53 protein-coding genes (2 of these 53 running past the window's edge) are annotated in these 55,858 nt (G+C 66.3%); 30 read left to right on the forward strand and 23 right to left on the reverse strand.

The annotated features are described in order from the left end of the window. The 3 genes from LL962_RS00715 to LL962_RS00725 all read left to right on the forward strand — a co-directional run. On the forward strand, nt 1-402 hold the 3' portion of the coding sequence (locus LL962_RS00715) for a ubiquinone biosynthesis accessory factor UbiJ (RefSeq protein WP_104588546.1). The gene continues 243 nt to the left of window position 1, outside the view; only the last 402 of its 645 coding nucleotides appear in the window; the start codon falls outside the window, past its left edge; it ends in the stop codon at nt 400-402. Next, nucleotides 399-2,072, forward strand: coding sequence for a ubiquinone biosynthesis regulatory protein kinase UbiB (gene ubiB, locus LL962_RS00720; RefSeq protein WP_228315518.1), 1,674 nt, complete (start codon nt 399-401; stop codon nt 2,070-2,072). Before LL962_RS00715 ends, ubiB begins: the two co-directional genes overlap by 4 nt. 224 nt (nt 2,073-2,296) lie before the next feature. Beyond that, complete coding sequence (locus LL962_RS00725) at nt 2,297-3,106, forward strand: pseudouridine synthase (protein WP_228315519.1); 810 nt, start codon at nt 2,297-2,299, stop codon at nt 3,104-3,106. A gap of 496 nt (nt 3,107-3,602) precedes the next feature. On the opposite strand, the gene LL962_RS00730 is transcribed toward LL962_RS00725, so the two are convergent. Further along, nucleotides 3,603-4,145 (reverse strand): DUF2059 domain-containing protein, encoded by a 543-nt coding sequence (locus LL962_RS00730; RefSeq protein WP_228315520.1) that lies wholly within the window; start codon nt 4,143-4,145, stop codon nt 3,603-3,605. An 87-nt stretch (nt 4,146-4,232) separates the two neighbouring features. On the opposite strand from LL962_RS00730, the gene arfB reads away from it, so the two are divergent. The 6 genes from arfB to lepB all read left to right on the forward strand — a co-directional run bounded on the left by arfB (nt 4,233) and on the right by lepB (nt 10,313). Beyond that, nucleotides 4,233-4,664, forward strand: coding sequence for an alternative ribosome rescue aminoacyl-tRNA hydrolase ArfB (arfB, locus tag LL962_RS00735; protein WP_047694425.1), 432 nt, complete (start codon nt 4,233-4,235; stop codon nt 4,662-4,664). Nucleotides 4,665-4,666: 2 nt separating this feature from the next. Continuing rightward, nucleotides 4,667-5,296: a lysophosphatidylcholine acyltransferase gene (locus tag LL962_RS00740; protein ID WP_104588550.1), complete on the forward strand. Its 630-nt coding sequence runs from the start codon at nt 4,667-4,669 to the stop codon at nt 5,294-5,296. A gap of 160 nt (nt 5,297-5,456) precedes the next feature. After that, nucleotides 5,457-5,738, forward strand: coding sequence for a DUF7660 family protein (locus LL962_RS21020; protein ID WP_104588551.1), 282 nt, complete (start codon nt 5,457-5,459; stop codon nt 5,736-5,738). A gap of 165 nt (nt 5,739-5,903) precedes the next feature. Then, entirely contained in the window at nt 5,904-6,914 is a 1,011-nt protein-coding gene (locus LL962_RS00745; RefSeq protein ID WP_228315521.1) for an isoaspartyl peptidase/L-asparaginase family protein, read from the forward strand. Nucleotides 6,915-7,105: 191 nt separating this feature from the next. Beyond that, nucleotides 7,106-9,271 (forward strand): peptidyl-dipeptidase Dcp, encoded by a 2,166-nt coding sequence (gene dcp, locus LL962_RS00750; protein WP_228315522.1) that lies wholly within the window; start codon nt 7,106-7,108, stop codon nt 9,269-9,271. 412 nt (nt 9,272-9,683) lie between these two features. Next, a complete protein-coding gene (lepB, locus tag LL962_RS00755; RefSeq protein ID WP_228315523.1) occupies nt 9,684-10,313 on the forward strand; it encodes a signal peptidase I in 630 nt (209 codons plus the stop codon). Nucleotides 10,314-10,514: 201 nt separating this feature from the next. On the opposite strand, the gene LL962_RS00760 is transcribed toward lepB, so the two are convergent. After that, complete coding sequence (locus LL962_RS00760; protein WP_228315524.1) at nt 10,515-11,585, reverse strand: MBL fold metallo-hydrolase; 1,071 nt, start codon at nt 11,583-11,585, stop codon at nt 10,515-10,517. A 97-nt stretch (nt 11,586-11,682) separates the two neighbouring features. Here LL962_RS00760 and LL962_RS00765 point away from each other — a divergent pair, with 97 nt between their 5' ends. After that, nucleotides 11,683-12,315 (forward strand): TetR/AcrR family transcriptional regulator, encoded by a 633-nt coding sequence (locus LL962_RS00765; protein WP_228315525.1) that lies wholly within the window; start codon nt 11,683-11,685, stop codon nt 12,313-12,315. Nucleotides 12,316-12,596: 281 nt separating this feature from the next. Here LL962_RS00765 and LL962_RS00770 read toward each other — a convergent pair whose 3' ends face one another. Both LL962_RS00770 and LL962_RS00775 read right to left on the reverse strand, forming a co-directional pair. Further along, nucleotides 12,597-13,178, reverse strand: coding sequence for an SMI1/KNR4 family protein (locus LL962_RS00770; RefSeq protein ID WP_228315526.1), 582 nt, complete (start codon nt 13,176-13,178; stop codon nt 12,597-12,599). A gap of 82 nt (nt 13,179-13,260) precedes the next feature. Next, complete coding sequence (locus tag LL962_RS00775; RefSeq protein ID WP_104588945.1) at nt 13,261-14,217, reverse strand: LysR family transcriptional regulator; 957 nt, start codon at nt 14,215-14,217, stop codon at nt 13,261-13,263. 117 nt (nt 14,218-14,334) lie between these two features. Here LL962_RS00775 and aceB point away from each other — a divergent pair, with 117 nt between their 5' ends. The 4 genes from aceB (at nt 14,335) to LL962_RS00795 (ending at nt 21,155) form a co-directional block, all read left to right on the forward strand. Then, nucleotides 14,335-15,951 (forward strand): malate synthase A, encoded by a 1,617-nt coding sequence (gene aceB / locus LL962_RS00780; RefSeq protein ID WP_228315527.1) that lies wholly within the window; start codon nt 14,335-14,337, stop codon nt 15,949-15,951. A gap of 161 nt (nt 15,952-16,112) precedes the next feature. Next, nucleotides 16,113-17,408, forward strand: coding sequence for an isocitrate lyase (gene aceA / locus LL962_RS00785; RefSeq protein ID WP_104588943.1), 1,296 nt, complete (start codon nt 16,113-16,115; stop codon nt 17,406-17,408). A gap of 192 nt (nt 17,409-17,600) precedes the next feature. After that, a complete protein-coding gene (locus tag LL962_RS00790; protein WP_228315528.1) occupies nt 17,601-18,659 on the forward strand; it encodes a GGDEF domain-containing protein in 1,059 nt (352 codons plus the stop codon). Nucleotides 18,660-18,662: 3 nt separating this feature from the next. Continuing rightward, nucleotides 18,663-21,155 carry a putative peptide modification system cyclase gene (locus LL962_RS00795; protein WP_228315529.1) on the forward strand — a complete coding sequence of 831 codons (2,493 nt, stop codon included), beginning with the start codon at nt 18,663-18,665 and terminating at the stop codon, nt 21,153-21,155. A gap of 23 nt (nt 21,156-21,178) precedes the next feature. Here the strand turns inward: LL962_RS00795 and LL962_RS00800 are convergent, their stop codons facing one another. Next, the gene (locus LL962_RS00800) at nt 21,179-21,490 is read right to left on the reverse strand and encodes an NHLP-related RiPP peptide (RefSeq protein WP_228315530.1); all 312 of its coding nucleotides are present in this window, start codon (nt 21,488-21,490) and stop codon (nt 21,179-21,181) included. A 79-nt stretch (nt 21,491-21,569) separates the two neighbouring features. Between LL962_RS00800 and LL962_RS00805 the strand changes: the two genes are divergently transcribed. Next, entirely contained in the window at nt 21,570-22,730 is a 1,161-nt protein-coding gene (locus tag LL962_RS00805; protein WP_228315531.1) for a putative peptide maturation dehydrogenase, read from the forward strand. Between the two features lie 108 nt (nt 22,731-22,838). Here the strand turns inward: LL962_RS00805 and LL962_RS00810 are convergent, their stop codons facing one another. The 4 genes from LL962_RS00810 to LL962_RS00825 all read right to left on the reverse strand — a co-directional run bounded on the left by LL962_RS00810 (nt 22,839) and on the right by LL962_RS00825 (nt 30,006). Beyond that, nucleotides 22,839-24,923 (reverse strand): S9 family peptidase, encoded by a 2,085-nt coding sequence (locus LL962_RS00810; RefSeq protein ID WP_228315532.1) that lies wholly within the window; start codon nt 24,921-24,923, stop codon nt 22,839-22,841. A gap of 98 nt (nt 24,924-25,021) precedes the next feature. After that, entirely contained in the window at nt 25,022-27,049 is a 2,028-nt protein-coding gene (locus tag LL962_RS00815) for an acetyl/propionyl/methylcrotonyl-CoA carboxylase subunit alpha (RefSeq protein WP_228315533.1), read from the reverse strand. A 172-nt stretch (nt 27,050-27,221) separates the two neighbouring features. After that, a complete protein-coding gene (locus LL962_RS00820) occupies nt 27,222-28,832 on the reverse strand; it encodes a carboxyl transferase domain-containing protein (RefSeq protein WP_228315534.1) in 1,611 nt (536 codons plus the stop codon). A gap of 10 nt (nt 28,833-28,842) precedes the next feature. Then, nucleotides 28,843-30,006, reverse strand: a complete 1,164-nt coding sequence (locus tag LL962_RS00825; protein ID WP_228315535.1) for an isovaleryl-CoA dehydrogenase — start codon at nt 30,004-30,006, stop codon at nt 28,843-28,845. A 128-nt stretch (nt 30,007-30,134) separates the two neighbouring features. On the opposite strand from LL962_RS00825, the gene LL962_RS00830 reads away from it, so the two are divergent. The 3 genes from LL962_RS00830 (at nt 30,135) to LL962_RS00840 (ending at nt 31,738) form a co-directional block, all read left to right on the forward strand. Then, nucleotides 30,135-30,752: a TetR/AcrR family transcriptional regulator gene (locus tag LL962_RS00830; protein WP_228315536.1), complete on the forward strand. Its 618-nt coding sequence runs from the start codon at nt 30,135-30,137 to the stop codon at nt 30,750-30,752. Nucleotides 30,753-30,839: 87 nt separating this feature from the next. After that, on the forward strand, nt 30,840-31,214 hold the full coding sequence (locus LL962_RS00835; RefSeq protein WP_104588931.1) for a DNA-binding protein: 375 nt from the start codon (nt 30,840-30,842) through the stop codon (nt 31,212-31,214). Continuing rightward, nucleotides 31,211-31,738 carry an RES family NAD+ phosphorylase gene (locus LL962_RS00840; RefSeq protein WP_228315537.1) on the forward strand — a complete coding sequence of 176 codons (528 nt, stop codon included), beginning with the start codon at nt 31,211-31,213 and terminating at the stop codon, nt 31,736-31,738. Before LL962_RS00835 ends, LL962_RS00840 begins: the two co-directional genes overlap by 4 nt. Before the next feature lie 240 nt (nt 31,739-31,978). Here LL962_RS00840 and LL962_RS00845 read toward each other — a convergent pair whose 3' ends face one another. The 4 genes from LL962_RS00845 to LL962_RS00860 are packed head-to-tail and all read right to left on the reverse strand — an operon-like array spanning nt 31,979 to nt 34,905. Then, entirely contained in the window at nt 31,979-32,314 is a 336-nt protein-coding gene (locus LL962_RS00845) for a DUF3325 domain-containing protein (protein ID WP_228315538.1), read from the reverse strand. Next, entirely contained in the window at nt 32,311-33,933 is a 1,623-nt protein-coding gene (locus LL962_RS00850; RefSeq protein WP_228315539.1) for a PepSY-associated TM helix domain-containing protein, read from the reverse strand. Before LL962_RS00850 ends, LL962_RS00845 begins: the two co-directional genes overlap by 4 nt. After that, nucleotides 33,930-34,238, reverse strand: a complete 309-nt coding sequence (locus LL962_RS00855; protein ID WP_228315540.1) for a DUF3649 domain-containing protein — start codon at nt 34,236-34,238, stop codon at nt 33,930-33,932. The genes LL962_RS00850 and LL962_RS00855 overlap by 4 nt, the downstream gene beginning before the upstream one ends. A gap of 22 nt (nt 34,239-34,260) precedes the next feature. Further along, nucleotides 34,261-34,905, reverse strand: a complete 645-nt coding sequence (locus tag LL962_RS00860) for a DUF4198 domain-containing protein (RefSeq protein WP_228315541.1) — start codon at nt 34,903-34,905, stop codon at nt 34,261-34,263. Nucleotides 34,906-35,186: 281 nt separating this feature from the next. On the opposite strand from LL962_RS00860, the gene LL962_RS00865 reads away from it, so the two are divergent. The 3 genes from LL962_RS00865 (at nt 35,187) to LL962_RS00875 (ending at nt 38,352) form a co-directional block, all read left to right on the forward strand. Further along, on the forward strand, nt 35,187-35,705 hold the full coding sequence (locus LL962_RS00865) for a c-type cytochrome (RefSeq protein WP_104588925.1): 519 nt from the start codon (nt 35,187-35,189) through the stop codon (nt 35,703-35,705). Between the two features lie 280 nt (nt 35,706-35,985). Then, complete coding sequence (locus LL962_RS00870; RefSeq protein WP_104588924.1) at nt 35,986-37,704, forward strand: ExeM/NucH family extracellular endonuclease; 1,719 nt, start codon at nt 35,986-35,988, stop codon at nt 37,702-37,704. Between the two features lie 144 nt (nt 37,705-37,848). Further along, entirely contained in the window at nt 37,849-38,352 is a 504-nt protein-coding gene (locus LL962_RS00875; RefSeq protein ID WP_228315542.1) for a hypothetical protein, read from the forward strand. 42 nt (nt 38,353-38,394) lie between these two features. Here LL962_RS00875 and LL962_RS00880 read toward each other — a convergent pair whose 3' ends face one another. Further along, nucleotides 38,395-38,790, reverse strand: a complete 396-nt coding sequence (locus tag LL962_RS00880; RefSeq protein WP_228315543.1) for a MerC family mercury resistance protein — start codon at nt 38,788-38,790, stop codon at nt 38,395-38,397. A 59-nt stretch (nt 38,791-38,849) separates the two neighbouring features. On the opposite strand from LL962_RS00880, the gene LL962_RS00885 reads away from it, so the two are divergent. Then, the gene (locus LL962_RS00885; RefSeq protein WP_228315544.1) at nt 38,850-40,175 is read left to right on the forward strand and encodes a GTP-binding protein; all 1,326 of its coding nucleotides are present in this window, start codon (nt 38,850-38,852) and stop codon (nt 40,173-40,175) included. Between the two features lie 51 nt (nt 40,176-40,226). On the opposite strand, the gene LL962_RS00890 is transcribed toward LL962_RS00885, so the two are convergent. After that, complete coding sequence (locus tag LL962_RS00890; protein WP_228315545.1) at nt 40,227-41,108, reverse strand: EamA/RhaT family transporter; 882 nt, start codon at nt 41,106-41,108, stop codon at nt 40,227-40,229. Between the two features lie 65 nt (nt 41,109-41,173). On the opposite strand from LL962_RS00890, the gene LL962_RS00895 reads away from it, so the two are divergent. The 4 genes from LL962_RS00895 to LL962_RS00910 all read left to right on the forward strand — a co-directional run bounded on the left by LL962_RS00895 (nt 41,174) and on the right by LL962_RS00910 (nt 44,367). After that, nucleotides 41,174-41,836, forward strand: a complete 663-nt coding sequence (locus LL962_RS00895; protein WP_228315546.1) for an alpha/beta hydrolase — start codon at nt 41,174-41,176, stop codon at nt 41,834-41,836. Between the two features lie 79 nt (nt 41,837-41,915). Next, complete coding sequence (gene zapE, locus LL962_RS00900; RefSeq protein ID WP_228315547.1) at nt 41,916-43,010, forward strand: cell division protein ZapE; 1,095 nt, start codon at nt 41,916-41,918, stop codon at nt 43,008-43,010. A gap of 369 nt (nt 43,011-43,379) precedes the next feature. Continuing rightward, nucleotides 43,380-43,835, forward strand: coding sequence for a MarR family winged helix-turn-helix transcriptional regulator (locus LL962_RS00905; RefSeq protein ID WP_228315548.1), 456 nt, complete (start codon nt 43,380-43,382; stop codon nt 43,833-43,835). Nucleotides 43,836-43,938: 103 nt separating this feature from the next. Next, a complete protein-coding gene (locus LL962_RS00910) occupies nt 43,939-44,367 on the forward strand; it encodes an organic hydroperoxide resistance protein (protein ID WP_104588916.1) in 429 nt (142 codons plus the stop codon). A 335-nt stretch (nt 44,368-44,702) separates the two neighbouring features. Here the strand turns inward: LL962_RS00910 and LL962_RS00915 are convergent, their stop codons facing one another. Then, a complete protein-coding gene (locus LL962_RS00915) occupies nt 44,703-45,557 on the reverse strand; it encodes a DUF2884 family protein (RefSeq protein WP_441004844.1) in 855 nt (284 codons plus the stop codon). 158 nt (nt 45,558-45,715) lie between these two features. Between LL962_RS00915 and LL962_RS00920 the strand changes: the two genes are divergently transcribed. Next, nucleotides 45,716-46,132 (forward strand): hypothetical protein, encoded by a 417-nt coding sequence (locus tag LL962_RS00920; RefSeq protein ID WP_167395460.1) that lies wholly within the window; start codon nt 45,716-45,718, stop codon nt 46,130-46,132. A gap of 261 nt (nt 46,133-46,393) precedes the next feature. Here LL962_RS00920 and LL962_RS00925 read toward each other — a convergent pair whose 3' ends face one another. The 4 genes from LL962_RS00925 to LL962_RS00940 form a co-directional block, all read right to left on the reverse strand. Then, on the reverse strand, nt 46,394-46,690 hold the full coding sequence (locus LL962_RS00925; protein WP_228315550.1) for a hypothetical protein: 297 nt from the start codon (nt 46,688-46,690) through the stop codon (nt 46,394-46,396). Between the two features lie 251 nt (nt 46,691-46,941). After that, nucleotides 46,942-47,745, reverse strand: coding sequence for a 2,5-didehydrogluconate reductase DkgB (gene dkgB, locus LL962_RS00930; protein WP_228315551.1), 804 nt, complete (start codon nt 47,743-47,745; stop codon nt 46,942-46,944). Nucleotides 47,746-47,788: 43 nt separating this feature from the next. Beyond that, nucleotides 47,789-48,817: an NADP-dependent oxidoreductase gene (locus LL962_RS00935; RefSeq protein ID WP_228315552.1), complete on the reverse strand. Its 1,029-nt coding sequence runs from the start codon at nt 48,815-48,817 to the stop codon at nt 47,789-47,791. 90 nt (nt 48,818-48,907) lie between these two features. Further along, nucleotides 48,908-49,873 (reverse strand): aldo/keto reductase, encoded by a 966-nt coding sequence (locus tag LL962_RS00940; RefSeq protein WP_228315553.1) that lies wholly within the window; start codon nt 49,871-49,873, stop codon nt 48,908-48,910. A 230-nt stretch (nt 49,874-50,103) separates the two neighbouring features. Between LL962_RS00940 and LL962_RS00945 the strand changes: the two genes are divergently transcribed. Then, complete coding sequence (locus LL962_RS00945; RefSeq protein ID WP_228315554.1) at nt 50,104-50,958, forward strand: class I SAM-dependent methyltransferase; 855 nt, start codon at nt 50,104-50,106, stop codon at nt 50,956-50,958. Here LL962_RS00945 and LL962_RS00950 read toward each other — a convergent pair. Further along, on the reverse strand, nt 50,948-51,127 hold the full coding sequence (locus LL962_RS00950; RefSeq protein ID WP_146092455.1) for a hypothetical protein: 180 nt from the start codon (nt 51,125-51,127) through the stop codon (nt 50,948-50,950). The two genes, LL962_RS00945 and LL962_RS00950, sit on opposite strands and share 11 nt — an antisense overlap. On the opposite strand from LL962_RS00950, the gene LL962_RS00955 reads away from it, so the two are divergent. Continuing rightward, nucleotides 51,126-51,698 carry a pseudouridine synthase gene (locus tag LL962_RS00955; protein ID WP_104588938.1) on the forward strand — a complete coding sequence of 191 codons (573 nt, stop codon included), beginning with the start codon at nt 51,126-51,128 and terminating at the stop codon, nt 51,696-51,698. The two genes, LL962_RS00950 and LL962_RS00955, sit on opposite strands and share 2 nt — an antisense overlap. A 439-nt stretch (nt 51,699-52,137) precedes the next feature. Here LL962_RS00955 and LL962_RS00960 read toward each other — a convergent pair whose 3' ends face one another. Next, entirely contained in the window at nt 52,138-52,569 is a 432-nt protein-coding gene (locus tag LL962_RS00960; protein WP_228315555.1) for a hypothetical protein, read from the reverse strand. A gap of 190 nt (nt 52,570-52,759) precedes the next feature. Next, the gene (hrpB, locus tag LL962_RS00965; RefSeq protein ID WP_228315556.1) at nt 52,760-55,261 is read right to left on the reverse strand and encodes an ATP-dependent helicase HrpB; all 2,502 of its coding nucleotides are present in this window, start codon (nt 55,259-55,261) and stop codon (nt 52,760-52,762) included. Nucleotides 55,262-55,440: 179 nt separating this feature from the next. On the opposite strand from hrpB, the gene LL962_RS00970 reads away from it, so the two are divergent. Further along, nucleotides 55,441-55,858, forward strand: the start of a protein-coding gene (locus LL962_RS00970; RefSeq protein WP_304956866.1) for a methyl-accepting chemotaxis protein. Its footprint extends 1,700 nt past the window's final position; the window shows 418 of its 2,118 coding nt (coding positions 1-418); the start codon lies at nt 55,441-55,443; its stop codon lies off the right edge, out of view.

Below are 55,858 nucleotides of genomic sequence, written 5' to 3' on the forward strand. Positions count from 1 at the left end.
CTGGCTGGTCTGCTCGGGCAACTGCCGCTGTTGGCCAACGCGCGCCGCACGGGCGCGCCGGCCGGCCGGCTCAAGGTGTCCGGCGATGCCGAGCTGGCGCGTCAGCTGCAGCAGTTGGCCGGTCGCTTCGATCCGGATTGGCAGCTGCCGTTCGTGGCGGTGTTCGGGCAGATCCTGGGCGTGCAGATCGCTGGTGCGGTGCGTGCAGCGTTGCAGCAGGCACGCCGCAGTGCATCGGATCTGGCCCACAGCGCCGCCGAATTCGTCACCGAGGAATCGCGCGACGTGGTGCCACGCGCCGAGCTTGAGGCCTTCCACGACGATGTGGACGAGCTGCGCGATGACGTCGAACGGCTCGCCGCACGCGTGAGCCGCCTGCGCGCGACCGGAGGCGCGGCATGAAGGCGATCCTGCGGGCCAGCCGCATCGGCCGGGTGATCCTGCGCTACCGCCTGGACGATCTGCTGCAGGGCAGTGCCGCCGAGCGTTGGTTGCGCCTGGCAAAGCCCTTCGTGCCGCGCGCCAGCGCAGAAATCGCTGCGCAATCGCGCGGTGCGCGGCTGCGTCTGGCGCTGCAGGAACTGGGGCCCATCTTCGTCAAGTTCGGGCAGATCCTGTCGACCCGGCGCGACCTGATCCCGGCCGACGTGGCCGAAGAACTCACCCTGCTGCAGGACCGGGTCAAGCCGTTCGATGGCGAGGCTGCGCGCCTGATCGTCGAAGGTGCGCTGGGCCTGCCGGTCGGGGTGGCATTCGCCAGTTTCGATACCGTTCCGTTGGCCTCGGCGTCGATCGCGCAGGTGCATGCGGCCACCTTGCCGCCCGACGCCAATGGCGTGCGCCGCGCGGTGGTGGTCAAGGTGCTGCGCCCGGACATCGAGCGCCAGATCGATGCCGATATCGCGCTGCTGCATTCGTTGGCCACCCTGGTCGAGCGCACCCATCCGCGTGCCGACAAGATCCGTCCGCGCGAGGTGGTGGCCGAGATCGAAGCCACCCTGTCGGCCGAACTGGATCTGCAGCGCGAAGGCGCCAATGCCAGCGTATTGCGCCGGTTCTGGGAAGGTTCGGACGATCTGTACGTGCCGGAAGTGATCTGGTCGCATACCGCCGAGCGCGCGCTCACGCTGGAGCGGGTGTACGGCATTCCCTCCGACGACATCGCCAAGCTCGATGCCGCCGGCATCGACCGCAAGGCGTTGGCGGCCAAGGGCGTGCGCGTGTTCTACACGCAGGTGTTCCGCGACAACTTCTTCCATGCCGATGCACATGCCGGCAACATCTGGGTCGATTCGGACCCGGAGCGCCGGCTCAATCCGCGTTTCATCGCGCTGGACTTCGGCATCATGGGCCAGCTCTCGCAGGAGGATCAGTACTACCTCGCAGAGAACTTCATGGCGATCTTCCACAAGGATTACCGCCGCATGGCCGAGCTGCACGTGGAGGCGGGCTGGATGCCCTCGAACGTGCGTATCGACGAGCTGGAAGCGGCCGCGCGCTCGGTGTGCGAGCCGTACTTCACCCGTCCGTTGTCGGAGATCTCGCTGGCGCAGGTGCTGATCAAGCTGTTCCGCGTGGCGCAGCGCTATGAACTGACCTTGCAGCCCCAGCTGATCCTGCTGCAGAAGACCCTGCTCAACATCGAAGGCGTGGGCCGGCAGCTCGATCCGAAGCTGGATATCTGGGCGGTGGCGCGTCCGGTGCTCGAACGCATCCTGCGCGAGCGCTACAGCCCGCGCCGCGTACTGGGCGAGCTGGGCAAGCGGCTGCCGGAGATCATGACCCACGCCCCGGACATGCCGCGGCTGGTGCACAGCTGGTTGAAGCAGCAGGTGGAAGGCCGCCATCAGCTGGAGATCCGCTCCACCGAGCTGCGCGCGCTGGAGCTGAGCCTGCGCAAGCTGCAGACCCGCGTGGTCACCGCCATCACCGGCAGCGGACTGCTGGTGGTAGCCGCCGTGTTGTACGGCCTGCATCCGGACGGCTGGTATCTGGGCACGGTGCCGGTGTGGAGCTGGGTCAGCGGCGGTGCCGGCTCGACCGCCTTGCTGGTGGCTTGGCTGCGGCGCTAGGCAGCGACGCCCAGGCAAGTCCGCTGCCTCCAGGCGGTCTGTCGACGCATCGGCTGCAGCGCAGATGGGCGGCGGCCGGACCCGCGGCCCGTTATCGCTGGTGGATGCGTGGCCTTCTTCCGTTGGCTCCCGGACGGTAGCCATACCCTCGCAGGGCTGCGCTGGCGATCGGGTGGGCCCATCGTTCCTGGGGGCCGGTGCGGTTGGTGGGCACGGGATCTGGCATGCGCGTGACCGGGCCGGGTACTGCGGGTCACCGCTCTGAGCCGGTGGCAGGCGGCGTCGGCGATAATCCACCGGTGAACACCTCTCCCAAGCACCTGCACATTCTCCACCAGGATGACGTCCTGGCCGTCGTCGACAAACCCGCGGGCCTGATGGTCCACGACAGCAAGCTGGCGCGCGGGGAAGACGATTTTCTTGCCGACCGCCTGCGCGAACAGCTGGGCCGGCCGATCTTCCTGGTACACCGGCTCGACCGCGCCACCAGCGGCTGCCTGCTGCTGGCCTTCGATCGCGACAGCGCCAGCGCGCTGGGCAAGGCGCTGATGGCCGGCGAGGTGGACAAGCATTATCTGACCGTCTGCCGTGGCTGGCCGGCCGAGCAGCGCTTCATCGTCGACCACGACCTGGACGGCGGCCCGGGCAAGCCGGTGAAGAAGCCTGCGGTGACCCATTTCCAACGTCTTGCCACCGGTGAGCTGGACATCCCGTCCACCGGCTTTGCCACCTCGCGCTATGCGCTGCTGCGCTGCCAGCCGCAGACCGGCCGCTTCCGGCAGATCCGCCGTCACATGAAGCACCTGTCGCATCACATGATCGGCGACACCAGCCATGGCGATGGCCGCCACAACCGCAGCTTTCGCATGCTCGGCATCCACCGCATGCTGCTGCACGCCGAACGCCTGGAGTTTCCGCACCCGGCCGACGGCCGCCGCCTCAGCGTGAGCGCACCGCTGGATGTGGAGTTCGCCAAGGCCTGCGCGTTGTTCGGGTGGGAGATGGCAGGGTTGGGAGTCACGCAGCCTGCGTGATGTGGCGTGCCTGGTTCAGAGATCGCGGCATCCACTCGGTCTGCTGGACATCTGCGCAAGCGTTCCCTCACCCCAACCCCTCTCCCGCGGGCGGGAGAGGGGCTCAAGCGTGCAGGCGGGCGAGAGGGGCTCAAGCGCGACGCGCAATGCCCACCTCCCCGTGCTGCTTCCTTCCCCCGCCTGCGGGGGAAGGTGCCCGAAGGGCGGATGGGGGGCCTGCTTGCAACAGGCGCTCTCGCGGCAGCAGGAGGGGCTCAAGCGCGACGCCCAATGCTCGCCTTCGCCGTTGCTTCCTTCCCCCGCCTGCGGGGGAAGGTGCCCGAAGGGCGGATGGGGGCCTGCTTGCTCGCGGCGGGAGAAGGACACACCGTGTTCTTCCGCGACTGAAAAGGTAACGCACCGCCGTCACCAACAAGGCAAGCCAATCCCACACCCGACCCCGTCGCAGCGATCACGCGATTCCCACTCCCCAATCTCGATTCTCCAATCCCGCCCCTCAGGGCTTCTTTGCCGGAGCAGGCGCGTTGACGATGGCCTCCAGGTCCTTCTGCAGATCGGCAAACAGCGGCAGCATCTTCTGCTGCATGGCGCCCATCAGGTTCTGGGTCAGGGCCGGGGTCTTGTCCAGCAGGCTCTGGCCGGCCGAGCTCTCGTAGAACTCGGCCATCGCCAGCACGTCCTCGCGCGAGAACGAGCGCTTGTAGATATCCACGTATATCGGCCGCAGCTCGGACCACGACAGCGCCTTGCGCACGGTCTGGCGGGTGCGTTCCTGGATACGCTGCAGTTGCGCCTGCTGGTCGGCGTCGAGCTGGCGCTGCGCAGTGAGCTGGGCGAACTGCTGCTGCTGCATCGCTTCGATCTGCGGCAGCATGGTGTCCAGCATAGTCTGCGCGCGCGAGGCGGCCAGCAGGCGGTTGATGTCGGCATCGGAGGGAGCCTGCGCCAACGCGGCCGGGGCGGCCACCGCCAGCGAGGCCGCCAGCAGCAGGCGGCGGGCAACGCCGCGGACGGCAGCCAGCGAGGAGGTAGGTGTCATCGGAGCATCCTGCAGTGGGAACCGGCCGCAGCATACGGGAGCCGGCGTATGCGCGCATGCGCGCCGCTGCCGATACAATCGGCGCGTATGGCCAGCGACCCGATCCAGATCACCCCGAGCCTGACGATTCCGCCCAGCGAACTCGTCGAACGCTTCGTGCGCGCCAGCGGCGCGGGTGGGCAGAACGTCAACAAGGTGTCCACCGCAGTGGAGCTGCGTTTCGATGTGGCGGGGTCGCCGTCGCTGCCTGAGCCGTTGCGGGCGCGGTTGCTGTCGCGGCGCGACCGCCGCATGACGGCCGAGGGCGTGCTGGTGATCGATGCGCAGCGCTTCCGCACCCAGGACCGTAACCGCGACGATGCGCGCGAGCGCCTGGCCGAAATCATCAGTGCGTGCCTGTCGGTGCCCAAGCGCCGGGTCGCCACCAAACCGAGTCATGGTGCCAAGCTGCGGCGGCTGGATGCCAAGCGTGAGCGCAGTCAGATCAAGCGTGGACGCTCTGCGTCCCACTGGGAGTAAGCGTGAGTCAACCCGACCCGTCGTTGCCACCGGTAACACAGGCCAACATCCTGCTGCAGCCATCTCCGCCCCGGATGCCGCGCGCGCATGGCCGTTTCATCCGCTGGCTGGGCCGTACCGCCCTGCGTGTCACCGGCTGGCGCCTGCTCGGGCGGCTGCCCGACGAGCCCAAGCTGGTGATGATCGTCGCCCCGCATTCGTCCAACTGGGACGGCTTCCTGGGCTTCGCGGCCAAGTTCGCGCTGGGCTTCGAAGTGCGCGTGCTGGGCAAGGCGCAGCTGTTCTGGTGGCCGCTGGGCCCGCTGTTGCGCAAGCTGGGCGGCATTCCGCTGGACCGCAGCTCGCCGCAGGGCACCATCGGCCAGGCGGTGCGGCTGATCCGCAATTCCGAGCAGATGTGGTACGTGATCACCCCCGAAGGCACGCGCAAGCGGGTGGAGCAGTGGAAGGCCGGCTTCTGGAAGATCGCCTCGGATGCGCAGGTGCCGATCCTGCCGGTGTATTTCGATTACCCCAGCAAGACCGTGGGCATCGGCGAGCCGTTCTGGACCGGAACCGACATGGCCGCCGACATCGCTGCCATCCGCACCTGGTACCGGCCATGGCGCGGCAAGCATCGCGATACGTTGTAGCTGGCGTGGTGTGCAGCGTGCCGATGTGCCTTGCCCAGAGGCGCTGGGGACCAGACATAAGAGCAGCGGGCAGGTTAGGGCTTTTGTATGAGGCAGTCTCTTCATTCGTGACTCAAGGGCGCTACCTACCCAGATAAAAAGCCGAGGGTTCAAACGAGCAATGGGGGACAGACTGTTCGAAGTTCTGGAAGCCGTGCAGGATGAGGCATCGTTCGTGGGCTTTGCTGAGCTCCTGGCTGCTGATCGTCGTTCAGCAGATTCTCTTGCAATTACTCTCGATGGGTTTCAGGGGGAATGGGCTAATCAGTCAATCGCCGACTTTCTGGAGGCAGCGTCCGCGTGGGCGACCAGCTCATCTTTCGGCGAGCTGCCTGGACCCAAACCGAGCAATCCTTGGCAGGCGTTCGCTCTATTTCTATGGGCTGGGCGCATTTATGAGTAACGCAGCTAATGCTTCATTCAAGCCGACACCGTTCCGCGTTGCTGCCTTACCCAGGGCGTGTTCGATAGAGCAGGGAAACGTGCATGAGACGAGACTATCTTGCTCATGGCACCTCCCGCAGTGCCAGTGTCGCCATTCACTGCCATGAAGGTTTGAGGAAACATCATGATCGCTTCGTCCAACCGCGCGTTATTGCTGTCCTTGCTGCTGTGTACCGCACCGGCGCTGTCGGCAACGCCGATGCTGGTCATCCACGGTGGCGCGGGCGTGGAAAAATCCAGCCTCTCGCCCGACGAACAGGCCCAGGCCCGTGAGGCGATGCAACGCGCGCTGCGCGCCGGCCATGCGGTGCTGAACCGCGGCGGCAGTGCGGTGGATGCAGTGGCCACCACCATCGCCGTGCTGGAGGATGCGCCGCAGTTCAACGCCGGGCGCGGCGCGGTGTTCACCCACGACGGCAGGAACGAACTGGACGCGGCCATCATGGACGGCGCCAGCGGCAAGGCCGGGGCGATTGCCGGCGTGCACACGGTCAAAAACCCGATCCAGTTGGCGCGCAGCGTCATGGACCGCTCCAAGCACGTGATGCTGGTCGGCGATGGCGCCGAACAGTTCGCACGCGAGCAGGGCATCACCCTGGTGGATCCGAGCTATTTCCGTACCGACAAGCGCTGGCAGCAGTTGCAGAAGGCGCTCAAGGCCGAAGCAGGCGACCGCCAGGCGCAGGCCGCGCTGGAGCTGGAAACCGCCAAGCATTTCGGCACCGTCGGCGCACTGGCGCTGGACCGCGAGGGCCACCTGGCCGCCGGTACCTCCACCGGCGGCATGACCAACAAGCGCTATGGCCGCGTGGGCGATGCGCCGATCATCGGCGCTGGCACCTACGCCAATACGCAGTGCGCAGTGTCCGGCACTGGCTGGGGCGAGTTCTACATCCGCGCGGTGGCCGCCTACGACATCTGCGCGCGCATGAAGTATGCCGGCCAGTCGCTGCAGCAGGCCGCCGAGGCGGTGATCGATCAGCAGATTCCCAAGGCCGGCGGCGATGGCGGCGCCATCGCGCTGGACGCCCAGGGCAACGTGGCGTTTCCGTTCAATACCGAAGGCATGTACCGCGGCTGGATCGGCGCCGATGGCATCCCGCATGTGGCGATCTTCAAGGACGAGACCCTTTGAGGACGCCTGCAGGGACGTTGCCTTCTCCCGCACGCGGGAGAAGGTGCCCGAAGGGCGGATGAGCGCTTCGCACTGCCGGCCGCCTCTGCTCAGCGCATCGCCATTCATCGATGCCCAGCCAACGGCACATGCCGGCGTCGCGCAAACCCGCTAGCGTGACCGGCTGCCATACCACTCAGGAATCACACGCCATGTCGCGTACCGTCGTCCTGGCCGCCGCCATCACCCTGGCGCTGGCCGCATGTTCTGGAAAAGAGCCGTCCGGTAAGGAGTCCACCCCCGTGTCCGAGAACACCGCCGCCCCGGCCGCCGATGCTGCGGCCAACCCGCTGCTGACCGCCAGCACGTTGCCGTTCCAGGCGCCGCCGTTCGACAAAATCAAGGACGCCGATTACCTGCCTGCGTTCGAAGAAGGCATGCGCCAGCACCTGGCCGACGTGCGCAAGATCGCCGACAGCCCAGACGCGCCCACCTTCGACAACACCATCGAAGCGCTGGAGCGCAGCGGCGAAACGCTCACCCGCGTGTCGCGAATCTTCTTCGGGCTGGTGCAGGCCGATACCAGCGATGCGCGCCAGAAGATCCAGGAAGAGATCGCGCCCAAGCTGGCCGCGCATCAGGACGAGATCAACCTCGATCCCAAGCTGTTCGCGCGCGTCAAGACCCTCTACGACCAGCGCGACACGCTGAATCTGGACCCGGAGCAGAAGCGTCTGCTCGAACGCGACTACGAAGAACTGGTGCGCGCCGGCGCCCAGCTGTCCGATGCCGACAAGGACAGCCTGCGCAAGCTCAACGTGGAAGAAACCACCCTCTCCACCCAGTTCCATACCCGGCTGGTCGCCGCTTCCGCCGCCGCTGCAGTGGCGGTGGACGACAAGGCCGGGCTCGATGGCCTGAGCGAAGGCGATATCGCCGCCGCCGCCGATGCCGCCAAGGCCCGCAAGCTCGATGGCAAGTATCTGCTCACCTTGCAGAACACCACCCAGCAGCCGGTGCTGGCCTCGCTGAAGAATCGCGAGCTGCGCGCGGAAGTGTTGAAGGCCTCCGAAACGCGCGCGGAAAAGGGCGATGCCAACGACACCCGCCAGACCATCCAGCGACTGGCGCAGCTGCGCGCGCAGAAGGCCAAGCTGCTGGGCTTCGACAACTACGCCGCCTACAGCCTGGGCGACCAGATGGCCAAGACGCCGGACGCTGCGCTCAAGCTGCTCACCGACACCGTGCCGGCCGCTACTGCCAAGGCGCGCCGTGAAGTGGCCGAGATGCAGAAGGTCATCGACGCGCAGAAGGGTGGTTTCAAACTCGCTGCCTCCGACTGGGATTTCTACGCCGAGCAGGTCCGCAAGGCCAAGTACGATCTGGACGAGGCGCAGATCAAGCCCTACTTCGAACTGGACAACGTGCTGCAGAACGGCGTTTTCTACGCCGCCACGCAGCTGTACGGCATCACCTTCAAGCAGCGCACCGACATCCCGACTTACCATGCCGACATGAAGGTCTACGAGGTGTTCGATGCCGACGGCACCTCGATGGCGCTGTTCTACACCGACTACTTCAAGCGCGACAGCAAGTCCGGCGGCGCCTGGATGGACGTGTTCGTGGAGCAGGACGGCCTCACCGGCGCCAAGCCGGTGGTCTACAACGTGTGCAACTTCACCAAGCCGGCCGCCGGCCAGCCCGCGCTGCTGAGCTTCGACGACGTCACCACACTGTTCCATGAGTTCGGCCACGCGCTGCACGGCATGTTCTCCAAGGTGAAGTACCCCTCGATCGCCGGCACCAGCACCTCGCGCGACTTCGTCGAGTTCCCCTCGCAGTTCAACGAGCACTGGGCGTCCGATCCGAAGGTCTTCGCCAACTACGCCAAGCACTATCAGACCGGCGCGGCGATGCCGGCCGAACTGGTGGAAAAGATCAAGAAGGCCAAGACCTTCAACAGCGGCTACGCCACCACCGAATACCTGTCCGCCGCATTGCTGGATCTGGCCTGGCACACCCAGCCGGCCGATGCGCCGCTGCAGGACGTGAGCAAGTTCGAAGCCGATGCACTGAAGCGCTTCAAGGTGGATCTGGCCGAAGTGCCGCCGCGTTACCGCAGCACCTATTTCGACCATATCTGGGGCGGCGGTTATTCGGCCGGCTACTACGCGTATTTCTGGTCGGAAGTGCTCGATGACGACGCATTCGAGTGGTTCAAGGAAAACGGCGGCCTGACCCGCAAGAACGGCGACACCTTCCGCGCCAAGATCCTCTCGCGCGGCAATACGGTCGACCTGGCCACGCTGTATCGCGATTTCCGCGGCAAGGATCCCAGCGTGAAAGCGCTGCTGGACAACCGGGGGTTGACCGAGTGAGCGATGTGCATGCGTAGGTGAGGCATGCACACCTAGCAAGTGCAGTTAGCAGTGAGGACGGGATGGCCACGCGCCATCCCGTCTTGTTTTTGCCGATTGCATCGGCGCTTGAGGGCACCCTTGACTCTGTTGTCGTTATCAGCGCGGGTTGCCCGTCGTTCAACCGCAGCCTTCGCTCGCGCTGTTGTCCAGCTTTGCCTCTGACAGGATTCGATGCCTGCGCACCAGGTCTTCAGACCAAATACAAAGCAGGAAAAAAGGCAGCAACAGGGAAAATACGGTCACGGCACTCCACCCGCGGCAGCAACAAGCCGACAGGCCGACGCCATGCCTTTCGTCACTTCCATCGCCTGGTCGCCGGGGCGCATCGTCATCAGGGGCGCGACGCGTCCCTCAAACCAACAGGTGCACCATGACTCAGCCAAGCCGTCTCCGCTCTCGCCTGCAGCGCGCCGCGCACTGGTCGCGCAAGGAACTCCTGCCGTTGTTGGTGCTGTTGGTGTTGCTGACCGCCGCACGCTCTTCGTTCGCCAATCACTACCAGGTGCCAACCGGATCGATGCAGCCGACGCTGCAGCCGGGTGACCGCGTGGTGGTCGATATGCATGCCTATGGCTGGCGGTTGCCGCTGAGCAACCGCATCCTCGTCGAAGGCGGGCAACCGCAGCGTGGCGATGTGGCGGTGTTCGATTCGCCGCGCGACGGCACCCGTATGATCAAGCGCGTGGTGGCGGTGGCCGGCGACCGTGTGGATCTGCACGATGGGCAGTTGTCCATCGACGGACAGCCGCTGCAGATCGGCGGAGATCGCACGCGCGAACGTTTCGGCGCGCGCGTGGCGCAATTGAACCTGGATGCCGGCGGCGGGCCGGACCTACAGGGCGTGCAGGTGCCTCCGGGCAAGCTGCTGGTGGTGGGCGACCATCGCGGCAACAGCCTGGATGGGCGCTACTTCGGATTCGTGGATGCCGCATCGGTGTATGGCAAGGCCGTGGCGGTGTACTACCGGCGCGGAGACGGCCTGGAGTGGATCCGGCTGTAATCGGCACGCAATCGCGGCATGCCGGCGCAGCATCCTGCGTGCAGACGTGCAGACGTGCAGACGTGCAGACGTGCATGACGCTGCGCTCCGCCGCTCCGCCCAAAGGTCGAAATACAGCGCTGTTTCGCAGCCTGGTCCACCGGCACTGGCCGCGGTGCCGACTGCCCGCCCGCTGCCGCGGCTCGGCCAGCGTCCAGCCGGTCATTGCGCCAATGCTGGCGTTGCCGGCGGCGTGCGCCACCAACGCTCGCCCGCCGCCGGGTGGCGCAGGTCCACCCGTTCGCCCATCTGCGGGGTGGTCAGCGGCACGTTTGCGGCGGCCGCCAGCGCCGCGATGCGCTCGAACGGCTCGGACCAGACATGCATGGCCAGATCGAAGGTGCCGTTGTGGATGGGCAGCAGGGTCCGGCCACCGATGTCGATGAAGGCCTGCAGGCTCTGCTCTGGTTGCATGTGCACGTCCGGCCACATCGCGTCGTAGGCGCCGTTTTCGATCAGTGCCACATCGAACGGCCCCAGGCGCTGGCCGATCGTCTTGAAATGCGGGCCGTACCCACCATCGCCGCTGAAGAACACGCGCAGGTCGGCGTCCTGGATCGCCCACGAACACCACAGCGTGCGGTCGCGGTCGAACAGGCCGCGCCCGGAGAAATGCCGCGATGGCGTGGCGGTGAGGGTGATGCCCTCCACCTCCACCGACTGCCACCAATCCAGCTGCCGCACCTTCGCCTGATCCACGCCCCAGCGCACCAACAGATCGCCCACGCCCAGCGGGGCAACGAACACCCCGACGCGGCCGGCCAGGGCGCGGATGGTGGCGCGGTCCAGATGGTCGTAATGGTCGTGCGACAGGATCACCCCCGCCAACGGCGGTACATCCTCCAGCGCGATCGGCGGCGCATGGAACCGCTTGGGGCCGGCAAACGCGAACGGAGAGGCGCGCTGGGAGAACACCGGATCGGTCAGCCATAGGCCGCCGCGCAGCTTCATCAACACCGTGGAGTGGCCTAGCCGGAACAGGCTGCGATCCGGTGCGGCCTGCAACTGGGCGGCAGTCAACGGCATGACCGGCAACGCCTGCGACGGCACCGTCTGCGCGGGCTTGTTGAACAGCACCTCCCACAGCAGACGCAGGCCGCTCCAGAGCCCTGGCGAGCTCAGTGTGGTCGGCAGGGTATTGCGGAACCGCCCGTCGCGGAATTGCGGGGAGGCGGCATGCGGCGCGGTGTGAGGGAGCTGGCGGGACTTGGTGAGCACGGCGGTATCCAGCATTGGAATGGGGGTGGATCCGGCATGGCCGGACTGAAACTTACACTGCACAGTGTAGTTTCATCCTGAAAATGTAAACTGACCGGTGTACCATGCAGCCATGTCCAGTTCATCCGATTCGGCCCCCGCGCCGCAGCGGCTCACCGACCGCAAGCGCCAGGCCATCCTCGAAGCGGCCATCGCGCAGTTCCGCCAGCACGGGTTCGAGGCCACCAGCATGGATCGGGTCGCCGCCACGGCTGGCGTCTCCAAGCGCACCGTTTACAACCATTTCCCCAGCAAGGACGCCCTGTTCGGCGAAATCCTGCGTGGCCTGTGGCAGCGCAGTGCCGAAGCCGTGAACCTGGTCTATCGCCCCGACCAGCCGGTGCGCACGCAGTTGACGCAATTGCTGCAGCAGAAGTTGCGCCTGCTCGACGACGCGGCCTTCATCGATCTGTCGCGCGTGGCCATCGCCGAAGGCATCCACTCGCCCGAACGCGCGCGCGCACTGCTGTCGCAACTGGGCAGCAAGGAAGAAGGCACCACCACCTGGCTGCGCGCGGCACTGGCCGACGGCCGCCTGGCGCCGATGGACGCCGAATTCGCCTCGCAACAGCTGCAATCGCTGATCAAGGGATTCGCATTCTGGCCGCAGCTGGCCTTCGGCCAGTCCCCCTTGTCGGCCGAGCAACAGGCACAGGTGGCCGAATCGGCGGTGGCGATGTTTCTGGGGGTTTACGGACGCGAGTGATGGGTATCCGGCAGCGCCGCAGCACGACCCATCGTCTGCCTGTAGTGCCGCATCGCACGCCGCAGTTGCGCAGCCGGTATGCACTGCATCGGCAGTGTCGTGCGAGACAGCGGCTCTGCGCACGCGAGTGACCCCGGAGGATCAGGTTTGTTTCGGCGATCCAATCGGAGTGGATGCAGCCCCCCCAATCCGCGCCGCATGCCCACCGTGCGGCTGCGCGGCCGCATGCCGTGCAAGTCACGCCGTGGTCGGTGCGCAATGCAGGTAAACGCCAGACGCCGCTACATGGCGAATGCCGCCTCGATTTCCTGCAGGAAGAACGCGCCGAAGCTGTCGGCGATGCGCTCGGTCGGCGCCTGTCCGATCGATGGCGACCATTCCACGACCGCACACTCACCATGGGCGGTCACCTGGGTGGTCTCCAGGCAGATCAGTGGCCCGTATCCGCTGTCTAGAATCGGAATCAGCCGATGCGGCATTCCGCATCGGGCGCGCTCGTCCAGGGTTCGCCAGACCACGCTGGGCGCGGCACGCCCGGGCAGCCGGCCCGCGATGATGCCGTAGATCTCCACCGTGCCGAAAGCGCCGGCACCGAACGTTTGTAGGTACGCGCGATAACTGGGCGGGAACTCCAGGCCCAGCAGCGTGCTGGCCAGTGCCAGATCGGCCTCGCCCACCGGGCCGGCCACATCGATCCGGTCGGCGTGGTCTTCGAGGCAGTGCACGGCGCGAGCGAAGCAGGTCATCGCGTCAGTCATGGCGTTCCCGTCGAGAGGGGATGTGTGCGATCGGAGCGGGCGGCCGATGTCGCCGGCGATGGCCGCGGGTCGCGATTGCGATCGCGCCCGAGGATAGCGGCACATCCATGGGCGACTCCACTGCGCCGCCGCATGCGCGGCGACAGGACCAGCGATTCTGGCAGGCGAGGCGGTGACACGATGGCCTTCAACGCTCCGAGTCGCCGCCTTCGTCGTAGCCGCGCGGGGTGAACAGATCCGGCTGGATCAGTTCGATGAAGGCGCGCGCCTGCGGCGACAGGTACTTGCCCTTGCGCACCACCACGCCATAGCTGCGGGTGGGGAAGAAATCCTTGAGCGAACGCGTGGCAAGCCGGTCGCGATCGGCGTCGGTGAGGCAGATCGCGGTGACGATGGAAATGCCCATGCCCATCGCCACGTACTGCTTGATCACCTCCCAGCCACCGACTTCCAGCGCTACCGTATATGGCACCCGTGCCTGCTGGAAGATCAGGTCGACCAGGCGGTAGGTCACCTGCCGGCGCGGCGGCAGGATCAGCGGAAACGGCGACAGATCCTGCAGCGAGACGCTGGCCTTGCGCGCCAGCGGGTGGTCGGGCGGGGTGATCAGCAACTGCTCGAAACGGTAGACCGGCGCATAGGACAGGTCGGCCGGCACGTCCAGCATCGAGCCGACCGCCAGATCCACCGCATCCTCGCGCAACAGGTCGGTGCCGTCGGCGCTGATCGCGTTGTGCAGGGTCAGCCGCACGTCCGGATGGCGCGCGCGGAAGTTCTCCACGATGCGCGGTAACAGGTACAGGATGGTGGAGCTGTTGGCGGCGATGGTCAGCTCGCCGGCATCCAGGCCGCGCACCTTCTCGCGAAAGCTGGCTTCCAGCCCGTCCAGGTTTTCCACCAGCGGCAGGGCCATGTCGTACAGCAGCTGGCCTTCGCGGCTGGGCGCCAGCCGTCGCCCGGAGCGTTCGAACAAGGCCACGCCCAGATCGCGCTCCAGCGCCTGCAACTGCTGGGTCACCGCCGGCTGGCTGACGAACAGCGCCTCAGCCGCCCGTGAGACAGAGCCCAGGCGCACGGTCTGACAGAACGCCCGCAGCGGCTTGAGGCGATCGGATTTGTAGGAAAATCGCGGGGTTGGCGCCATGGCTGGTGGCTTCTCGAGCCAAGTATAAGTACCACTTATTTACAGCATTGCTAAAACTGTTTTGTCAAATAGTTGCAGCTGGCGCACGGTGCGGGTCCGGACACACCAGGAACCCCCATGTCTGCCACCGCCTTCGCCTCACGCCCCACCGATCGCGCCACACCCGGTCTGTCGTTGACCACCCAGGTCGTCGGGCAGGCCGAGTTGTTGCCGCCGGCCGCCTTGGCCCTGCTGGTTTCGCTGCATCGTGCGATCGAGCCCGGCCGGCAGCAGCGTCTGGCGCAGCGCCGCGCGCGCCAGGTGGCATTCGACGCCGGCCAGCTGCCGGACTTCCGCGACGACACCCGCGCCATCCGCGCTGGCGACTGGCGGGTGGCCCCGCTGCCGGCCGCGCTGCTGGACCGCCGGGTGGAGATCACCGGCCCCACCGATCCGAAGATGGTCATCAACGCGCTCAATTCCGGCGCCAAGGTGTTCATGGCCGACTTCGAGGATTCCACCGCGCCGACCTGGCGCAACCTGCTGGCCGGCCAGCGCACCCTGGCGGAAGCCGTGCGCGGCGATCTGAGCTTCGACGCCCCCAACGGCAAGCACTACGCGCTGCGCCCCGAAGCCGAACGCGCGGTGCTGATCGTGCGCCCGCGCGGCTGGCACCTGGACGAAAAGCATGTGCACATCGACGGCCAGCCGCTGGCCGGCGGCCTGTTCGATGCGGCACTGTTCGCCTTCCACAACGCCCGCACGCTGCTGGCCAAGGATCGCGGCCCGTACCTGTATCTGCCCAAGCTGCAGAGCATGGAAGAAGCCGCGTTGTGGGACACCGCGCTGTCGCACATCGAAGCGATGCTGGGCCTGCCGCATGGCCAGATCAAGGTGACCGTGCTGATCGAAACGCTGCCGGCAGTGTTCGAGATGGACGAGATCCTGCATGCGTTGCGCGAACGCATCGTGGGCCTCAACTGCGGGCGCTGGGATTACATCTTTTCCTATCTGAAGACCTTCCGTGCGCACCGCGACCGCGTGCTGCCGGAGCGCGGCCAGGTCACCATGACCCAGCCGTTCCTGAAGGCGTATTCGGAATTGCTGATCAAGACCTGCCACCGCCGCGGTGCGCATGCGATGGGCGGCATGGCCGCGCAGATTCCGATCAACCACGACGAGGCCGCCAACGAACAGGCCATGGCCCGCGTGCGTGCCGACAAGCTGCGCGAAGTCAGCGCCGGTCACGACGGCACCTGGGTGGCGCATCCGGCGCTGATCCCGGTGGCGATGAAACTGTTCGACGAGCACATGCCCACCGCGCATCAGCAACATGTGCTGCGCAACGATGTGCAGGTGACGCGCGACATGCTCATCGCCCCTTCGCCCGGCACCATCACCCGCGCCGGTTTCGAAGGCAATGTCGAGGTCTGCGTGCGCTATCTGGCCGCCTGGTTGGACGGCAACGGCTGTGTGCCGATCCATCACCTGATGGAAGACGCCGCCACCGCCGAGATCAGCCGCGCGCAGCTGTGGCAATGGCTGCATCACGGCCAGCATCTGGACGACGGCACTGCCATCGATCAGCAACTGTTGCAGGCGACCTTGCGCGCGCTGCCGGCCCGGCTGGGAACCGCCAGCACGCTGCCCGGCGCCGCCCGCATCGACGAAGCGATCGCGCTGCTGGAACAGCTCAGCCAGGCCGACGAACTGGCCGATTTCCTCACCGTTCCGGCGTACCGCCTGATCGACTGATCGCATCGCTGCAGCGGTCTGAATGCTGCAGCGCTCACCGCAACGCTCCACGCCGCCCGTTGCGCATTGCGCGCAACGGAAGGCTTCGCCATGCCGCGTGCATCGCATGCGCGCCGTTCCTTCCTCGTTCCATCCGTCGTACCTCTTCAGGAGAACGCAAGATGAGCACTGCACTGCAAAGCGCCGAACACCTGCAGCAGGACTGGGCCAGCAACCCACGCTGGGCCGGCATCACCCGCAACTACACCGCCGCCGACGTGGTGCGGCTGCGCGGCACCGTGCATGTGGAACATTCACTGGCGCGGCTGGGTGCCGACAAGCTGTGGACCTCGTTGCATGCCACGCCGTTCGTCAATGCGCTGGGCGCGTTGACCGGCAACCAGGCCATGCAGCAGGTCAAGGCCGGCCTCAAGGCGATCTACCTGTCCGGTTGGCAGGTGGCGGCCGATGCCAATCTGGCCGGCCAGATGTATCCGGATCAGTCGCTCTACCCGGCCGACTCGGTGCCGGCGGTGGTCAAGCGCATCAACAACACCTTGCTGCGCGCGGATCAGCTGCATCATGCCGAAGGCGACGACAGCGTCGATTTCCTGCAGCCCATCGTGGCCGATGCCGAAGCCGGTTTCGGCGGCGTGCTCAACGCCTTCGAACTGATGAAGGCGATGATCGAAGCCGGCGCCGCCGGCGTGCATTTCGAGGACCAGTTGGCGTCGGTCAAGAAGTGCGGACATATGGGCGGCAAGGTGCTGGTGCCCACGCGCGAGGCGATCGAGAAGTTGAACGCCGCGCGCCTGGCTGCCGACGTGCTGGGCGTGCCCACCGTGCTGATCGCCCGTACCGATGCCGAAGCGGCCGATCTGATCACCAGCGACGTGGACGCCAACGACCGCGCCTTCACCACCGGCGAGCGCACCGTCGAAGGCTTCTTCAAGACCCGCAACGGTCTGGATCAGGCCATCAGCCGCGGGCTGGCGTATGCACCGTATGCCGATCTGATCTGGTGCGAAACCGGCAAGCCGGATCTGGAGTTCGCGCGCGCCTTCGCGCAGGCCATCCACGCCAAGTTCCCGGGCAAGTTGCTGGCCTACAACTGCTCGCCGAGCTTCAACTGGAAGAAGAATCTGGATGACGCCACCATCGCCAGGTTCCAGACCGAACTGGCGAGCTACGGCTACAAGTTCCAGTTCATCACCCTGGCCGGTTTCCATGCCTTGAACCACAGCATGTTCCAGTTGGCGCATGGCTACGCGCGGCGGCAGATGAGCGCGTTCGTCGAGTTGCAGCAGGCCGAGTTCGCAGCGGCGGACCTGGGCTTCACCGCGGTCAAGCACCAGCGCGAGGTGGGCACCGGCTACTTCGACGCGGTGACCCAGGCCATCCAGCAAGGCCAGTCGTCGACCACCGCGCTGCGCGGCTCCACTGAGGAAGAGCAGTTCCACGGCGACAAGGCGGCCTAGCCTGCAGCAGGCCGCCGGTGTATCGCCCCCCGGGAGGGGAAGGGGCCTGGGAAAACCGGGCCCCTTTTTTTATTGCAGCACCCGTCGTTTTGTCTCGATGGTGCTGAGAATTTGCGTGATCTGGTGCTGAACAGACGGCTACGGTAGGATTTGTCCAAGGGCTGACGTTGCAGGCCGGCCTTGGGGATCGGGATGACATGCCACAACACCGCTGGCGCAGTCGAGCCAACGGGAAGCGTTGCCAGAACGCTTTCCGACGGGCTGCATGCGTCGATGACTGCCGAGGAGCTGGCGTTCTTCACTCGTTTCGGCCGTATCTGCGATGTCGTCGCCGGCAAGGTGTTGTTCGAGCGCGGCGCGGTGGGCACGCAGATGTTCATCGTGATCAGCGGCCAGATCGATCTGGATTTCGGTGAGGACCTGATGCTCAAGCATCTGGGGCCCGGCGAGTTCTTCGGCGAACTCGGCTTGCTGATCGGCGATCACGCACGCAGTGCCAGCGCCAGCGCCTCGATGGACAGTCGTCTGATCGAACTGACGTACGACGATTTCCAACGCCTCGTCGATCACGACCCCTCGATGGTGGCGCATTTCCTGCGCCGCTCGATCGTGCGCGTGGTCAACAACGAGCAGTTGCTGATCCGGCAGTTGCGTCGTCGCAACCACGATCTGGAAGCGGCGCTGGACAATCTCTACGTCACCTCGCACCAGCTCAACCACACCGAAGAACTCAGTCGCACCGACGAGCTCACCGGCCTGCACAACCGGCGCGGTCTGGCGCTGCATCTGCAGGAATGCCGGCGCGCAGGCAACGTGCCCGGCGTGGGCCTGATCCTGATCGACTGCGACCGTTTCAAGCGCATCAACGACCAGTTCGGCCACCTGGCCGGCGACCGCGTGCTGCAGAACGTGGCGCATGCGCTGCGTTCGGTCATCGCCGACGGCGATCTCGCCTGCCGGCTGGGCGGCGACGAATTCTGCGTGCTGGTTGCGCACGGCGCCCCGGAGCTGGTGCACCACATCGGCGAGTGCATCGTGCGCGCAGTGGAAGCGCGGCTGTGCAATGGCCAGAACGAACAAGGCTGTTCGGTCAGCGCAGGCCTTTGCATGATCGACGCGGATGCGTCCTGGAACGACTGGTACACGCTCGCCGACAGCGCGCTGTACGAGGCCAAGCGGCTTGGCGGCAACGTCTTGGCCCTGCACGGTGCGTCCATGCAGGGCAGCGCAGCGGCACCGGGTAGCCGCTGAACGATGGGCGCCCGCACCCACGCACGCAAGGATGCGTCGTCGGAAGCGATCCAGGCGCCGCGTCTGCGTACCTTGTTGCTGACCGACCTGTGCGATTCCACTGCACTGGTCGAGCGTATCGGCGATAACGCTGCCGCCGTCCTGTTCCGCGAGCACGATCGGCTGGTGGTCAAGCTGCAGCAGCAGTGGCGTGGCCGCCTGATCGATCGCTCCGACGGCCTGCTATTGCTGTTCGACCGCCCGATCGACGGCCTGGGTTTCGCACTGGATTACGCCCGTGGCCTCAAGACGATGAGCGATGCGCACGCGCAGGTGCTGCGCGCGCGACAGGGCTTGCATGTCGGTGAGGTACTGACCTGGCGCAACAGCGATGAAGCGGTGAGCATCGGCGCCAAACCCCTGGAGGTGGAAGGTCTGGCCAAACCGACTGCCGCGCGTCTGATGTCGATGGCGCGGCCCGGCCAGATCCTGGTCTCTGCGGTTGCAGAATCCTTGACCCACCGCGCCGCACGCGAACTGGGCGAGCGCGCCGAACGCCTGTTATGGAAGTCGCACAGCCGCTGGCGTTTCAAGGGCGTGCCCACGCCGATGGAAATCTACGAAGTCGGCGAAGTGGGCCTGACCCCGTTACGCATGCCGAAGAACTCCGCCAAGGCCTGGCGCGACGTTCCGCTCTGGCGCCGGCCAGCGGCGTTGGTCGCCGAGATTGGTGTCGTCCTGGCGGTGGGCATCGCCGTCTGGTTGTTCATTCGCCCGCAGCCGGCGATCGCCTTTGCCGAACGTGACTGGGTGGTGGTGGGAGACCTGCATAACCTGACCGACAGCGCGATGCTTGACGAGCCCCTGCAGCAGGCTCTCAGACTGAGTCTTCAGCAATCCAAGCACGTCAATCTCGTTTCCGAGAAGCGCGCGCACGACATGCTCGAACTGATGAAGCAGAGCGACCGCGCCAAGGTAGACCGTGCGCTCGGCGCGCAGGTGGCCATGCGTGCCGGAGCGAAGGCGTTGATATTGCCCAGCGTCGCCGATATCGGGGGAAATCTGCGTTTCACTGTCGAAGTAGTGGATCCCGCAACCCAGGCAACGGTGTACATGTACAAATCGGAGGGCCGCGGACAGCGTTCACTGCTCGCATCCGTCGATACCGTGAGTGCCAACCTGCGCGAGGGGCTCGGCGAAACGCTTGCGTCCATCGAGGCCAATTCGGCGCCATTGCCGCGTGTGTCCACCGCCAACATGGATGCATTGAACGCATTCGCACTGGCCCAACGCGAATTTGGTGTCGGCCATTATCTGCGTGCCCGTGACTATTACCTTAGGGCCGTCGAACTCGACCCGACGTTCGCCTTGGCAAATGTCGGCGTGGCGCGCTGCTACTTCTACCTGGAAAAAACCTCGGTTGGCTTACCGTATCTCGAAAAGGCATTGAGCCTCAGAGCCAAGCTGCCTCCGCGCGAACAGGTCTATCTGGATGCGTGGTATGCGCAGATCAAGGATCCGGCAAACGCCTACGAAAAATGGATGCAGATGGCCAATCTGTATCCGGACGATTTTGCCGCAGCCGAGAACACTGCGTACGCGCTGGAAGTTCGTAACCGGTACGCAGAGGCGTTGGTGTATGCCAAGCGTGCAGCGGCGTCGCGTTACGACTTCGATCCGCTGTCGCTCGAGCTGGTTGGGCGCATGCAGTTGGCATTGGGCAAAACCAGGGAAGCACTGGGAACCTTCCGGTCGGCCAGGGCCTCCGGATTGGCATCGGCTGCGGTGTGGGAGGCGGTGGCCTTAGCGGTGCTGAGAGACTTTCCGGCCGCCCATGCCTCGTGGCCTGCAGAGGGGCGCCTGGACGTCGCGTATTTCGATCAGGTATCCATCTACCTTGACGAGCATCGCAAGGACAAGGCGCTGCCGGAAATGGAGCGCATTTCCAATGCGATCGATCGCAGCTCATCGCGTTACTCACAGTCCCTGGTCGCCAAGGCATCGACACAATACGCAAACGGCGAGCACGCCAACGCTCTGCAGACCATCGAATCGGCCGTGCCGGTGGCGCTCGCAGGTATTGCAAACAGCGAAGAGGGCGTTGCGCAGCGTACGGATGCGGTTGTTGCGGCATCCCTCGCGCTCATCGGACAGCGCATGGGCAACGGTGAAGTCGCCAGGGAAGTATTGAAAACGCTGTTAGCCAGGCCAGCATTGGCAACGATGCCTTCGGTCGCCGAAATGGTCGTGCTCATGCAGGCGCGCGCGGCACTTCTGGAAGGGCATGCGCAGGAAGCCGTTCAACTCTTGAAGCCACGGATTGATGGAAACGAGGCTTACCAGTTCCACGTGGTTCTCAAAGAAGCTTACACCGCGCTGGGAGATCACCAATCTGCTGCCAGCGAGCAGACCTGGTTGAAAGCGGCACACGGCCGGGCATATGCAGAGTTCGGTGGGTGCGGCTGGTGCCAGCAGCCATTGAACGTCTTCGATGCGGCAATGGCGGACGGCAAATAGCGTCGCTACCTGCCGTCGCAACCTTACTTCTTCAGCTGTGGCGAAGAACCCGACGGCACGTTCAAACGGATGGGCTGCATGTTGGCCGCTGAAGTCAGGCTGGCCTGGATGTCGTCGCGTGCCTGCGCGATGGTGGCCTTGTCGGCCAGCGTCTCGACCTTGAGCCGGGAAGCCATCAGCTCGACATCTTCGGAGGGGTAGCCGACCTGCAGCAACGCTGCCTTGGTGTCGGTCTTGAACAGCTCCCGGAAGGCATCGTCGGTTGCCAGAAGGTCAAGTAGCGTGTGGGCTGCTTCCGGTTGCAGTGGGGTTGGGAGTTCGTTGTTTTCGTTCATGCTGGTCACTGATGGGAAATCTTCAAGAAATCTAATTCCAGACCGTTAGAAGATCAATCTTCGATAAGAGCGTTGGACCATGCTGGTGAGGCGGTGTGCGGTTGTCTATGTTGAACCTAGGGAACGGATAGGGATCGATCTGCTGGATCTGTGTGCGGGCGGGGCGGGTGCTTCGCGGACCCGGGAGTGGGTTGCGCTTGCACCGCACCTGGGCGCGGAGTGCGTACTCACCGATGATGAAATGCTCTCGCTGGGTCGCAGCAGCCCTGGCCAGTGGCAACGACAAGACGTGGTTGGAGAGCCGCCGGTCGTGCAGTCGTTGTTGGACAAGGGCTTGTTGTTGATGGAAAGCCCGAGCCCGAATGCGGTGCACAGGCGCGACCAAACGCAACGGAAGAGCCAGTGGCATCCTCTGGCAGCCACGTATCACGCTTTTACTCGATGGGACAACGTGGACTCCGCACAAGCGGCCAAGGATGCGGGAGCCGAAACCGCCGCAGCGATGCTGAAGGCGTTTGGCCCGCCTCCCCCCGAACAAGTATCGCGCGGTCGCCCTGACCGGATCGCACTGACGCGGGGTGCCGATGGACACCTGGACAAGTTATTACGCCAGCGCACGACCTGCAGGAACTTCGACGCCGATCAGCAGATGGAATTTGCAGATTTCTCAAAGGTAATCGAGCGCGCATTCGCCGCAAATGCGGTGTTGCAAGCAGATGCGGAGACTGTTTTTCTCAAGCGATCCAGTCCATCAGGCGGAGGCCTGCATCCAATGGATGCTTACTTGATCATCAGGAACGTATCCGGGATCGCCGATGGGGTGTACCACTATCTTCCGATCGATCATGCACTGGAGCCACTGCATGTGGAAACGTCGAATCTGCAAGACGTGGTGCTGACCATTCTTGCAGGACAGGACTGGTTTTCCGGGGCACAGGTGATCGTGGCACTGTGCCCTCGGTACTACCGGAACTTCTGGAAGTATCGCGTACACGCCAAGGCATATCGCGCACTCAATCTGGAGGCGGGGCATTTCTCGCAGACGCTTTACATGGCGGCCACAGAGCTGGGGCTGGGGGCGTTCGTCACCTGCGCAATCAATGAGGTGCAGGTTGAAGACTTGCTTGGGCTGGAGCCCATCATGGAGGGCGTTCTAGCGGTGTGCGGATTTGGTATCCGCGCTGATGTCATGCAGACGATGGAGCTGGACCCCAACAACGAAGTGTGGGCCTGCCATTAGCCGGTCGCCGGCGGACTACAGGCCGATTCAATGAATGACATCGATGAGCCGGCGACAGGACGTCGCCGGCCATAATGACGCCGATGCTTGTGCGGTGCCCCGATACGGCTACCGCCGAATCGCCTGCGTATGCGTCTTCAGCGCCTCGCTCAGGCTGGTCACCTTGTCGGCGCCTTCCGGGACGCTGATGCTGGAGCCTTCGAAATCCGTGCCGATCGGCTGCACGCGGCCACCCAGGCATTGGCCGAGGAAGGCTTCGGTCACGGCGTTGAAGGCCTTGCTGTTCTCCGGACGGCGGAAGCCATGGCCTTCGTCGGGGAACAGCACGTAGGTGGCCGGGATGTTCTTGGTCTTCATCGCGTTGACGATCTGGTCGCTTTCGGCCTGCTTGACGCGTGGGTCATTGGCGCCCTGGCCGATCAGCAGCGGTTTGCTGATCTTGTCGACATGCGAAAGCGGGGAGCGCTCGGTGAGCCACTGCTTGCCGGCTTCGGTGGCGGGGTCGCCCATGCGCCGGGTCAGCTGTTTGTAAAAGCTGGCCCAGTACGGCGGTACGGTGCCGAGCAAGGTGTTGAGGTTGGCCGGGCCGACGATGTCCACACCGCACTTGAAGCTGTCCGGCGTAAAGGTCATGCCGACCAGCGTGGCATATCCGCCGTAGCTGCCGCCCATGATCGCCACGTTGTCGGGAGTGGTCACCCCTTGTTTGACCGCCCATTGCACTGCGTCCACCAGGTCGTCGTGCATCTTGCCCGCCCACTCGCCGTTGCCGGCATTGGTAAAGGCCTTGCCAAAGCCGGTGGAGCCGCGGAAGTTGACCGACAGCACGGCATAACCGCGGTTGGCCAGCCATTGCTGATAAGGACCGTAGCCATAGCTGTCGCGCGCCCATGGGCCGCCATGCACGAACAGCACCAGCGGCACCGGCTTGTCGGCCTTGCCGTCGTGATTGGCATCCGCCTCGGCGGGCAGGGTGAGGTAGCTGACCAGCTTGAGGCCGTCGCGCGCGGAGAGTTCCTGCGGCCACATCGGCACCAGCGGCTTGCCATCGAGCGCCGGGCGAGCGGAGAACAGCTTGGTGAGCTTGCCGCCGGCGCCGCGATCATAGCGATAGTAAGTCAGCGGGGTCTCCGCCGCCGAATAACTGACGATCCAGATGCGGTCGTCCAGGGTGCGGGCGGCCACCTCGGTATCACCGTCGCCCAGCGACTTGAGCTTCTGGAGATCGGCCGCAATGCCGGTGTCCAGCGGCTTCCATTGCTCACGCAGGTACTCGCTGGAGACCGCCTGTACCGCACCGGTCTTCGGATCGTTCAAGGTGGTACCGACATCGGCGTGCGGGTCTTCGAACAGCAGCGTGCGCGCATTGCTGGTGGTGTCGATGGCAAACAGTGCGGCAGTATCGCGATTGCGCGAGTCCTGCATGTAGAGCGTCTTGCCGTCATCGGTCAGCCCATTGGGCGAGGTGCTGGTGACATCCTCGAACGGAATGCGGTCCACGCTCTTCCAGTGCTTGCCATCGGGCACCAGCAGTTCCCGGCCGGCATCGTCGGTGGCGCGGGTGGCGTAGCGTAGCTGGAAGTCGCCATCGAGCAGATAGGACTCCAGTTGATCGGCATTCTGCCGCGCCAGGGTGCGCTTGCCCGAGGCCAGGTCCACCCGGTACAGGTCATGCCATTTCGGGTCGCGGTCGTTCATGCCGACCATGATCGCGTCGGGATGCTGCGCGCTGATCCTGTACAACTCCGCGCTGGTTTTCTTGAACGGGGTGAGATCGGTGCTGCTGCCATCGGTGAGATCCACCGAGTACAGATGAAAGTCCTCATCGCCGCCGGTGTCGCGCAGGTACAGCAGCGTATTGGCCCGGTAGGTCCAGAAATAGGAGCGGATGCCGCGCGCGGTGTCCTTGGTGATGGCGCGCGCCTGGTCCGGTGCCTCCGCCGGCGCGACCCAGATATTGAGCACGCCGTCCAGCGGTGCCACCCAGCTGAGGTATTTGCCGTCCGGGCTGATGCTGACGTTGGCACGCTCGGGGTTGCCGAACAGCGCATCGCGGGTGATCAGCTCCGGCTGCGCTGCCGGTGCCGCCGCTGCCGATGCAGGGGCTGAATTCTTGGCGTCCGCAGGTGCGGGCTTGTCGCTGCAGGCAGACAACGCGAGCAGCATGCTGGAAACGAGGAGCAGGCGTTGCATGAAGCCTCCGGTGGAAAGACGGCCAGGCCAGCCGCCTCATCACGCTAGATGCACGCGTCAGGTTTGCCGACGTGCCGTTGGTCATCCCGGCTGCCGCGCTACGCAGATACCGACACGAATTCCACCAGCGCGGCGCCATCGGCCACCAGGTCGCCTTCGGCAACCAGATAGCGCTGCACCGTGCCGTCGCTGGGGGCATGCAGGGTGTGCTCCATCTTCATCGCCTCCAGCACCACCAGCGGCTGCCCACGGGTGACCGGCTCGCCGATCGCCGCGGCCAGCGAGACGATGCGGCCAGGCATGGGGGCGGTCAGCCCGCCGGCATCGTGCGCGGGCTGATCGGCCTCGATCAGCGCATCGTGGTGATGGAACACTACCCGCTGCGTGGCACCGATCAGGATCAGCGCGGTGCCATCGTGCAGCGCCTGGATGCGCCATTGCCGGCCATCCAGCTCCACGCGTAACTCGCCATCCTGCGCCCGGTAGCGCAGCGTGTGGGTACGGCCTGCCTGCGTCACCTGCCAATCGTCGCCATGCCGGTGGACGCCCAGCTCGCGGCGTTCGCCTGCGGCTTCCAGCTGCACGCGGTGCGTGGCATGCATACCGATCCGCCAGCCATCGTCCGCCTGCCAGGGCGAGAACGGGTCGGCCGGATCGGCCGCGGGCCTGGGCAGCGCGGCGGCGATCAACACGGCGGCAAGACTCCACCATGCCTGATCCGGTGCCTGCGGCGCCGGGAACAGAGCCGCCTGCTCGCGTTCGATCAGGCCGGTATCCAGATCGGCGGACGCGAATGACGCGGTGCCGATCAGCCGCGCAAGAAACGCGCTGTTGGTGGTGACGCCCACCGCATGCACCTGCGCCAGCGCCGCGCGCATGCGTGCCAGCGCCGCCGGGCGATCGACATCCCAGACGATCAGCTTGGCGATCATCGGGTCGTAATACGGGCTGATGGTGTCGCCCTGTTCCACGCCGGCATCCAGGCGCACATGCGCGCTGGTGGCCGGCAGCTGCAGCTGACGCAAGCTACCGGTGGAGGGCAGGAAGCCGCGGTCGGGATCTTCGGCATACAGCCGCGCTTCCAGCGCGTGCCCGTTGATCTGCAATGCGTCCTGGCGGCATGGCAGCGGCTCGCCGGCGGCCACACGCAGTTGCCACTCCACCAGGTCGGTGCCGGTGATCAATTCGGTCACCGGGTGCTCCACCTGCAGGCGGGTGTTCATTTCCATGAAGTAGAAATCGCCGTCCGGGCCGGCGATGAACTCCACCGTGCCGGCGCCCACATAGCCGACCGCGCGTGCCGCATCCACCGCCGCCTGGCCCATCGCAGCGCGGCGGGCTTCGGTCATGCCGGGCGCTGGCGCTTCTTCCAGGACTTTCTGATGCCGGCGCTGCACCGAACAGTCGCGTTCGAACAGATACACCACGTCGCCATGCGTGTCGCCGAAGACCTGGATCTCGATATGCCGCGGGCGTTCAACATACTTTTCCACCAGCACATGCGCATTGCCGAATGCCGATTGCGCCTCGCGTTGGCAGCCGGCCAGCGCCTGCTCGAACTCGGCGCTGGCGTCGACCCGGCGCATGCCCTTGCCGCCGCCGCCGGCGCTGGCCTTGATCAACACCGGGTAGCCGATCGCATCGGCCTGCGCGCGCAGGAAGGCAGGTGTCTGGTCATCGCCGTGATACCCCGGCGTCAACGGCACGCCAGCGCGCTGCATCAGCGCCTTGGCAGCGCTCTTGTCGCCCATCGCACGGATCGCTGTCGGTGGCGGCCCGATGAACACCACCCCTGCGTGCGCGCAGGCTTCGGCAAAGCCTGCGTTTTCCGACAGGAAGCCGTAGCCGGGATGGATGGCCTGCGCACCGGTGGTCTGCGCCGCGGCGAGGATGGCCTCGCTGCGCAGATAGCTCTGCTGCGCAGGCGAGGCGCCGATGTGCACTGCCTCGTCGGCCAGCCGCACATGCCGCGCATTGCGGTCGGCGTCCGAATACACCGCCACCGTCGCGATGCCCAGCTTGCGGCAGGTGGCGATGACCCGGCAGGCGATCTCGCCGCGGTTGGCGATCAGGATCTTGTCGAAGGGGGGCTGGCGCGTGGTGGTGACGGAAGCTTGCTGGGTCATCGGATCGGTCTCTGCACATCGCCGGCGTGGCCGGTGCTCGTGCGATCAGGTGGTGCGATCGAAATGCGGCGGCTGTGATCTGGCATGCAAGCCATTGTTGCAAGCAGCGCGGGAAGTCCTGGCGGCACGGCAGATGCCCGCTCGGGACGGGTCCGCCTGCGCACGGACCCGCTCACATCCGGAACACGCCAAAGCGGGTCGCCTCGATCGGCGCGTTCAGTGCCGCCGAGAGTCCCAGCCCCAACACCCGGCGGGTATCGGCCGGGTCGATGATGCCGTCGTCCCACAGCCGTGCGCTGGCGTAGTAGGGATGGCCTTGCTGTTCGAACTGCGCGCGGATCGGCGCCTTGAAGGCGTCCTCCTCCTCGCCCGACCATGCGCCACCCTTGGCCTCGATGCCGTCGCGGCGCACGGTGGCCAGCACGCTGGCGGCCTGTTCGCCGCCCATCACGCCGATACGCGCGTTCGGCCACATCCACAGGAAATTGGGCGAATACGCGCGGCCGCACATGCCGTAGTTGCCCGCGCCGAACGAGCCGCCGATCACCACGGTGAACTTGGGCACCTTGGCGCAGGCCACCGCCATCACCAGCTTGGCACCGTCCTTGGCGATGCCGCCATGTTCGTATTTGCGGCCCACCATGAAGCCGGTGATGTTCTGCAGGAACACCAGCGGAATGCCACGCTGGGCGCACAGTTCGATGAAGTGCGCGCCCTTGAGCGCGGACTCGGAGAACAGGATGCCGTTGTTGGCGATGATGCCGACCGGGTAGCCATGCAGGTGCGCGAAGCCGGTGACCAGCGTGTTGCCGTAGCGCGGCTTGAATTCGTCAAGACGCGAGTCGTCGACAATGCGGGCGATCACCTCGCGCACATCGAAGGGTTTGCGCGTATCGGCGGGTATGACGCCATACAATTCGTCGGCCGCATGTCGCGGCGGTAACGGCACTCGCAGCGCCAGCGATGCAGGCGGCTTGCGCCAGTTGAGCTGCGCGATGATCGCGCGCACGCGCGCCAGCGCCTGCAGATCGTTGTCGGCGAAGTGATCGGCTACTCCGGAAATGCGCGTGTGCACATCGGCGCCGCCCAGCTCTTCGGCGCTGACTTCCTCGCCGGTGGCCGCTTTGACCAGCGGCGGGCCACCTAGAAAGATCGTACCCTGCTCGCGCACGATCACCGTTTCGTCGCTCATCGCCGGAACATACGCGCCGCCAGCGGTGCACGAGCCCATCACGCAGGCGATCTGCGGGATGCCTTGTGCGGAGAGATTGGCCTGGTTGTAGAAGATGCGCCCGAAGTGATCGCGGTCGGGAAACACCTCGTCCTGCAACGGCAGGAACGCGCCGCCGGAGTCGACCAGATAGATGCATGGCAGCCGGTTCTGCTGCGCGATCTCCTGCGCACGCAAATGCTTCTTTACCGTCATCGGGTAATACGTGCCGCCCTTGACGGTGGCATCGTTGGCCACGATCACGCATTCCACGCCCGACACGCGGCCGATGCCCGCCACCACGCCGGCGCAGGGCACCTGGTCGTCGTACATGCCATGCGCGGCCAGCGGCGCGATCTCCAGCAGGGCGCTGCCCGGATCCAGCAAGGCATCGATGCGCTCGCGCACCAGCAATTTGCCACGTGCGCTGTGCTTGGTGCGCGCGGCCTCGCTGCCGCCGAGCGCGGTCCGCGCCAGCGTATGGCGCAGATCGTCGACCACCGCACGCATCGCGGTGGCATTGGCCTGGAAGCTGTCGCTGCTGACCTGCAGCTGGCTGGTGATCACGCTCATGGTGGCTCCGTCAGGCAGTGCGTTCGAACAGCTCGCGGCCGATCAGCATGCGGCGGATCTCCGAGGTGCCCGCGCCAATTTCGTACAGCTTGGCATCGCGCCACAAGCGCCCGGTGGGGTATTCGTTGATATAGCCGTTGCCACCGAGCACCTGGATCGCCTGGCCGGTGAGCCAGGTGGCCTTTTCGGCGGCATACAGGATCGCGCCGGCCGCGTCCTGGCGCGTGGTGCGCCCGGCATCGCAGGCGCGCGCCACCGCATACACATAGGCGCGGCAGGCATTGAGGCCCACGTACATGTCGGCCAGCTTGGCCTGCATCAACTGGAACGTGCCGATCGGCTCGCCGAACTGCTTGCGCTCGTGCACGTAAGGCAGCACCACGTCCATCGCCGCGGCCATCAGCCCGAGCGGGCCTCCGGCCAGCACCACGCGTTCGAAATCCAGCCCGGACATCAGCACGCGCACGCCACCGTTGAGCGTGCCAAGCACGTTCTCGGCGGGTACTTCGCAGTCGGTGAACACCAGCTCGCAGGTGTTGGAGCCGCGCATGCCCAGCTTGTCCAGCTTCTGTGCGGTGGAAAAACCCGGCATGCCCTTTTCGACGATGAAGGCGGTGATGCCGCGCGCACCGGCATCCGGGTCGGTCTTGGCATACACCACCAGCACGTCGGCGTCGGGGCCGTTGGTGATCCACATCTTGTTGCCGTTGAGCACGAAGCGGTCGCCGCGTGCATCGGCGCGCAGTTTCATCGACACCACATCCGAACCCGAGCCGGCTTCGCTCATCGCCAGCGCGCCCACATGCTCGCCGGTGCACAGCTTGGGCAGGTAGCGTTGTTTCTGTTCGTGGCTGGCGTTCTTGCGCAGCTGGTTGAGGCACAGATTGGAATGGGCGCCATACGACAGCCCGATCGCGCCGCCGGCCCGCGAGATTTCTTCCATGGCCACCACATGTGCCAGATAGCCCATGCCACTGCCGCCGTAATCTTCTTCCACGGTCAGCCCCAGCAGGCCCTGCTCGCCGAACAGGCGCCACAATTGCGCGGGAAAGACATTGTCGTGATCGGCCGCGGCGGCGAGCGGGGCGATATGGTGGCTGGCGAAGGCGGCCACGCTTTCGCGCAGCAGATCGATCTCTTCGCCAAGCTCGAAGTTCAGGGACGGCACATGCATGGAGCGACTCCACAGGGATCGGGACGTGCCGGGTGGGAGCGGGCGGGCCGCGCGGCGGATGTGGGCAGCCTAGCGGTCCACGACGAAAAAGTGAACTAAAATTCAACTATTGAACTCAGAATCAAACCATGGCTTACCGACGCTCCGCCCTGATGGAAGAACGCCTGGCCGGCAATCGCGAACGCATCCTCCAGGCAGCGCGGTCGCTGATCGCCGAAGGCGGCTACCGCAATGCGCCGGTCACCGCCGTCGCCGCTGCTGCTGGCGTGTCGACTGGACAGATTTACCGGCACTTCCCGTCCAAAGCGGAGCTTTTCGTCGAAGTTCTCAACGCTGCCGTCCAACGTGAGATGGCGATCCTGCGCACGATCGCCACTGCCCCGACCAGTGCAGCCGAGCGCCTGCGCACCGCCATCGCCACCTTCGTGCGGCGTGCATTGGCCGGGCCGGCGCTGGCCTATGCCTTCATTGCCGAGCCGGTGGAAGGCGAGGTGGATGCCGAGCGCATCCGCGGCCGGCGGCTGTTCGGCGAGGTGTTTCGGCAACTGCTGGCCGAGGGCGTCGCGGCAGGCGAGTTCCCACCGCAGTCGCTGGATGCTGCAGCCGCCTGCATCGTCGGTGCGTTCACCGAAGCGCTGGTCGGGCCGATCGCTCCCAGCCGAGGCGATCCGCAGCAAGGCGAACAACTGGTGGAAGCCATCTGCGGCTTCTGCCTGCGCGCGGTGGGCGCCTCCGCGCCGGATTGACATCGCGCTGACCGGTGGCGCGGCTGTGCTGGATCGGTGTGCTTTACTGTGCGTATACTGTGCACAGTTTCCGCCCGAGTCCATGCCATGGTCGCCGTCCTCAATCCTCTGACCTTGACCGAGCGGCTGCGCGCGCCCGATCGCACCATCCTGTCCCCGTCGGCGATGGCTGGCCTGCTGGAGTTGTCGCAGCAGGAACTGGCCGAGCTGGCCGGCGTGCATCGCAACAGCCTGCGCCTGCATCCGGAAAGCCCGCGCGTGCAGGACCTGCTACGCAATCTGTCGCGGCTGCTGGTGGCGATGGCACAGATCCAGCCGGACGAGCGCCAGCTGGTGTTCCATCTCAAGAACAGCCCGATCCCGGCGTTCGAATTCGCCACCCTGCTGGAAGTGGTCAAGCAGGGCCGCACCGACGATGCGCTGACCTACCTGCGCACCGTGGCTGCCGGAGCGGCTGGTTGAAGCTGAGCGCCCCGGCGCACTGCACGCTGTATCGCGCCTTCACCCCGCGCTGGGCGGCCGAGCCATTGAGCGGCGCGGGTGCCGCACGCTCGGGCGGGCGCTTCAACCGCTTCGGCCAGCCGGCACTGTATCTGTCGCTGCAACTGGACACCGCCGCTGCCGAGTACGCTCAGGCGGCGCCGTTCCTGCCGCCGTTCACGCTGGTCAGCTACGCCGCCGAGCTTCCGGCACTGGCCGATCTGCGCCTGCTCGACGCCAGTTGGGATGCGCTATGGGCCGACTGGACAGACGATTGGCGCAAGGCCCTGGTCAACAAGGTCGAACCGGTGAGCTGGGTACTCGGCGATCTGCTGCGCGAAGCGGATGTTCCCGGCGTGATCTTTCCCAGCATGGCGCGGCCCGAAGGCGTCAACGTGGTGCTGTTTCTGGACATGCTGCAACCCGAGCGCGTGCTGCAGGTGCTCGACGATGGCCGCCTGCCGCGCGATGGCCGCAGCTGGGGCGACCCACTGACAGTGGCGTGACTCCAACACGTCGACGTGCGAGGGCAACCGCATGCAGGCAGCTGCACGGCCCTGGCTGGTGCGCACTCTGGCGCGCGCCCGTGTCGAAGCTCCTGAGCGCGGCGAAACCTTGCGCAACGTCCGGGGATGGCGTCAGGATCGCCACCCGAAGAAGGCAGGGCAGCACGTCCGTCGCATCCGCACGAGAGTGATCGGCGCGCTGAACCGACCGCCTCGCCAGCGCTTGGCCGCGACGCGGCCTCAGCCCACCAGGACCTGCATCACGCCCGCCAGTACCGGTGCAGCCACCGCTGCCGGTACGATCGCGCCGCGTCGATACGGCAGCAACCATAGCGACAGGACCGCTGCAGCAGCAGTCAGCGTGCCCAGCCACAGCACCGCACCGACGCCCCAACCTTGCGCATGCACCGCCAGGCCGAAGGCGAGCAGCAGCAGCAACCAGCCCAGCACACGCAGTTGTCTCGAGCGTGCAGCGCCCAGCAGGCGGCCGCGCAACTCCTGCTGATGCTTGTCCATCGCCAGGCACAGGGCAGCGAACCCGGAAAAGTTCAGCGCCAGCAACAGCAGCACGCTCACGCGCTTTCCTGCAGCGGTGCGGTGGGCTGCACAGGCGGTGCGGCAGCGGTCGCGGTGCGCGCGCGGCGTGCCGCGGCCGGCTGCGGTGCCTTCCAGCGCTGCAGGCGAACGCCGGCAATGCCCAGGCACACGCCCAGCGACAGGCACACCAGATCGACACCGGCCAGTGCCCATTGCCCGGCAGGCAGCGTCACGCCCAGATGCACGTCGGTGGTGATCGCGTTGAGTACCGGCACCAGCGCGAACAGTGCTGCGCCCAGATACAACTGCCAGCTCCACATCGCACGCCGCGGCCACACGAAGGCGGCCAACAACGCTGCGGCCCATGCAGCGAAGAACAGATTGGCTTCCAGCGCTGCACGCCCTTCCAGGCTCACCGGCAGCACACGGTTGGCCCAGAAGAAACTGGCGAAAGCGATCGGCAGGCCGGCCACGGTGCCGATATTGAGTGAATCCACCAGGCGCAGGCCGAATCCGATCCGGCCGGCCTTCAGGTGCTTGGGCCGTTCCTTCACTGCCCACATCACCACGCCGCTGGCCACCATCAGGCAACCAAGCAGACCGGAACCGAAAAACAGCGCACGTAGCCACGGACCGGCGAAGTGAGCGATATGCAGGCCCACCATCACACCGCGCGTTTCGCTGGCGCCACCGGGCAGGGCGCTGCGCTGCAGGCGCTGGCCGGAAACCGCGTCGTACAGGACGGACGGCGCATTGGTCGACAGGGCCGTGGCCACCTGGCTCACGCCCACCGCCGCATGTGCATCGCCGGGAAGCGAGACCGCCACCGTGCCGATCTGCGCGCCGCGCAGATCGCGGCGTGCGCGCTCCGCCACCTGCTCCAGCGGCAGCATCCGCGCCGGTGTACCGGCCGCCTGCCGCGTATCGGCCACGCGACTGGCCGATTCGTCGTAGAAGCGCATTTCGTCGCCGGCATACCGCGCCTTGATGCCCCAGGGCAAGTACATGAACATCAAGGTCACGATGCCGGTGTAGGTGATCATCGCGTGGTATGGCAGCGCGGTCACCGCACTGACATTGTGGAAATCCAGCCACGACCGCAGGCCCTTGCCCGGACGGAAGGTGAAGAAGTCCTTGAAGATCTTCTTGTGCGTGATCACGCCGCTGATGATCGCCACCAGCATGAACATCGCGCAGAACCCGACGATGTAGCGCGCCCACAGCGCCGGCACGTAATGCAGATCGAAATGCAGCCGGTAGAAGAATTCACCACCCAGCGTGTCGCGTGCGGCGATCTCGTTGCCGGTGGCCGGATCGATGATGGCGCTGCCGTACATCTGCCGACGCCCGGCAGGTTGGCCGTCGGCAGGCGCGGGATTCTGCCAGTACATGGTCACCACCGGAGTACGCGCATCCGGCAAGGTGATGTTCCAGCTCAGCGCATCGGCTGCATGCGTTCGCAGATACCGTTCGGCGCTGCGCACTGCGGTGGCCGTACTCACCGTGGTGGTGGGCAGCTCCGGACGCATCCAGCGGCTGATCTCATCGCGGTAGTAGCTGGCCGTGCCGCCCATGAAGATCAGCAGCAGCACCCAACCCACCAACAGGCCGGTCCAGGTGTGCAGCCACGCCATCGACTGGCGGAATCCCTGTTTCATGCCGCACCCCGCTGCAGCCACGCGGCCAGCGCGAACAGCAGCGCTGCCGGCACCGCGATGCCGGCCCAGGCGCGCCAGACGCTGGCGGTGGCGAACGCCCACAGCGGCGCGCAGGCGCACACCACGATGCCGATCAGCATGCTGGTCAGTACCGCTTCGCTGCGCGGCATTGGCAGCACCAGCGACAGCAGCAGATTGGTCGCGCTGGCCAGCGCGTAACCGCCGAGCATGGCGGCCAGCGTGCGCGACAGCACACCCAGCCAGGGGCGCCTGAACCAGGTCAGCGGTTGGGCGGCGGTCGTCATGCGGCGTACTGCGTGGGTGCCGTTACTGGGCCTGGAAGGTCAGCGTGCTGATGTGGTGGACCAGCGTGACCTGCTTGCCGGCGATCTCGCGCTGCACCGGCTCCTTGGTGTTGACCACCAGGATATGGCGACCGGCGCGCAACGTCGGCAGCGTGACCTGGCCCTTCGCATCGGAGGTCAGCGTCTTCTGCCACTTCTGCGAGTCGATCACGGTGACTTCGGCCTTGGGCAAGGGCTTGTTGCGGTACATCACGGTGAGGGTGCTGCCGTTGGCGGTGGTGGGCACCAGTTCCAGGTCCAGCTTGGCCGTGGTGGTGGCGCGCCCGGCCCGTGCGTAATAGCTCACCGTCTCGAAGCCGCCGGCTTCGCCTTTCCAGGGCTCGAACACGCTGTCGTCGCTCAACCAGGCATCGCCGCTGCCGGACAACGGGGCGGTCAGGAACTCGCTGCCGCGCTGCAGGGCGCCGGCTTTGCCGGCGCTGCCGAACACCTTGGGCTTGACCACCCGCTTGATCTCGTCCTGGCCGTGGTCCAGCGTTTCCTGCGCCGGCTCGCCGAAGAAGATACGCACCGGGCCGCTGCCGTCGCGCTCGATCCAGATTTCGTGGGCCTGGGCGGACAGGCTGATGCTGGCCACGGCCAGGCAGGACAGCAGGAAGGCTTTCATCGGGCGACTCCTCTAAGACTGGCAGCGGGCGACGCAAAAGCCACGCCACCCTGGATTGATGGGAATGATACGCAATTCCCACAATCGAGACCAATGCGCCATGCGGCATTGCGGCAATTCAGGTCGCACGCGGTGCCGGTTAGCCATGCGAACGTACGCCTTGCCGGGGCGCGGCGCACATCGCTGCGAAAACTGTCATGCACGCTGGTCAGACTGGCCTGAACTGTGCTCTATACTCCGGCGCTAGCAGAGGTCTTCGACCAACAGCCAGGGGTGAGCGCGTGCGGAATTACGACCTCGAGTTCCTGAAAAAATTCTCGATGGTGATCGGTTTACTGGTGGTGATCACCCTGGGCCTGATTGCCCTGGCAGCCTATTTGCAACGTGCCATCCCCGACGAAGTCTCGCCGACGGCCGCCAAACGCGTGCAGCAGCGCATCGCGCCGGCAGGTGCGGTGTATGCCGGCACGACCGGCGCAGCGGCACAGGCCGCCGCCCAGGCGGCTGCGCTGGCCAAGGCTGCATCGCAGTCCGCCTATGGCGGAACCACCGACGGCAAGACCATCTTCGACAACCTGTGCACCGCCTGCCACACCACTGGCGTGGGCAAGGCGCCGACGCTGGACCACTCGCATTGGGACGCGCGCATCGCCCAGGGCAAGGACACCTTGTACAAGCACGCGATCGAGGGATACACCGGCCCGGACGGCGGCATCATGCCCCCCAAGGGCGGCAACCCCGCGCTCACCGAAGAGCAGGTCCGCGCGACCGTCGACTGGATGCTGGGCAACCTGAAGTAAGGTTCTCGCGCGCCGGCCGGGCCGCGCGGGATTCGCCGCAATCGGTCTGATGCGGCTGAGTGCAGTCGTCTTCATTGCAGCTACGGAGACGGGGCGTGCCGGCCATGCTGCCGGCGCGGACCGCGCGGTGCCAATCCGACTCATTGGGCGCCTGCGTTTCCGTGCCAACAGTGTCTGGCGGCATGTCGCCGCGGTTTGTTAGCCTGTTTCCGCGCTTGTGGTTACCACGCGCCGCCCTCCGGGCGGCGTTTGCATTTGATCCACCTTCTGGAGTCGTTCGATGTCGCCTCGCCCGCTGGTTGTGCTCGGTCTGGTCGGTCTGTTGGCTCCGCTGTTGTGCCGCGCCGCCGATGGCGCCGCCCAACGGCTGTCGATTGCCGATGTACAGGGCGAAGACAGCCGCAGCCCCTACGATGGCCGCCTGGTGGAGGTGGAAGGCATCGTCACCGCCGATACGCGCGTCGGTCTGGCTGGCCTGTTCGTGCAGCAGCCCGGATTCGAGCCGCGGCGTTCGCACGGCCTGTTCGTCACCGGCGCCGGCAATGCGGAGGTGACCGTGGGCGATCGGGTCCGCATCGTCGGCACGGTGCGCGAGGTCTCGGCCGGCGGCGATGCCAGTCTGACCACCGTGGACGCCAGTGGCATCGAGCGGCTCGCCAGCGACCAGCCGGTGCCGGTGCGCATGCTCAGCGGGCCGCCGGCCGATTGGGAGGCGCTGGAAGGCGAGCATGTGCGCATTGCCGCGCTCACGCTCAACGGCAGCGACCGCCTGGAGACCTATGGCGAGCTGATCGCCGGTTTCGGCGGGCGCCTGTGGCAACCCAGCGAGGTCGCGGCGGCCGGCACGCCGGCGTTCGCCCAGGTGCAGGCCGACAACGCGCGTCGCCGGGTATTGCTGGACGATGCACGCAATGGACGCAATCCAAAGACGGTGTCCTACCTCCCGGCCGATACGGTCCTGCGCAACGGCAGCCTGCTCAAGGCGGTGGATGGCATCGTCGATCAACGCTACGACGGTCAGTACCGCATCCAGGTGCTGCGGCCGCTCAGCCTGCCGGCGATGCCGACCGCGGTGGCGCCGCAGGTGGGCGGCGACCTGCGGATCGCCTCGTTCAACCTGGAGAATTTCTTCAACGGCAATGGCCGTGGCGGCGGTTTCCCGACCAAGCGTGGCGCCCGCACGCATGCGCAGTTCCAGGCGCAGCTGACCAAGCTGGTCGCCACCATCGTGCCGCTGCGCGCCGATGTAGCCGCGCTGATGGAGCTGGAAAACGACGGCAACGACGGCGACACGGCCGTGGCGCAACTGGTGGCCGCGCTCAACGCGGCCGGCACCGACAAGGATTGGCGCTTCGTCGATACCGGCAGCGGCCCGGGCGACGACGCCATCCGGGTCGGCATCATCTACCGCAGCAGCCAGGTCACCCCGGTCGGCAAGCCGGCCACGCTGACCGGTGGGCCGTTCGATCACCACAGCCGCGTGCCGTTGGCGCAGGCATTCCGCAGTACGCGCGGCGCCACCTTCGTGGTGGTCGCCAATCACTTCAAGTCCAAGGGCTGCGGCAACGCCAGCGGGGCCGATGCCGATCAGGGCGACGGCCAGGCGTGCTGGAATGCGACCCGCACCGAATCGGCCAAGCGTCTGCACCAATGGCTGCAGACCGACCCGACCGGCGCGCAGACCAAGCTGGCCGTGTTGCTGGGCGACTTCAACGCACACGCGATGGAAACGCCGATGCGCAGCCTGCGCGCCAGCGGTTGGCAGGACGCCTTCGCCGTGGCCGGAGTGAAGCAGCCCTACAGCTACGTCTACGACGGTATGAGCGGGCGGCTGGACCACGCCCTGCTCAGCCCGGCGATGGCCAAACAGCTGCGTGGCGCGGTCGAATGGCATATCAATGCCGATGCGATGGATGACGCCGGCTACGCCAAGCGCAACCTGCCAGGCCCCTGGCGCAGTTCCGACCACGACCCGGTGCTGCTGGGGTTTTCGCTGTAGCAGATCGCCATGCGGATGCGGGGAGTGGCGCGTGCGTAGCAATCGAGGCGCAGGCCAGATACGCAGTAGCCAACCCCTCCAGACGAACTCGATCTGTGTCTAGACCAAGGAGGATCGTGCATGCGTGTCATGCGAAGCGTCGGTATGTCGGTACTGCTCAGCGTAACTGCGGCAGGTTGCAGCCAGCCGAACGAGAGCGCCGCTGGCCACCATCTCCCGGCCGGCGGGCGGACCATCGCCGTATCGGAACAGGCGCAGGCCTCCACAGGCGAGGCCACGGAGGTGAATTGTCCTCCGCGGGGATATGCAGATGTCAGCTCATTGGGCCAGAGGCAACTTGATCCGTTGTATGAGATCGCCAAGTTCGCTCTCGATGGCGACTTGAGCAGAGAAGAATTCGGCTCCAATCCTCGTTACATAGAAATCGCGCTGTTCGGCGCGGAGTTTCTCTCCAAGACGGATCGTGCGATCAGGGGGATCGTCGATGCCACGAGCACGCCGCCGATCTCCGTCGCCAGTGGCGCCAAGCTCGCCTTGAAACTGGCCAGTCTCGAAAAGAACGGTCGATATGCAAGAACCGGTGCGATGGGAGCCTTGCAGGCCAAGATCAAGACATGCCTGCTGATGGTCAAGAACGACTTGCGTTAGTTCTTCAATGCTGTGGAAGGCAGCCCGTTCTGCGTGCCGGCTTCATTGGGGCGTCAGTGCGCACCGCCCCGCGCGACGGCGGATGCGCAGATTGAGCAGATGCGCGCTGGCCAGCAGCAGGCTGGCGGTCACCGTGATCGGCGTTTCCAGGTGTTCGCCGGCGAGGCTGCTGGCGCCCAGCACCAGGCCGGCCAGCCCGCAGCCTGCCAGTGCCCACACCGCCGGCGGTAGCGCATGGCGTCGCTGCGTGCTCCACAGCGCGTAGCCGCTCAGCGGCACGGCCGCCGCTGCGAATGCCACATGCACCCACTCGGCCCGACTCCAGACGCCCAGCAGCGGAAGCGTGGCCGCCAGCAGGGGCAGCGCCAGACAGTGCAGCAGGCACAGCCCGGACAGAACGATGGCGGAGTTGTCCAGAAGCGAAGCAGTCGGACGCATGGAAGGGTTCCGGCGATAAAGTGTTATATAGTAACACTTTGTCTTTCGAGATTCTCCGGATGCCTGCTGCCGTCGCCCGCGATTCACGCCTTCCCGTCACCGTGCTGTCCGGCTTCCTGGGCGCCGGCAAGACCACCTTGCTCAACCGCATCCTGCAGAACCGTCACGGCCTGCGCGTGGCGGTGATCGTCAACGACATGAGCGAGATCAATATCGATGCGCAGCTGGTACGCGACGGTGGGGCGGCGTTGCGGCGCACCGAAGAAACGCTGGTGGAATTCAGCAACGGCTGCATCTGCTGCACGCTGCGCGACGATCTGCTGCAGGAAGTGCGGCGCTTGGCCGAACACGGCCGCTACGACTATCTGTTGATCGAATCGACCGGCATCGCCGAGCCGATGCCGGTGGCGGCCACCTTCGCGGTGCGCGATGCCGATGGCTTCAGCCTGTCGGACATCGTGCGCCTGGACACCATGGTGACCGTGGTCGATGGCAGCGGCTTCCTGCGCGATTTCGGCTCGGCGTCCACGCTCGCCGAGCTGGGCCAGCAAGCCGGCCCGGACGATACGCGCGGACTGGTGCAGTTGCTGGGCGAGCAGGTCGAGTTCGCCGACGTGCTGGTGATCAGCAAGTGCGACCGCATCGACGCGGCGCAACGGCAGCGCCTGCGCGCGGTACTGCGGGCGCTCAATCGCGAGGCGGCGATCGTGGAGGCAGCACACGGCGAGGTGCCGCTGCATCAGCTGCTCGACACCGGGAAGTTCGACTTCACCCGCGCGCAGCTGGCGCCGGGCTGGATGCAGGAACTACGTGGGCAACACACGCCCGAGACCGAGGAATACGGCATCAGCAGCTTCGTCTACCGTGCGCGCCGCCCGTTCCACCCGCAGCGTTTCGCGCGCATGGTGCACAGCGGGTTGCCGCAGGTGATCCGCAGCAAGGGTTTCTTCTGGCTGGCCAGCCGCATGGACTGGGTGGGCGAGCTGTCCAGCGTGGGCGGTGCCACCCAGACCAATGCCGCCGGATTCTGGTTCGCCGCCCGTCATCGGGTGGATGCGCAAGTACAGGGCCAGCCGGTGGAGATCGGCATGACGCCGTTGCCGTATACCGATATCGGCTGGCAACGGCAGCAGATCCAGTGCTGGACCGCGCCGCTGCCGCTGCCGCACGAAGTGAGCGATGCCAACGAGTATGCGGCCATGCAGCGGCTCTGGCATCCGCTCTGGGGCGACCGTCGCCAGGAGCTGGCGGTGATCGGCGTGGACATGGACGCAGCGCGGACGCGCGCGGCGCTGGATGCCTGCCTGCTCAGCGACCAGGAACTACGGCAAGGGCCGGCGCACTGGCAACTGCTGGACGATCCGTTTCCGCAGTGGCAGCGGTGAGGCCACCGCGCCCATGACGCATGCCATCACCGCGTGCTGCCTGCCGCTGTCTCAGCGCGAGCCCCATGCGATCAGCGCGATGGCCAGCACCGCCAGTGCCAGTCCGATACGCGTCCAGCGCGTGGTGCGCTCGCCGAAGGCCAGGATGCCGACCACGGCGCCCAGCGCCACGACTCCGATATTCATCGTCGCAAAGACCGTGGCCGGGCTATCCGGCAGGCTCTGGTGCGCACGCACGTAAAACAGGATGTTGCCGAAGTTGAGGACGCCCAGCAGCAGGCCGGCAGCGATGCTGGGCGCATGCAGGCGGTGGCCGCGGCGCATCCGCAGGATCTGCACACACAGCATCAGCGCGAAGGCGATGGCAAAGCACAGCGTCAACGCCGTCAGCGACGGCGTGCCGGACAAGGCGATGGTCTTGAGCAATACATCGATCACCGCGAAGCCTGCCCAGACGGCCAGCAGCCACGGCCATGCGCGTGCCGGCGCACCGGCGTCGCCGGCAGGCTGGAGTGCACCGGAGGCGCGGGGGCGCTGCACGATACAGACGATTGCCAGCAGCCCGACCGCCAGGCCGGCGAACTTCCACGGCCCAGCGCGTTCGCCGAACACGGTAAAGGCCGCCGCCAGCGAGAGCAGCAGCGACAGGCGTTGCGCCACGTCGGTACGCACGATGCCGGCCAGGTGCACCGAGCGCGCCAGGACCAGGAAAATGCTCGGCAGGGCGATCGCCAGACCCAGCAAAGCCACCCATGGCGTGCTCGCGGCATGCAGGCTGGCGAACGAAGGCGTGAGCAAGGCGAGGGCCAGCACGCTGGCGGCAGCGTAGTTCCAGGTGATGGCCTGGAAGAGATCGATGCGGCGGCGTGGCGCCAGCTTCAACAGCACCGACACCAGGACACTGCAGACAACGGCAAACAGCAACAAATGCATGGCAAGGCAACGAAGTGTGCAGGCAGAGCGATGAACGCGGCCGGCGGGGCGGCTATTATGAGGGCATGTCCAATCCCCCATTCCCCACCGAATCGGCCGCATTGACGCTGGACGGGCCTGTCGGCCCGCTCGATGTCGCTGTCGATCTGCCCGACAGCGATGTGGCCGCGCAGCCTGTCACCGCCATCGTCTGCCACCCGCTCTCCACCGAGGGCGGCAGCATGCACAACAAGGTCGTCACCATGGCCGCCCGTGCATTGCGCGAGCTCGGCATCACGGTGGTGCGCTTCAATTTCCGCAGCGTCGGCACATCCGCCGGGACCTTCGATCATGGCGACGGCGAGCAGGACGATCTGCGTGCGGTGGCCGAGTGGGTGCGCGCGCAGCGGCCTGGCGACACCGTGTGGCTGGCCGGTTTCAGCTTCGGTGCATATGTATCGTTACGCGCGGCCGGTGCGCTGGCGCCGCAGGCCTTGATCTCGATCGCGCCGCCGGCCGGGCGCTGGGATTTCAGCGACCTGCAGCCGCCGGCGCAGTGGTTGGTGATCCAGGGCGATGCCGACGAGATCGTCGATCCGCAGGCGGTGTACGACTGGCTGGAGACGCTGGAACAACAGCCCGAGCTGGTGCGCATGCCCGACACCAGCCACTTCTTCCACCGCAAGTTGATCGACCTGCGCGGTGCGATCCAGCATGGTGTCCGGCGCTGGTTGCCGGCCGCCGTCTGAACGCGGCACGGCCCACGCGCATCGCACGCCGATGCGCCGTTGAGCGGGCAGGGCAGCAGCCGGCCCGTGGAGTATTGCAATGACCGAGATGACCCCGTCGCAGCGCTACGCCGCCGGCGTACAACGTGGCGACTGGCGTGCCGACCCTGCCCAGCAGGCGGCCCTGAAGGAGCTGGACCGTATCCACGAGGCGCTGCTGGACAGCGCCCAGGACGGCTGGCTGGACCGGCTCTCCGCGTTCTGGAAAAAACCCGAACCGGTACGCGGCCTGTATTTCTGGGGCGGTGTGGGGCGCGGCAAGACCTTCCTGGTGGATCTGTTCTACGACGGTCTGCCGATCAAGCAGAAGTACCGCACCCACTTCCATCGGTTCATGCGCGGCGTGCACGAGCAACTGCGCGAGCATGCCGGGCAGAGCGACCCGCTGGCCCGGATCGCCCAGCAATGGCGCGAAAACCTGCGCGTGCTGGTGTTGGACGAATTCTTCGTCACCGACATCGGCGATGCGATGTTGCTGGCGCGCCTGCTCGAGCGCCTGTTCGCCGAGGGCGTGACCCTGGTGACGACCTCCAATACCGCGCCGGAGAATCTCTACGCCAACGGACTGCAGCGCGACAGTTTCCTGCCGGCGATAGGCTTGCTGCAGAAATTCTGCGTGGAGCTCTACGCCGAAGGCACCGAGGACTACCGCATGCGCGCGCTGACGCGCTCGCCGGTGTACCGCGCGCCGCTGGATGCGCAGGCCGATGCCTGGTTGTCGCAGCGCTGGAGCGATCTGAGCGGAAATGCCGAAGCACGTGCGGGCAATATCGAGATCGAGGCGCGCAAGATTCCGGTGCGCGCCCGCGGCAAGAGCATCGCCTGGTTCGATTTCGCCGCATTGTGCGAAGGTCCGCGCGGGCCGTCCGACTACATCGAGATCGCACGCGAATTCACCACGGTGCTGCTGGGCGGCATCCCGCACTTCGACCGCATGAACGAGGATGCGGCGCGCCGCTTCGTCAACCTGATCGACGAGCTGTACGACCGCCACGTCAATCTGGTCTGCACCGCGCAGGACGCACCGCCGTCGCTGTACAGCGGGCAGCGCCTGGCAGGCGCGTTCGAGCGCACCGCCTCGCGCCTGATCGAAATGCAGAGTGCGGAATATCTGGCCACCGCGCATCGGGCGTAGACGTCTGGCGACCTGACGCCTCCGCGTTCGGCGCGGCGCTGCTCCCTGTCTGGCGGCCTTGTCGACGGGCCGAGGCGACGCAGCGTCCGGTCATCGGAAGTGTTGCGCAACTGGGGCGGGAATTTAGGCTGCCACGGTTGCGTCTGCCCGGCGATGCGGCCCCGAAAGAGTCGGTCGGGAGCACCGCTCATAGGAAGGGGGCGCCCATCGATGGCGGCGCCGCTTGCCGACCAGGGCGCCGCTGTGGCCGCCGGCACTCTTCACAACCAAACACTGCGTGCCGTGAGCATGCGTTCGACATGACGCTACCTTCAGGCCCGAGTCAAGGAATGGCTTGCTATTAAATAGCGCGCTATGTAAATTGAAGCCATGGACGCTGCCACTGCCACCCGCACCGACGCGCTGCTGCAGCTCGACAACCAGCTGTGCTTCGCGCTGTATTCGGCCAACCTGGCGATGCACAAGCTCTATCGCGGCTTGCTGAAGGCGCTGGATCTGACCTATCCCCAGTATCTGGTGATGCTGGTGCTCTGGGAGACCGACGAGCGCAGCGTGTCGGAGATCGGCGAGCGGCTGTATCTGGATTCGGCCACGCTCACGCCGCTGCTCAAGCGGCTGCAGGCGGCTGGTCTGGTGACGCGTACCCGCGCGGTGAGCGACGAGCGGCAGGTGATCGTCGCGCTGACCGAGACCGGCCGCGCATTGCGCAGCAAGGCAGGTGCCGTGCCGGAACAGGTGTTCTGCGCATCGGCCTGTTCGCTGGACGAACTGCACTGCCTCAAGCATGAACTGGAAAAGCTGCGCTCCAGCCTCGGCGCCGGCTGAGTTCACCAACGCGCGCCTCATCTTTCGCAGCATGTCGTACATCAAGCAATCGCCAACGATTCAACCCGCATGCGCTGACCGCGCCCAACCCTGGAGAACCATCATGGCCTCACCCGAAAAGATCCTCTACACCGGCCACGCCACCGCCACCGGTGGTCGCGAAGGCCGCGCCGTGTCCTCGGACAAGGCGCTGGATGCCAAGCTGTCCACCCCGCGCGAGCTGGGCGGCGCAGGTGGCGATGGCACCAACCCCGAGCAGTTGTTCGCTGCCGGCTATGCGGCGTGCTTCATCGGTGCGATGAAGGCCGTGGCGGCGCAGGACAAGCTCAAGCTGCCGGGTGAAGTCAGCATCGACAGCAGCGTCGGCATCGGCCAGATCCCGGGCGGCTTCGGCATCGCGGTCGAACTGCGCATCGCGGTTCCGGGCATGGACAAGGCCGAGCTGCAGGCGCTGGTCGACAAGGCGCACCAGGTCTGCCCGTACTCCAACGCGACCCGTGGCAACATCGACGTCACCCTGACCCTGGCCTGATTCGGGCCTGCGCCGTGCGCCACGCGCATGGCGCTGTCAGCCAACGGCCCGGCGCCTGCGTCGGGCCGTTGGCGTCGGTAGCAACAACGTCCTCGGCCGCGCATGCGCGGCATACCTTCTACCCGCTGCTGTCGCCCGGGCTGCTCAACGACGTCGAGCTGTGGCAGGCGCAGCGCATTGCGCTGGCCCCGATATCGCCGAGTATGTGGTCGGCGATCTGACCGGTTCCGAGGCGGCGCCGGGGGCGTTACGGTGGAACGTTCGCATAGATCTGCAGCCTGGCTCTGCGCGCGGCGCAGCTGCACAAGGCCATTCTTCACCCGCTGGCGCCACCCTTAGCGCGCAGTTACGGCCACGATAGCGTTCGCGGCTGGCACGTCCTGGTCGTGTCCAGGCGCGGTGAGTTCCAGCATCTGCAGGCGTTGCCCGTGGAAGCGGTAGTCCAGCGATTGCTGGATGGCGTACAGCGCTTGCGCCTGCACGCACACCGCCTGTGCCTGTGTCTGCAGTGCCTGGCTGCGCTGCTGCATCTGCTGTTCCCACTGTGCATCCAGTTGCGCGCCACGTTGGTCGAGCTGGGCCGCACGGCCGGTCACCACCGTCCACATCACGCTGCGGGCCAGGCTGCCGGCCAGGTCCTCGGCGGCGCGCTCGACGCTGGCTTCGAAACGCGCATCGAACAGGTCCTGCTCCCAGCGCCCACGCCCCAGGCTACCGTCCACCTGTGCCAGCGCGTCGGTGCGCAGCCGTTCCACCTTGCGCTGCTGGCGTGCGCTGCCGGACAGCACCTGCACCACCCCGCCCAACGCGTCGAAGCTGATATCCACCACCGAATGCGCAATCGAGGTCACCGCCGGCATCAGCGCGCGTGTGCCTTGCTCGAGCTCGCGCAACCGCTGTGCATCGGCGGCGCTGACCGGCTGCCCCTGACGGTCCACATCGAGCTCGCCGCCATGGAAGAAGATCTCGCGCGGTACGCCTTGCTTGCGGCGCAGCCAGATGCCGCCGCCATCGGCCAGAACGTCGTAGGACGTGCTGACCGCGCATTGGTGCGAGGACAGGTCCGGCTTGGCCGTTTCCGCGTGCGCGGCGCAGCCAATCACGAGCAGGAGCGGCGCAACGGCGGTCAGGCGCATGGGAACACCACTGGATGGGGACTGCAGCATCACGCAGCCCCGGGCAAGCTGCATGGGCGGAAAGTCAGGGTGCCGGTCGCGGCTGTGCGGGGGCGACCAAACCGTGAAATGGGTCGAGCATCCAGATGCCCACGTCATTTGAACGCCTGGCTCACTTGATTCTCACGCCGGATGGTGTGAATTATGTTGCAAAGCAGCATCGGAGCTCAGCAATGCGCGACTCGCGAATCGAAAAGGTCGATCTGGCGCTGACCGAGATCGCCCAGGATCCATCCGAAAAGGTGGCGCTATGGCAATGGGCCTGCCGCGAGATGCTGCACGAGACATTGATCGGCATGCATCAGCTGTCGCATCTGGCCGGCATCGCCCGGCATGTCGCCAGCGACTGGCGGGCGCCGGTGGACGTGATCGCGCCGGCCAAGCCGTACCTGGCGGCGTCGGCGCTGGCGGACCGCCGTCTGCCGCATGTCCTCGATGGCCTGGGCAGCACCGATGACGCGCACGACCGCGCCGACCTGTGGCGCTTGCGCTATGCCAGCCTGATCGCATCGACGCTGCAGGGCATGCAGGCGCTGGCGGAGAAACACCGTATCGATCGGCAGGCGCTGGCGACCGGGCCGTTGAACTGAGCCAGGCTGCTGCTTCTCCTCCGCCAGATGCGGTGCAGCTGAGGGCGGGCGAGCCGAGCTCGGCCGAATGCTGGGGCTCTGCGGAGCGGGTGCGGGCAGCAAGACCTGCCCGGGATCCGTGCTGATTGCGCGATCGTATTCGTCCAATACTTCGCCAGGCGCTGTCGATGGACGCGCCATGGCGTCAGCTGACGCGTTCCCAGCGATGTGGACGCTGCGCGGATTGCCGCTGACGCCTGCGCCATCCAGCCTCCAACGGCCTCAATGCACCGCGCCGGCATCTTCCATATGTCGCCAGGCGTGGCGCACGATCCAGCGCGCCTGGTCCCATGGCACCGGCAGGATCGGCTGCGCGCGGTAATACGCGTCCTGCAGCACGCGATACAGCTGTGCTTCGCTGGCGCGCGGATAGGCCAGGTAGACGTCATAACCCAGCATCAACAGCCGGGCGTAGTCGGAAAACGCGTAGCCACCCAGGTGGCCGTCGGCATGGACCGTGTGCCAATACGCGATTTCTGCATCGACATCGCGGCGGGTCGGAACGGTTGTGCTGTGCATGGCTAGGACTCCCGTGAGCGAGGCCATCCCCTGTGCCGGCACGGTAGCAGGGCAGGGTTGCCGCTCACCAGCGCGCGACGACGAGCGGTCGTCACTATCGTTTGCGCGCAGGCAGGCACGACCGGACGCGCCGGCTGCACACGCCGGCTGGCGGGATGCCGTTGCTTGCATCCAGCCATGCCGGGTGTCACGCCGGCAGTGGGAACATGCAACCACCTGAAGTCAGCGATGCACTGCCCAGCCGCGGCGCGTCAGTCCCAGTCCGGCGCAATCGCCTGCGGGTTCGCCAGGCGCTGTCCACGCTCGAGCGCCGCGATCTCGGCCATGTCCTGGTCGTTCAAGCGCAACTCCTGCGCTTTGAGGTTGCTCTGCAGATTCGCACGCCTGGTCGATGAAGGAATCACCGAATATCCCTGCTGCAGTGCCCAGGCCAGCGCCACCTGTGCGGGCGTGGCGTCGTGGCGTGCGGCAATGGCCAGGATCGCCGGATCCTTCAGCACCTCGCCGACGGCCAGGGTCATGTAGGAGGTGACGTGGATGCCCTGCTCACGCAGGAACGCGATCAAAGCGCGATTTTGCAGGTACGGATGCACCTCGATCTGGTTGGTGGCGATCGCTTCGGCGCCCAGGATCTCGATCGCCTGCTTCATCAATGCAATGGTGAAGTTGGACACGCCGATCGCGCGCGTGAGGCCTTGACGTTTCGCTTCGGCCAATGCTTCCAGATACTCGCGCATCGGCACCTGATCCTTCGGCGAGGGCCAGTGGATCAGGGTGAGATCGACATGGTCGGTGCCGAGCTTGCGCAGGCTTTCCTGCAGGCTGGCGATCAGTGCAGCGCGATCGAACCTGTCGACCCAGATCTTGGTGGTGATGTACAGCGCATCGCGTGGAACGGTAGAGGCGGCAATGGCCTGACCGACCTGCGCCTCGTTATCGTAGATCTGTGCGGTATCGATGGCGCGATACCCCAGCTCCAGCGCGTTGCGCACCGAGTCGATGACGACCTGATCCTTGAGGCGGAAGGTGCCGAGGCCGAATGCGGGGACGGTCATGGTGCTCCTTTGGGAGTGGGGGAATGGGGAATCGTGTGCGCAGTCAGTCCAGTGCGACGACGGCTTTTCCGAAATTCTTGCCGCGCAACACATCGATCAGACCCTGCGGTGCGCTGTCGAGCCCATGCAGCACGTGTTCGCGATACTGGATCTTGTCCTCGCGCAGCCACTGGCCCATCTCGCGCAGGAAGGCCGGCATCAGGCGAATGAAATCGTGCTGGATGAAGCCACGCACGGTCAGCCGTTTGCGCAGGACCAGGCCCATGAACTCGGGTAGCCGATCCGGGCCGGGCAGTACCTGCCCGCGGCTGTTATAGGTGGCAATCACGCCGCAGACCGGAATGCGGGCGAAGTCGTTGAGTTGCGGCAGCACCGCATCGAAGACCTTGCCGCCGACATTCTCGAAGTAGATATCGATGCCATCGGGTGTGGCCGCGCGCAGCCGCTCGGCGAAGTCCTCGGCCCGGTGGTCCAGCGCCACGTCCACCTTCACTGCCTCGCGCAGGTAACCCACCTTTTCCTCGCCGCCGGCAATGCCGACCACGCGCAAGCCCTGCAACCGCGCCAGCTGCGCCACGGTGGCGCCGACCGGGCCGCTGGCCGCTGCCACCACCAGGGTCTCACCGGCCTGCGGCTTGCCGATCTCGTGCAGGCCGGCATAGGCGGTGAAGCCGGGCATGCCATAGACGCCGAGTGCAGTGCTCGGCGCCAGCTTGTCGTCCTTGGGCAGCTTGCGTAGCGGGGTGGACGGGGTGAGCAGCACGTGGGTCTGCCAGCCACCGGCCAGCACCACCAGATCGCCGGCCTGGTAATCGGCGTGATGCGATTCGATGACTTCGCCTACGGTACCGCCTTCCATCACTGCATCGATGGCAACCGGCGCGGCGTAGGACGGGCCATCGTCCATGCGTCCGCGCATGTAGGGATCCAGTGACAGGAACCGGTTGCGCACCAGGATCTGGTCGTGCCCGGTGGCGGGCAGGGCGACTTCTTCGATGCGGAAATTGTCGGCGCTGGGTTCGCCCTGGGGGCGTGAGGCCAGCACGATGCGGCGATTGGTGATCGATGTCATAGGGGGTTCTCGCATGGGGAGCCGCGCATGCGCGGCGGAGACGCAGCCGACGGCGCGGCTGCGTGGGAATGGTGTGGGCCGGTCGGGGCCTCAGCCCGCCAAGGTTGCCGCGCTTGCCTCGTCCAGTTGCGCGAGCTGCTCTGCGCTCAACGACAGCTGCGCGGCGGCCAGCACGTCGTGCAGCTGCTCCACGCTGGTGGCGCTGACGATCGGAGCGGTGATGCTGGGGCGTGCGATCAGCCAGGCCAGTGCAACCTGCGCAGGCGTCGCCTTGTGACTGGCGGCTACATCGTCCAGTGCCTGCAGGATGCGCAGGCCGCGCGGGTTGACGTACTGCTTGACCACCGACGCGCCGCGCGCGCTGCTCTTGCCGGCGTCGTCGGCGCTGCGGTACTTGCCGGTGAGAAAGCCGCTGGCCAGCGAGTAATAACTGATCACCCCAAGCGCGTGCTCGCGCACCAGCGGCTCCAGCTCGGCTTCGTATCCGGTGCGGTCGTAGAGGTTGTATTCGGGCTGCAGGCTTTCGTAGCGCGGAAGCGTGTACTGCTCGGAGATATCCAGCGCATCGCGCAGGCGCGCGGCGCTGTAGTTGGACGCACCGATCGCGCGCACCTTGCCTTGTTCGATCAGGCGGCCGAATGCGGCCAGCGTGGCTTCCAGCGGAATCGACTCGTCGTCTTCGTGCGCCTGGTACAGATCGATCACATCGGTCTGCAGGCGCCGCAGCGAGTCGTCGACCGCTGCGGCGATGTTGTCCGGCGACAACCCGGGGTGCTCGCTCCACTTGGCGACCTTAGTCGCAATCAGGATCTTGTCGCGCTTGCCGCTGCGCGCCAGCCAGCGACCGATGATGGTTTCCGATTCGCCGCCGTGGTTTCCCGGTACCCATCCCGAATAGGCGTCGGCGGTATCGACCAGGTTGAAGCCGGCATCGACGAAGGCATCGAGCAACGCGAAGGACGTCGCTTCATCGGCGCTCCATCCGAACACGTTGCCGCCGAAGACGATGGGTTTGATCTGCAGGCCGGAGCGGCCCAATGCACGGGAATGGGTCATGGTGGATGCTCCTGGTTCGAACTGCCCACAGGATAGTCATGCAGGTTGTCGCTGCGTGTGACATGGATGTGGATTCAGCGTTCCGCCGATCGCGACCGCCGGCTCACAGGATCTGAACATGTCGCCCGCCACACGTGTGCGGATGCTGCGTCTGCGGTGCGCTGCGGGCACATGGCAGACGGCGAACCGCATGCTAGGCTCGCGCTACTTTTTTCGAGGAGGGCGCTGCGATGATCCGCAACAGGCTGGCCTGTGCAGGTGTGATGAGCGTGATGGTGGCAATGACCGCACCGCTGGCGATGGCGATGAAACCGGCCGATAGCGCAAGCCTGCCGGCGCCCGATGCAGCGCTGCAGGCAGCTGTCGACGGCAGCTGGCGCGACCGCGTCTATGTGCAGCGTGACCCGTACCGGCATCCTGGCCAGACGCTGGCGTTCTTCGGTATCAAGCACACCCAGACCGTCATCGAAATCACCCCGGGCGGCGGCTGGTATGCAGAGATCCTGGCGCCCTACCTGCGCGAGAAGGGCAAGTACGTGGCGGCCGTGGTCGACCCCGCGTCGGTGCCCGAGGGCCGCGCGCGCGACTATGCGCAGCGTGCGCGCGACGAGCTGGAAAAAAAGCTCAAGGCCAAGCCCGAGGTATACGGCAAGCCCTCGTTCGTTTCGTATGTGCCCAAGGCACCCTCGTTCGGCGTGGATAACTCGGCCGATCTGGTACTGACCTTCCGCAACGTGCACAACTGGCGCATGGCCGGCAATGCCGAGGCGATGTTTGCCGGCTTCTACAAGGTCCTCAAGCCGGGCGGCGTGCTCGGCGTGGTCGAGCATCGCGCCAAGGCCGACGTGCCGGCCGACGACAAGAGCGGCTACGTGGGCCAGGCGCAGGTGATCGCGATGGCCGAGGCAGCCGGCTTCAGGCTGGCCGGCAAGAGCGAGGTCAATGCCAATCCGCGCGACACCAAGGACTACCCGGGTGGCGTGTGGACATTGCCGCCGAGCAATAGCCACGATGCCGCCGACGATGCCAAGTACAAGGCGATCGGCGAGAGCGACCGCATGACGCTGAAGTTCGTCAAGCAATGACGCTGTGCCCGCATGCCGCTGCGGCGGCATGCGGGAGTTCCGGCGCGCGACACGCGTCGATAACGCTGCTGGCCTGGCGCTTTCGCGCCATGTCGGCGTTGTCTGCGTCGAATGCGTGGTAAGGGATCCACTCCATCGCCGCATGCGGTGTTCGCAACAGGATGTCCATGTTGGTGCTGTTGAACAAACCCTATGGCGTGTTGTCGCAGTTCAGCGATCGCTCGCAGCCGCCCAGACGGACGCTGGCCGAGTTCGGCCTGCCTGCGGATGTTTACGCGGCCGGCCGCCTGGATCACGACAGCGAAGGGCTATTGCTATTGACCGACGATGGCGCACTGGCGCATCGGCTGACCGACCCGCGCCACAAGCAGCCCAAGACGTATTGGGTGCAGGTGGAAGGCGATCCGCAGGAAGCGCAACTGCAGGTATTGCGCCAGGGTGTCTTGCTCAACGACGGCCCGACCCGCCCCGCAGTGATCCGCCGGCTCGATCCCGTGCCGACCCTGTGGCCGCGCGATCCGCCGGTCCGCGCGCGCAAGACCGTGCCCGATGCCTGGCTGGAAGTGCAGATCAGCGAGGGCCGCAACCGCCAGGTGCGGCGCATGACCGCCGCAGTCGGCCTGCCCACGTTGCGACTGGTGCGCGTGGCCATCGGTGGGTGGAGCCTGGACACCCTGGCCCCCGGTCAATGGCGTCAGGAGGGCAGCCCCTTGCCACGGCCGCCCCGCGCACGCCGCTGAGCGGCGGCGTACCAACGCTGCACGTGCGCGAGGCTGCGCCGCTGTCGCTCGCGACAGGGGCGCACTGGCGCGATCTGCGGGTGTGCACTGATCGCTCCGTTGATCGGCGGATGGAGGCCTGCCGTGGGCCTCGATACTGCAACGGCCGACGCGCACCGCTTGCGCCACTGGGAGCAAGCGATGCGCGGTTTCGTTCGAAGCTAGGTGACAGCGCCAGCGGAGGCCGACGCCGGACATCGGGAGGCGACGGGACCGGCGCGAGAGAGCGCGTGCAGGGCCACGATGGGGCTGGGGCCACCTGGCGAGACCCCAAAAGAATGCGGCTACAGCATGAATCGCCGAAGCTGTTCGGCATTGCATCGGGCCGTAGGCAGGACCCGCCTTTGCGAATCCCGAATGCCTACTCCCGAATCCGGACAAATAGAACGACCTGCAGGGCTTACTCGATGCCGTCGCTCGGCGTCACTGCATTGCGGCGTTGATAGGCCGCGCGGCGGGCGTTGGCGTTGCCGGCGTGTTCGCGGTCCAGACGATGGACGTTGCCGCCGAGCACCTGCTGATCGCGCTGACGCTTGCGGTACACCGCATAACCGATCAAGCCCAGGCCGGCGACTGCAGCGGCCACCGTCACGGCGGGGTTACGCTTGACCAGTCTGGTGGCGACTTTGCCGCCGGTGCGCACGGCGCCCAAGGCAGCGCCCGTCTTGAGCCACTCACTGGCGCCGGGGCCGAAGCTGCGCAGGCCATGACCTGCGTGGCGAGCCTGATCGCCTGCATTGGAGGCGGCATGCCGCAGATGGTCGCCGGCATTGCCTGCCAGTTCCAGGGCACGCTCCAGGGCGCGTTCGGTGATGACAGTCAGCTTGCTCATTGGGGGCGTTTCCTTTCTGAGTACGTGGTACGCAGTCTGTGGGCTATTGCGTATAGACGGTGTTAGCGGTGCTCGGGCTTGTTTGGGTTGCGGTTAAGTAATGATGCGGGGCGAGGCTGTCTGCTCCACCGCCTCCCATTCGCACCCTCGTCCCAACCCCTTATCTCTCCCGACGAGAGAGGGGCTCACATCAGGTGCCGCGTGGTTTTGCGCGATGGGTGGCGGACGCAGTCCACGGATCGTCCGGCCAGGGATGCCGCGGATACCGCCCCTTCATTTCCTTCCTGACGTCCGGATAAGTCGTCGCCCAGAAACTCTTCAGATCCTGCGTGACCTGCAACGGGCGGCCGCCCGGTGAGAGCAGGTGCAGCGTGAGAGGGATGCGGCCGTCGGCGATGCGCGGGGTTTCGGCCAGACCGAACAATTCCTGCAGCTTGACCGCCAGCACCGGTGGCAGCGGCTGCCCGGCGTGGTCCAGCGCGTAGCTGATCTGGCGTTCCATGCCCGAGGGCACGCTCACACGCGTGGGCGCAAGGCGATCGATGGCCTGCCGATGTTCCCACGCCAACGCAGCCTTGAGGGCTTCGCCCAGGCCGGCTTCGTCCAGCGCGTCCAGCCGCGTCTTGCCGGCGAAGGCCGGGCGCAGCCAGTCGTCCAGTGTCGCCAGCAGCGCGGTGTCGGACAGATCGGGCAACGCCAGCTCGGGCATCCACGTGCGCAGCGACAGCAGGCGCGCACGCCACTGCTGCAGGGTATCGGTCCAGGGCAAGGCCTCCAGGCCGAGTTGGCGCACCGCATCGGTGAGCGCGCCGGCTGCCTGTGCCGGATCGACACGGCCGGCGGGTCGGCTGTCGAGCACGATGCGGTCGAAGCTGGATTGCCGGCGTGCGACCAGGGCGCGCTTGTCCGCGTCCCACAGCACCACGTCCTGCTGCACGAAGCGGTCGGGCAGGCTGCGGCGCAGGTACGCCTCGTCCACGGGGGCGGCCCGCAGCAGCAGCGCATCCTTGGCTTCGTAGCGCAGCTCGCTGGCCACCAGCCAGGGCTCGCCGCGCAGGTCGCTGTGATCGAACAGGCGCGCGCTGCGGCCGTTGGCGAGCAGATAGCGCAGCGGGTCGGCAGGGTGGCGGGCGGCGATGCGGTCCGGAAAGGCATGCGACAGCAGGTCGCCCAGGGCATGCGCCTCTACGCTGGAGGGTGGAGCCGTGTCGCAGCGCAGCCGGCGGCGCCATTGCTTGGCGGCGCTGTCGATCGCAGCCAGGCCGCTGCGATGGGCGTCTGGCCCGCTGCGACCCTGGCGAAATGCGGCCAGCGCCCGCCAGCGCGCGGCCAGGCCATCGCCCCCCTGGCGCAACGGGTCGCGTGCTTCAAGCAGCGCAGCCAGGTCGCAGGCCAAGGCCAACCGCGGCGCGGCGCCGGCCTGGGCCAGCATCGCCGCCAGGCGCGGGTGCGTGCCCAGCGCCAGCATGCGGCGGCCGAGTGCGGTGATGCCGCCACCTTCGGCGAGGGCGCCCAGCCGTTGCAGCAATTCGCGCGCAGCGGCCAGCGCACCGACCGGCGGTGCATCGACGAAGCGCAGCGCATCGCTGCCCCAGGCAGCCAGCTCCAGCGCCAGGCCGGCCAACTCGACCTGGGTGATCTCGGCGCGCCGTTGGGGTTCCAGCCGCTGGGACTGCGGCCACAGCCGGTACGCCCAGCCGCTGGCCACGCGTCCGGCACGGCCGGCGCGCTGATCGGCCGAGGCCTGTGCGATGGTCACCACATCCAGCCGGGAGAATCCGCTATTGGGATCGTAGTGCGGTTCGCGCGCCTGGCCGCTGTCGATCACCACACGCACGCCCGGCAGCGTGACCGAGGACTCGGCCACGTTGGTGGCGAGCACCACGCGGCGATGGCCATGCGGGTCGGGCTGCAGCACCTGGCCTTGCGCCTCCACCGACAACTCGCCGTGCAGCGGCAGCACCTGGACGACCGGGTCGAGGACATCCTCCAGGGCCGCTTGCACCCGTACGATCTCGCGCTGGCCGGGCAGGAACACCAGCACATCGCCGGGATGGGTGGCCAGCGCATGTTCCACCGCACGCCGCGCCTGCGGCTCCAGCGGCTCGTCGCGGCGCGCCGGGAAGTGCGCGATCTCCACCGGGAAGCTGCGCCCGGCGCTGCTGAGCCGCGGCGCATCCAGGAAGCCGGCCAGGTGCTCGCCATCCAGCGTGGCCGACATCGCCACGATACGCAGGTCCTCGCGCACCTGCGCCTGCACGTCCAGCGCCAGCGCCAGGCCCAGATCGCCGGCCAGGTGGCGTTCGTGGAACTCGTCGAACAGCAGCGCGCCGACCCCTTCCAGCATGGGATCGTCCTGGATCATCCGGGTCAGGATGCCTTCGGTGACGACCTCGACGCGGGTGCGCGCGGAGGTCTTGTTCTCGAAGCGAATGCGGTAACCCACCGTCTCGCCGACCGTCTCGCCGAGCTGGCGCGCCATGAACAGCGCAGCGCTGCGCGCGGCGACACGACGTGGTTCCAGCATCACGATCCTGCGTCCGGCCAGCCATGGCGCATCCAGCAGCGCCAATGGCACCTGCGTGGTCTTGCCGGCGCCCGGTGGGGCCTCGAGTACCAGGCGCGGGTGAGCGATCAGGCTGTCGCGCAGCTGCGGCAGCAGCGCTGAGATGGGAAAAGCGGGGTCGTTCATGCGCGGGAGGATACGGCCTGCGTGCCATCGGCACGATGGTCGGGCGCTGCGATGACGGGTGTGGAAGGCAAGGAAGAGCCTGCTTGTGCGGGCCAACGGCGCGGCCTGCGATGCCGGGGGCGCTTCAGACTGTCGCCAAATCGTCGATAACCCGCATATCCCATACGACTGGATTCCCGATGTCCGCCTCCATGCCGAAGTTCGTCAGCCTGCAAAGCAAACTGCTGGGCGCACTTGCGCTGGGCCTGTCGGTCATCCTGTTGTGCGCGCTCGGCGGTCTGGGCACGGCCTGGCTGAGTCTGTCGGGCAAGGTGCCGGCGGAGGTCGCACAGGCCTCCGCCAGCGAAGAAATCACCCGCAACTTCCGCCTGCAGGTGCAGGAATGGAAGAACGTGCTGATCCGCGGGCGCGATCCGGCGCAACTGGACAAGCACTTGGGAGCCTTCCGCGAGCAGGGCAGGAAGGTGCAGGCCAGTACCGAAGCGCTGGCCAGTCAGGCCAAGGATCCGCAGGTGCGCACGCTGGCGCAGGATTTCGCCACCGCCCACCTGGGCCTGCAGGCCAACTACGAAGCGGCATTGGGCAAATTCGCCGCGG

Source organism: Xanthomonas sp. NCPPB 1067 (genome assembly GCF_020783795.1).
Lineage (GTDB): Bacteria > Pseudomonadota > Gammaproteobacteria > Xanthomonadales > Xanthomonadaceae > Xanthomonas > Xanthomonas melonis.

Excerpts from the sequence above, each read along its gene's own strand:
- ubiB (WP_228315518.1), top strand. The coding sequence starts at position 399 with ATGAAGGCGATCCTGCGGGCCAGCCGCATCGGCCGGGTGATCCTGCGC.
- LL962_RS00725 (WP_228315519.1), top strand. The coding sequence starts at position 2,297 with ATGCGCGTGACCGGGCCGGGTACTGCGGGTCACCGCTCTGAGCCGGTG.
- LL962_RS00730 (WP_228315520.1), bottom strand. The coding sequence starts at position 4,145 with ATGACACCTACCTCCTCGCTGGCTGCCGTCCGCGGCGTTGCCCGCCGC.
- arfB (WP_047694425.1), top strand. The coding sequence starts at position 4,233 with ATGGCCAGCGACCCGATCCAGATCACCCCGAGCCTGACGATTCCGCCC.
- LL962_RS21020 (WP_104588551.1), top strand. The coding sequence starts at position 5,457 with ATGGGGGACAGACTGTTCGAAGTTCTGGAAGCCGTGCAGGATGAGGCA.
- LL962_RS00745 (WP_228315521.1), top strand. The coding sequence starts at position 5,904 with ATGATCGCTTCGTCCAACCGCGCGTTATTGCTGTCCTTGCTGCTGTGT.
- dcp (WP_228315522.1), top strand. The coding sequence starts at position 7,106 with ATGTCGCGTACCGTCGTCCTGGCCGCCGCCATCACCCTGGCGCTGGCC.
- lepB (WP_228315523.1), top strand. The coding sequence starts at position 9,684 with ATGACTCAGCCAAGCCGTCTCCGCTCTCGCCTGCAGCGCGCCGCGCAC.
- LL962_RS00760 (WP_228315524.1), bottom strand. The coding sequence starts at position 11,585 with ATGCTGGATACCGCCGTGCTCACCAAGTCCCGCCAGCTCCCTCACACC.
- LL962_RS00765 (WP_228315525.1), top strand. The coding sequence starts at position 11,683 with ATGTCCAGTTCATCCGATTCGGCCCCCGCGCCGCAGCGGCTCACCGAC.
- LL962_RS00770 (WP_228315526.1), bottom strand. The coding sequence starts at position 13,178 with ATGTGCCGCTATCCTCGGGCGCGATCGCAATCGCGACCCGCGGCCATC.
- LL962_RS00775 (WP_104588945.1), bottom strand. The coding sequence starts at position 14,217 with ATGGCGCCAACCCCGCGATTTTCCTACAAATCCGATCGCCTCAAGCCG.
- aceB (WP_228315527.1), top strand. The coding sequence starts at position 14,335 with ATGTCTGCCACCGCCTTCGCCTCACGCCCCACCGATCGCGCCACACCC.
- aceA (WP_104588943.1), top strand. The coding sequence starts at position 16,113 with ATGAGCACTGCACTGCAAAGCGCCGAACACCTGCAGCAGGACTGGGCC.
- LL962_RS00790 (WP_228315528.1), top strand. The coding sequence starts at position 17,601 with ATGACATGCCACAACACCGCTGGCGCAGTCGAGCCAACGGGAAGCGTT.
- LL962_RS00795 (WP_228315529.1), top strand. The coding sequence starts at position 18,663 with ATGGGCGCCCGCACCCACGCACGCAAGGATGCGTCGTCGGAAGCGATC.
- LL962_RS00800 (WP_228315530.1), bottom strand. The coding sequence starts at position 21,490 with ATGAACGAAAACAACGAACTCCCAACCCCACTGCAACCGGAAGCAGCC.
- LL962_RS00805 (WP_228315531.1), top strand. The coding sequence starts at position 21,570 with ATGCTGGTGAGGCGGTGTGCGGTTGTCTATGTTGAACCTAGGGAACGG.
- LL962_RS00810 (WP_228315532.1), bottom strand. The coding sequence starts at position 24,923 with ATGCAACGCCTGCTCCTCGTTTCCAGCATGCTGCTCGCGTTGTCTGCC.
- LL962_RS00815 (WP_228315533.1), bottom strand. The coding sequence starts at position 27,049 with ATGACCCAGCAAGCTTCCGTCACCACCACGCGCCAGCCCCCCTTCGAC.
- LL962_RS00820 (WP_228315534.1), bottom strand. The coding sequence starts at position 28,832 with ATGAGCGTGATCACCAGCCAGCTGCAGGTCAGCAGCGACAGCTTCCAG.
- LL962_RS00825 (WP_228315535.1), bottom strand. The coding sequence starts at position 30,006 with ATGCATGTGCCGTCCCTGAACTTCGAGCTTGGCGAAGAGATCGATCTG.
- LL962_RS00830 (WP_228315536.1), top strand. The coding sequence starts at position 30,135 with ATGGCTTACCGACGCTCCGCCCTGATGGAAGAACGCCTGGCCGGCAAT.
- LL962_RS00835 (WP_104588931.1), top strand. The coding sequence starts at position 30,840 with ATGGTCGCCGTCCTCAATCCTCTGACCTTGACCGAGCGGCTGCGCGCG.
- LL962_RS00850 (WP_228315539.1), bottom strand. The coding sequence starts at position 33,933 with ATGAAACAGGGATTCCGCCAGTCGATGGCGTGGCTGCACACCTGGACC.
- LL962_RS00855 (WP_228315540.1), bottom strand. The coding sequence starts at position 34,238 with ATGACGACCGCCGCCCAACCGCTGACCTGGTTCAGGCGCCCCTGGCTG.
- LL962_RS00860 (WP_228315541.1), bottom strand. The coding sequence starts at position 34,905 with ATGAAAGCCTTCCTGCTGTCCTGCCTGGCCGTGGCCAGCATCAGCCTG.
- LL962_RS00870 (WP_104588924.1), top strand. The coding sequence starts at position 35,986 with ATGTCGCCTCGCCCGCTGGTTGTGCTCGGTCTGGTCGGTCTGTTGGCT.
- LL962_RS00875 (WP_228315542.1), top strand. The coding sequence starts at position 37,849 with ATGTCGGTACTGCTCAGCGTAACTGCGGCAGGTTGCAGCCAGCCGAAC.
- LL962_RS00880 (WP_228315543.1), bottom strand. The coding sequence starts at position 38,790 with ATGCGTCCGACTGCTTCGCTTCTGGACAACTCCGCCATCGTTCTGTCC.
- LL962_RS00885 (WP_228315544.1), top strand. The coding sequence starts at position 38,850 with ATGCCTGCTGCCGTCGCCCGCGATTCACGCCTTCCCGTCACCGTGCTG.
- LL962_RS00890 (WP_228315545.1), bottom strand. The coding sequence starts at position 41,108 with ATGCATTTGTTGCTGTTTGCCGTTGTCTGCAGTGTCCTGGTGTCGGTG.
- LL962_RS00895 (WP_228315546.1), top strand. The coding sequence starts at position 41,174 with ATGTCCAATCCCCCATTCCCCACCGAATCGGCCGCATTGACGCTGGAC.
- zapE (WP_228315547.1), top strand. The coding sequence starts at position 41,916 with ATGACCGAGATGACCCCGTCGCAGCGCTACGCCGCCGGCGTACAACGT.
- LL962_RS00905 (WP_228315548.1), top strand. The coding sequence starts at position 43,380 with ATGGACGCTGCCACTGCCACCCGCACCGACGCGCTGCTGCAGCTCGAC.
- LL962_RS00910 (WP_104588916.1), top strand. The coding sequence starts at position 43,939 with ATGGCCTCACCCGAAAAGATCCTCTACACCGGCCACGCCACCGCCACC.
- LL962_RS00915 (WP_441004844.1), bottom strand. The coding sequence starts at position 45,557 with ATGCAGCTTGCCCGGGGCTGCGTGATGCTGCAGTCCCCATCCAGTGGT.
- LL962_RS00920 (WP_167395460.1), top strand. The coding sequence starts at position 45,716 with ATGCGCGACTCGCGAATCGAAAAGGTCGATCTGGCGCTGACCGAGATC.
- LL962_RS00925 (WP_228315550.1), bottom strand. The coding sequence starts at position 46,690 with ATGCACAGCACAACCGTTCCGACCCGCCGCGATGTCGATGCAGAAATC.
- dkgB (WP_228315551.1), bottom strand. The coding sequence starts at position 47,745 with ATGACCGTCCCCGCATTCGGCCTCGGCACCTTCCGCCTCAAGGATCAG.
- LL962_RS00935 (WP_228315552.1), bottom strand. The coding sequence starts at position 48,817 with ATGACATCGATCACCAATCGCCGCATCGTGCTGGCCTCACGCCCCCAG.
- LL962_RS00940 (WP_228315553.1), bottom strand. The coding sequence starts at position 49,873 with ATGACCCATTCCCGTGCATTGGGCCGCTCCGGCCTGCAGATCAAACCC.
- LL962_RS00945 (WP_228315554.1), top strand. The coding sequence starts at position 50,104 with ATGATCCGCAACAGGCTGGCCTGTGCAGGTGTGATGAGCGTGATGGTG.
- LL962_RS00955 (WP_104588938.1), top strand. The coding sequence starts at position 51,126 with ATGTTGGTGCTGTTGAACAAACCCTATGGCGTGTTGTCGCAGTTCAGC.
- LL962_RS00950 (WP_146092455.1), bottom strand. The coding sequence starts at position 51,127 with ATGGACATCCTGTTGCGAACACCGCATGCGGCGATGGAGTGGATCCCT.
- LL962_RS00960 (WP_228315555.1), bottom strand. The coding sequence starts at position 52,569 with ATGAGCAAGCTGACTGTCATCACCGAACGCGCCCTGGAGCGTGCCCTG.
- hrpB (WP_228315556.1), bottom strand. The coding sequence starts at position 55,261 with ATGAACGACCCCGCTTTTCCCATCTCAGCGCTGCTGCCGCAGCTGCGC.